Source organism: Nereida ignava (genome assembly GCF_001049735.1).
Classification (GTDB): domain Bacteria; phylum Pseudomonadota; class Alphaproteobacteria; order Rhodobacterales; family Rhodobacteraceae; genus Nereida; species Nereida ignava.
Genome location: NZ_CVPC01000003.1, coordinates 170,203 through 226,792 on the forward strand (window position 1 = coordinate 170,203; position 56,590 = coordinate 226,792).

56 protein-coding genes (1 of these 56 cut by a window edge) are annotated in these 56,590 nt (G+C 54.6%); 40 read left to right on the forward strand and 16 right to left on the reverse strand.

All coding sequences use genetic code 11. The annotated features are described in order from the left end of the window. The first annotated feature begins 11 nt into the window (after window positions 1–11). From NIG5292_RS03035 to NIG5292_RS03050, 5 genes are all read left to right on the forward strand, one after another. Complete coding sequence (locus NIG5292_RS03035) at window positions 12–1,571, forward strand: FAD-binding domain-containing protein (RefSeq protein ID WP_048597895.1); 1,560 nt, start codon at window positions 12–14, stop codon at window positions 1,569–1,571. A gap of 10 nt (window positions 1,572–1,581) precedes the next feature. Next, on the forward strand, window positions 1,582–1,737 hold the full coding sequence (locus NIG5292_RS14545; protein ID WP_370726270.1) for a DUF2256 domain-containing protein: 156 nt from the start codon (window positions 1,582–1,584) through the stop codon (window positions 1,735–1,737). A 101-nt stretch (window positions 1,738–1,838) separates the two neighbouring features. Further along, the gene (locus tag NIG5292_RS03040) at window positions 1,839–3,998 is read left to right on the forward strand and encodes a malate synthase G (RefSeq protein ID WP_048597897.1); all 2,160 of its coding nucleotides are present in this window, start codon (window positions 1,839–1,841) and stop codon (window positions 3,996–3,998) included. A gap of 18 nt (window positions 3,999–4,016) precedes the next feature. Further along, window positions 4,017–4,445 (forward strand): GlcG/HbpS family heme-binding protein, encoded by a 429-nt coding sequence (locus tag NIG5292_RS03045; RefSeq protein WP_048597899.1) that lies wholly within the window; start codon window positions 4,017–4,019, stop codon window positions 4,443–4,445. A gap of 137 nt (window positions 4,446–4,582) precedes the next feature. After that, complete coding sequence (locus NIG5292_RS03050; RefSeq protein ID WP_048597901.1) at window positions 4,583–5,332, forward strand: gamma-glutamyl-gamma-aminobutyrate hydrolase family protein; 750 nt, start codon at window positions 4,583–4,585, stop codon at window positions 5,330–5,332. Between the two features lie 3 nt (window positions 5,333–5,335). Here NIG5292_RS03050 and NIG5292_RS03055 read toward each other — a convergent pair whose 3' ends face one another. Further along, complete coding sequence (locus tag NIG5292_RS03055; RefSeq protein ID WP_048597902.1) at window positions 5,336–5,785, reverse strand: GNAT family N-acetyltransferase; 450 nt, start codon at window positions 5,783–5,785, stop codon at window positions 5,336–5,338. 208 nt (window positions 5,786–5,993) lie between these two features. Between NIG5292_RS03055 and NIG5292_RS03060 the strand changes: the two genes are divergently transcribed. The 4 genes from NIG5292_RS03060 (at window position 5,994) to NIG5292_RS03075 (ending at window position 11,750) form a co-directional block, all read left to right on the forward strand. Continuing rightward, window positions 5,994–7,568: a Re/Si-specific NAD(P)(+) transhydrogenase subunit alpha gene (locus NIG5292_RS03060; protein WP_048597904.1), complete on the forward strand. Its 1,575-nt coding sequence runs from the start codon at window positions 5,994–5,996 to the stop codon at window positions 7,566–7,568. 13 nt (window positions 7,569–7,581) lie between these two features. Next, window positions 7,582–9,015, forward strand: a complete 1,434-nt coding sequence (locus NIG5292_RS03065; protein WP_048597906.1) for an NAD(P)(+) transhydrogenase (Re/Si-specific) subunit beta — start codon at window positions 7,582–7,584, stop codon at window positions 9,013–9,015. A gap of 204 nt (window positions 9,016–9,219) precedes the next feature. Next, the gene (locus NIG5292_RS03070) at window positions 9,220–10,500 is read left to right on the forward strand and encodes a DUF3422 family protein (protein WP_048597908.1); all 1,281 of its coding nucleotides are present in this window, start codon (window positions 9,220–9,222) and stop codon (window positions 10,498–10,500) included. 86 nt (window positions 10,501–10,586) lie between these two features. Then, the gene (locus NIG5292_RS03075; RefSeq protein ID WP_048597910.1) at window positions 10,587–11,750 is read left to right on the forward strand and encodes a M20 aminoacylase family protein; all 1,164 of its coding nucleotides are present in this window, start codon (window positions 10,587–10,589) and stop codon (window positions 11,748–11,750) included. Between the two features lie 3 nt (window positions 11,751–11,753). On the opposite strand, the gene moaA is transcribed toward NIG5292_RS03075, so the two are convergent. Next, window positions 11,754–12,758 (reverse strand): GTP 3',8-cyclase MoaA, encoded by a 1,005-nt coding sequence (gene moaA / locus NIG5292_RS03080; RefSeq protein ID WP_048598178.1) that lies wholly within the window; start codon window positions 12,756–12,758, stop codon window positions 11,754–11,756. Window positions 12,759–12,863: 105 nt separating this feature from the next. On the opposite strand from moaA, the gene NIG5292_RS03085 reads away from it, so the two are divergent. After that, window positions 12,864–13,337, forward strand: coding sequence for a hypothetical protein (locus NIG5292_RS03085; RefSeq protein WP_233488152.1), 474 nt, complete (start codon window positions 12,864–12,866; stop codon window positions 13,335–13,337). A gap of 7 nt (window positions 13,338–13,344) precedes the next feature. Here the strand turns inward: NIG5292_RS03085 and NIG5292_RS03090 are convergent, their stop codons facing one another. From NIG5292_RS03090 to glmU, 3 genes are read right to left on the reverse strand one after another with little or no spacing between them, the layout of a single operon-like run. Further along, on the reverse strand, window positions 13,345–14,055 hold the full coding sequence (locus NIG5292_RS03090; protein ID WP_048597912.1) for a DNA alkylation repair protein: 711 nt from the start codon (window positions 14,053–14,055) through the stop codon (window positions 13,345–13,347). 2 nt (window positions 14,056–14,057) lie between these two features. Next, a complete protein-coding gene (glmS, locus tag NIG5292_RS03095) occupies window positions 14,058–15,872 on the reverse strand; it encodes a glutamine--fructose-6-phosphate transaminase (isomerizing) (protein WP_048597914.1) in 1,815 nt (604 codons plus the stop codon). Between the two features lie 2 nt (window positions 15,873–15,874). After that, entirely contained in the window at window positions 15,875–17,227 is a 1,353-nt protein-coding gene (gene glmU / locus NIG5292_RS03100; protein WP_048597916.1) for a bifunctional UDP-N-acetylglucosamine diphosphorylase/glucosamine-1-phosphate N-acetyltransferase GlmU, read from the reverse strand. A 132-nt stretch (window positions 17,228–17,359) separates the two neighbouring features. On the opposite strand from glmU, the gene NIG5292_RS03105 reads away from it, so the two are divergent. The 24 genes from NIG5292_RS03105 to NIG5292_RS03220 all read left to right on the forward strand — a co-directional run bounded on the left by NIG5292_RS03105 (window position 17,360) and on the right by NIG5292_RS03220 (window position 40,241). After that, window positions 17,360–18,031: an HAD-IA family hydrolase gene (locus tag NIG5292_RS03105; RefSeq protein ID WP_048597919.1), complete on the forward strand. Its 672-nt coding sequence runs from the start codon at window positions 17,360–17,362 to the stop codon at window positions 18,029–18,031. 53 nt (window positions 18,032–18,084) lie between these two features. Beyond that, window positions 18,085–19,296 carry a DegT/DnrJ/EryC1/StrS family aminotransferase gene (locus NIG5292_RS03110; RefSeq protein ID WP_048598180.1) on the forward strand — a complete coding sequence of 404 codons (1,212 nt, stop codon included), beginning with the start codon at window positions 18,085–18,087 and terminating at the stop codon, window positions 19,294–19,296. 219 nt (window positions 19,297–19,515) lie between these two features. Beyond that, on the forward strand, window positions 19,516–19,905 hold the full coding sequence (locus tag NIG5292_RS03115) for an NADH-quinone oxidoreductase subunit A (RefSeq protein WP_048597920.1): 390 nt from the start codon (window positions 19,516–19,518) through the stop codon (window positions 19,903–19,905). Then, window positions 19,896–20,429, forward strand: coding sequence for a NuoB/complex I 20 kDa subunit family protein (locus tag NIG5292_RS03120; RefSeq protein WP_177193410.1), 534 nt, complete (start codon window positions 19,896–19,898; stop codon window positions 20,427–20,429). The genes NIG5292_RS03115 and NIG5292_RS03120 overlap by 10 nt, the downstream gene beginning before the upstream one ends. Window positions 20,430–20,473: 44 nt before the next feature. Then, window positions 20,474–21,103: an NADH-quinone oxidoreductase subunit C gene (locus tag NIG5292_RS03125; protein WP_370726219.1), complete on the forward strand. Its 630-nt coding sequence runs from the start codon at window positions 20,474–20,476 to the stop codon at window positions 21,101–21,103. After that, the gene (locus NIG5292_RS03130; RefSeq protein WP_048597921.1) at window positions 21,103–22,314 is read left to right on the forward strand and encodes an NADH-quinone oxidoreductase subunit D; all 1,212 of its coding nucleotides are present in this window, start codon (window positions 21,103–21,105) and stop codon (window positions 22,312–22,314) included. The genes NIG5292_RS03125 and NIG5292_RS03130 overlap by 1 nt, the downstream gene beginning before the upstream one ends. A 75-nt stretch (window positions 22,315–22,389) precedes the next feature. Beyond that, window positions 22,390–23,469 carry an NADH-quinone oxidoreductase subunit E gene (locus tag NIG5292_RS03135; RefSeq protein WP_048597922.1) on the forward strand — a complete coding sequence of 360 codons (1,080 nt, stop codon included), beginning with the start codon at window positions 22,390–22,392 and terminating at the stop codon, window positions 23,467–23,469. 77 nt (window positions 23,470–23,546) lie between these two features. After that, on the forward strand, window positions 23,547–24,329 hold the full coding sequence (locus tag NIG5292_RS14450) for a helix-hairpin-helix domain-containing protein (RefSeq protein ID WP_053084824.1): 783 nt from the start codon (window positions 23,547–23,549) through the stop codon (window positions 24,327–24,329). Between the two features lie 71 nt (window positions 24,330–24,400). Beyond that, a complete protein-coding gene (locus tag NIG5292_RS03145; protein ID WP_048597923.1) occupies window positions 24,401–24,610 on the forward strand; it encodes a DUF5337 family protein in 210 nt (69 codons plus the stop codon). Window positions 24,611–24,654: 44 nt separating this feature from the next. After that, window positions 24,655–25,950, forward strand: a complete 1,296-nt coding sequence (nuoF, locus tag NIG5292_RS03150) for an NADH-quinone oxidoreductase subunit NuoF (protein WP_048597924.1) — start codon at window positions 24,655–24,657, stop codon at window positions 25,948–25,950. Between the two features lie 160 nt (window positions 25,951–26,110). Then, window positions 26,111–26,512, forward strand: a complete 402-nt coding sequence (locus tag NIG5292_RS03155) for a DUF5333 domain-containing protein (protein WP_048597926.1) — start codon at window positions 26,111–26,113, stop codon at window positions 26,510–26,512. 135 nt (window positions 26,513–26,647) lie between these two features. Beyond that, complete coding sequence (gene nuoG / locus NIG5292_RS03160; protein WP_048598184.1) at window positions 26,648–28,666, forward strand: NADH-quinone oxidoreductase subunit NuoG; 2,019 nt, start codon at window positions 26,648–26,650, stop codon at window positions 28,664–28,666. Between the two features lie 7 nt (window positions 28,667–28,673). Beyond that, window positions 28,674–29,057: a YNQ4 family lipoprotein gene (locus tag NIG5292_RS03165; protein ID WP_143081924.1), complete on the forward strand. Its 384-nt coding sequence runs from the start codon at window positions 28,674–28,676 to the stop codon at window positions 29,055–29,057. Window positions 29,058–29,063: 6 nt separating this feature from the next. Next, entirely contained in the window at window positions 29,064–30,101 is a 1,038-nt protein-coding gene (gene nuoH / locus NIG5292_RS03170) for an NADH-quinone oxidoreductase subunit NuoH (RefSeq protein WP_048597930.1), read from the forward strand. 10 nt (window positions 30,102–30,111) lie between these two features. After that, the gene (nuoI, locus tag NIG5292_RS03175) at window positions 30,112–30,606 is read left to right on the forward strand and encodes an NADH-quinone oxidoreductase subunit NuoI (RefSeq protein WP_048597932.1); all 495 of its coding nucleotides are present in this window, start codon (window positions 30,112–30,114) and stop codon (window positions 30,604–30,606) included. Continuing rightward, window positions 30,603–31,037, forward strand: a complete 435-nt coding sequence (locus NIG5292_RS03180) for a carboxymuconolactone decarboxylase family protein (RefSeq protein WP_053084825.1) — start codon at window positions 30,603–30,605, stop codon at window positions 31,035–31,037. The genes nuoI and NIG5292_RS03180 overlap by 4 nt, the downstream gene beginning before the upstream one ends. After that, window positions 31,034–31,639, forward strand: a complete 606-nt coding sequence (locus NIG5292_RS03185; RefSeq protein ID WP_048597934.1) for an NADH-quinone oxidoreductase subunit J — start codon at window positions 31,034–31,036, stop codon at window positions 31,637–31,639. Before NIG5292_RS03180 ends, NIG5292_RS03185 begins: the two co-directional genes overlap by 4 nt. A gap of 3 nt (window positions 31,640–31,642) precedes the next feature. Beyond that, the gene (gene nuoK / locus NIG5292_RS03190) at window positions 31,643–31,948 is read left to right on the forward strand and encodes an NADH-quinone oxidoreductase subunit NuoK (protein ID WP_048597936.1); all 306 of its coding nucleotides are present in this window, start codon (window positions 31,643–31,645) and stop codon (window positions 31,946–31,948) included. Window positions 31,949–31,952: 4 nt separating this feature from the next. Beyond that, window positions 31,953–34,049 carry an NADH-quinone oxidoreductase subunit L gene (gene nuoL, locus NIG5292_RS03195; RefSeq protein ID WP_048597939.1) on the forward strand — a complete coding sequence of 699 codons (2,097 nt, stop codon included), beginning with the start codon at window positions 31,953–31,955 and terminating at the stop codon, window positions 34,047–34,049. A 6-nt stretch (window positions 34,050–34,055) separates the two neighbouring features. Next, a complete protein-coding gene (locus tag NIG5292_RS03200) occupies window positions 34,056–35,606 on the forward strand; it encodes an NADH-quinone oxidoreductase subunit M (protein ID WP_048597940.1) in 1,551 nt (516 codons plus the stop codon). A 12-nt stretch (window positions 35,607–35,618) separates the two neighbouring features. Then, complete coding sequence (gene nuoN / locus NIG5292_RS03205; protein ID WP_048597942.1) at window positions 35,619–37,055, forward strand: NADH-quinone oxidoreductase subunit NuoN; 1,437 nt, start codon at window positions 35,619–35,621, stop codon at window positions 37,053–37,055. After that, window positions 37,045–37,791 carry a biotin--[acetyl-CoA-carboxylase] ligase gene (locus NIG5292_RS03210; RefSeq protein WP_048597944.1) on the forward strand — a complete coding sequence of 249 codons (747 nt, stop codon included), beginning with the start codon at window positions 37,045–37,047 and terminating at the stop codon, window positions 37,789–37,791. Before nuoN ends, NIG5292_RS03210 begins: the two co-directional genes overlap by 11 nt. 12 nt (window positions 37,792–37,803) lie before the next feature. Further along, a complete protein-coding gene (locus NIG5292_RS03215; protein WP_048597946.1) occupies window positions 37,804–38,583 on the forward strand; it encodes a type III pantothenate kinase in 780 nt (259 codons plus the stop codon). Beyond that, on the forward strand, window positions 38,580–40,241 hold the full coding sequence (locus tag NIG5292_RS03220; RefSeq protein ID WP_048597948.1) for a ribonuclease J: 1,662 nt from the start codon (window positions 38,580–38,582) through the stop codon (window positions 40,239–40,241). The genes NIG5292_RS03215 and NIG5292_RS03220 overlap by 4 nt, the downstream gene beginning before the upstream one ends. Window positions 40,242–40,337: 96 nt before the next feature. Here the strand turns inward: NIG5292_RS03220 and NIG5292_RS03225 are convergent, their stop codons facing one another. From NIG5292_RS03225 to NIG5292_RS03235, 3 genes are all read right to left on the reverse strand, one after another. Further along, window positions 40,338–41,945, reverse strand: coding sequence for a DEAD/DEAH box helicase (locus NIG5292_RS03225; RefSeq protein ID WP_082136605.1), 1,608 nt, complete (start codon window positions 41,943–41,945; stop codon window positions 40,338–40,340). 297 nt (window positions 41,946–42,242) lie between these two features. Continuing rightward, window positions 42,243–43,853 carry a peptide chain release factor 3 gene (locus NIG5292_RS03230; protein WP_048597950.1) on the reverse strand — a complete coding sequence of 537 codons (1,611 nt, stop codon included), beginning with the start codon at window positions 43,851–43,853 and terminating at the stop codon, window positions 42,243–42,245. Window positions 43,854–43,916: 63 nt separating this feature from the next. Continuing rightward, window positions 43,917–44,921 carry a Hint domain-containing protein gene (locus NIG5292_RS03235; RefSeq protein WP_048597952.1) on the reverse strand — a complete coding sequence of 335 codons (1,005 nt, stop codon included), beginning with the start codon at window positions 44,919–44,921 and terminating at the stop codon, window positions 43,917–43,919. 258 nt (window positions 44,922–45,179) lie between these two features. Here NIG5292_RS03235 and NIG5292_RS03240 point away from each other — a divergent pair, with 258 nt between their 5' ends. After that, complete coding sequence (locus NIG5292_RS03240) at window positions 45,180–45,959, forward strand: SDR family oxidoreductase (protein WP_048597953.1); 780 nt, start codon at window positions 45,180–45,182, stop codon at window positions 45,957–45,959. Window positions 45,960–46,156: 197 nt separating this feature from the next. Beyond that, the gene (locus NIG5292_RS03245) at window positions 46,157–47,248 is read left to right on the forward strand and encodes an ABC transporter ATP-binding protein (protein WP_048597955.1); all 1,092 of its coding nucleotides are present in this window, start codon (window positions 46,157–46,159) and stop codon (window positions 47,246–47,248) included. 15 nt (window positions 47,249–47,263) lie between these two features. On the opposite strand, the gene NIG5292_RS03250 is transcribed toward NIG5292_RS03245, so the two are convergent. Continuing rightward, on the reverse strand, window positions 47,264–47,929 hold the full coding sequence (locus tag NIG5292_RS03250; RefSeq protein WP_048597957.1) for a helix-turn-helix transcriptional regulator: 666 nt from the start codon (window positions 47,927–47,929) through the stop codon (window positions 47,264–47,266). Window positions 47,930–48,135: 206 nt separating this feature from the next. Between NIG5292_RS03250 and NIG5292_RS03255 the strand changes: the two genes are divergently transcribed. The 4 genes from NIG5292_RS03255 to NIG5292_RS03270 are packed head-to-tail and all read left to right on the forward strand — an operon-like array spanning window position 48,136 to window position 50,630. Continuing rightward, window positions 48,136–48,351 (forward strand): twin-arginine translocase TatA/TatE family subunit, encoded by a 216-nt coding sequence (locus NIG5292_RS03255; RefSeq protein WP_048597959.1) that lies wholly within the window; start codon window positions 48,136–48,138, stop codon window positions 48,349–48,351. 37 nt (window positions 48,352–48,388) lie between these two features. Continuing rightward, a complete protein-coding gene (gene tatB / locus NIG5292_RS03260; RefSeq protein ID WP_048597961.1) occupies window positions 48,389–48,877 on the forward strand; it encodes a Sec-independent protein translocase protein TatB in 489 nt (162 codons plus the stop codon). Continuing rightward, window positions 48,874–49,770 (forward strand): twin-arginine translocase subunit TatC, encoded by an 897-nt coding sequence (tatC, locus tag NIG5292_RS03265; RefSeq protein ID WP_048597962.1) that lies wholly within the window; start codon window positions 48,874–48,876, stop codon window positions 49,768–49,770. The genes tatB and tatC overlap by 4 nt, the downstream gene beginning before the upstream one ends. Beyond that, window positions 49,770–50,630 (forward strand): ATP-binding protein, encoded by an 861-nt coding sequence (locus NIG5292_RS03270; protein WP_048597964.1) that lies wholly within the window; start codon window positions 49,770–49,772, stop codon window positions 50,628–50,630. The genes tatC and NIG5292_RS03270 overlap by 1 nt, the downstream gene beginning before the upstream one ends. 32 nt (window positions 50,631–50,662) lie before the next feature. On the opposite strand, the gene NIG5292_RS03275 is transcribed toward NIG5292_RS03270, so the two are convergent. The 7 genes from NIG5292_RS03275 to NIG5292_RS03305 form a co-directional block, all read right to left on the reverse strand. Further along, on the reverse strand, window positions 50,663–51,877 hold the full coding sequence (locus NIG5292_RS03275; RefSeq protein WP_233488153.1) for a M23 family metallopeptidase: 1,215 nt from the start codon (window positions 51,875–51,877) through the stop codon (window positions 50,663–50,665). A 70-nt stretch (window positions 51,878–51,947) separates the two neighbouring features. Beyond that, window positions 51,948–52,601 carry a protein-L-isoaspartate(D-aspartate) O-methyltransferase gene (locus tag NIG5292_RS03280; protein ID WP_048597965.1) on the reverse strand — a complete coding sequence of 218 codons (654 nt, stop codon included), beginning with the start codon at window positions 52,599–52,601 and terminating at the stop codon, window positions 51,948–51,950. After that, on the reverse strand, window positions 52,598–53,395 hold the full coding sequence (gene surE / locus NIG5292_RS03285) for a 5'/3'-nucleotidase SurE (protein ID WP_048597967.1): 798 nt from the start codon (window positions 53,393–53,395) through the stop codon (window positions 52,598–52,600). The genes NIG5292_RS03280 and surE overlap by 4 nt, the downstream gene beginning before the upstream one ends. A gap of 53 nt (window positions 53,396–53,448) precedes the next feature. Then, window positions 53,449–54,096: an SDR family NAD(P)-dependent oxidoreductase gene (locus NIG5292_RS03290; protein ID WP_048598188.1), complete on the reverse strand. Its 648-nt coding sequence runs from the start codon at window positions 54,094–54,096 to the stop codon at window positions 53,449–53,451. Between the two features lie 31 nt (window positions 54,097–54,127). Then, window positions 54,128–54,844, reverse strand: coding sequence for a hypothetical protein (locus NIG5292_RS03295; protein WP_048597969.1), 717 nt, complete (start codon window positions 54,842–54,844; stop codon window positions 54,128–54,130). A 3-nt stretch (window positions 54,845–54,847) separates the two neighbouring features. Beyond that, on the reverse strand, window positions 54,848–56,317 hold the full coding sequence (gene purF, locus NIG5292_RS03300; RefSeq protein WP_048598189.1) for an amidophosphoribosyltransferase: 1,470 nt from the start codon (window positions 56,315–56,317) through the stop codon (window positions 54,848–54,850). Between the two features lie 184 nt (window positions 56,318–56,501). Beyond that, window positions 56,502–56,590, reverse strand: the 3' portion of a protein-coding gene (locus NIG5292_RS03305) for a response regulator (protein ID WP_158441643.1). It continues 286 nt past the right edge of the window; the window shows 89 of its 375 coding nt (coding positions 287–375); the start codon falls outside the window, past its right edge; it ends in the stop codon at window positions 56,502–56,504.

The following is a 56,590-nucleotide window of genomic DNA, read 5'->3' on the forward strand; positions in this document are numbered from 1 at the left end:
GATAGACATTCATGCTTGTCCATGTGTTCGCCCGCCTTACATCCCACCGCGTGGACCAGACGATAAATATTTTGTGGCTTAAGCGTGATCTGCGCGTTGCCGACAATCCCGCACTCGCCAAGGCGGTGCAGGGTGATCATTCTGTTGTGCCGCTCTACATTGTAGAGCCGGAATATTGGCAGCTGCCTGATACTTCGGCACGGCAATATGCATTTTTGCGAGAAACCCTACACGATCTTGCCAAAACACTAGCCGGGCTTGGCGCGCCTTTGGTTGTACGCGTTTCAGATGCCGTTCAGGCTCTCGATGAGTTGTCAAAGACATACCAGATCAACCAGATTTTCAGCACAGAAGAAACGGGTAACGCATGGACGTTTCGACGGGACCAGCGGGTAGCTGCGTGGGCTAAACATACAGGTATTACGTGGACGCAGGTGCCGCAATTTGGTGTAGTACGTGGCCTGCGCTCTCGGGATGGGTGGGCGGCCAGTCGAGAGAAATCTGTTCGGCTGACTCAGATTGATCCCCCCGTTGCCATGCGGCCTCATGGTGTGGAAAGCCAGCGCATGCCAAGCCTTGTGGAGCTTTCGTTGATTGACGATTGTCCGAACCGGCAGGCCGGTGGGCGCGGTTCAGCGTTGTCGCTACTCGGTGGGTTTCTGACAGAGCGCGGCCAGTCTTACCGCGCTGCAATGTCATCACCGCTTGAAGGGGAGTGGGCCTGTTCACGGATGTCGCCGCATCTTGCGCTGGGCGCGCTTTCGGTCCGTGAGGCGGCCCATGCAGTGCAGGCGCGGAGCCGTGAAGTAACAGGTACTCGGTCAGGGTGGAGTGGTTCATTGCGCAGCTTTCAAAGCCGCTTGGCATGGCGCGATCATTTTATGCAAAAGCTTGAAGATGCACCGCGGCTTGAGTATCAGGCTATGCATTCGGCCTACGAAAACCTTAGGCCAAAACATCCCAACGCTGAACGACTTCATGCGTGGAAAACCGGACAAACGGGCATTCCATTTGTAGACGCTTGCATGCGGTACTTGATCCACACCGGTTGGCTGAATTTTCGGATGCGGTCGATGTTGATGTCTGTCGCAAGTTATCACCTTTGGCTTGACTGGCGCAGCACGGGCCCGCACTTGGCGCAGGTGTTCACAGATTATGAGCCGGGCATTCATTGGAGTCAGGTCCAGATGCAATCCGGCACAACCGGTATCAATACGGTGCGGATGTATAATCCGGTAAAACAGGGGATTGATCAGGATCCGAACGGAATATTTACACGCCGCTGGTGCCCTGAATTGGCACAGGTACCTGATCGCTTTTTGCAAGAACCTTGGCGTTGGGACGGTGCGGGCACAGTTGTTGGCACTTTATACCCTGAGCCCATAGTCGATTTGCCGCAAGCGGCGCGTTTTGCACGCGATCAAGTCTGGTCAGTCCGTAAGGGCGCGGCCTTTCACAATGAGGCAAAAACGATCGTCAAAAAGCACGCCAGCCGGAAATCAGATCGGGGCTTTCAGCGCGACAAAGCCCCCAAAGACCCGGACACACGCCAAATGAGCTTTGATATTTGATATGCCAAAAATGCGAAAGAAATCTGACCTCCCCTCAAAACCATGTGCACAGTGTGGTTTGCCGTTTAACTGGCGAAAAAAGTGGGAAAAAGTGTGGGATGAGGTCCGTTTTTGCTCAGACCGTTGTCGCCGCGATGCTAAGTCAAAACCACGTTCAGTGAAGTAAAACTTAATCGACAGTCAATATTTCTCGTTTGCGAAGGGGCCATCAATCCATCAGGGTCTGGCCAACCCGAAATTCTAATGACTTGTCTGGGAGGGCACCTCATGACCGACACAAACCAAAACCGCGTGCAACGTGCAGGGCTGGATGTTGACGAAACACTGGCCACATTTCTTGAAACATCTGCTCTTCCGGGTACTGGCGTTGATTCCGATACATTCTGGGACGGTCTCGCAGGCCTGATCGCCGATATGGGCCCAAAGAACACTGCGTTTCTGGCCAAGCGCGCAGACATCCAAGCGAAGCTGGACGCCTACCATATTGAGCGCCGCGGCACCGATCATGATGCGCAAGCCTATCAGGACTTTTTGACAGAGATTGGCTATCTTGTCCCCGAGGGGGATGATTTTGCGATTGAAACTGCGAATGTGGACCCTGAAATTGCAAGCATCGCAGGGCCCCAATTAGTTGTGCCGATCAACAACGCACGCTTTGCGTTAAATGCTGCAAACGCGCGGTGGGGCAGTTTGTATGATGCGTTCTATGGCACGGATGCCTTGGGCGATCTGCCTGCAGCGGGCGGCTATGATGAGGCGCGCGGATTGCGCGTTGTGGCAAAAGCCAAGGCACATCTTGATGCTGCAGTGCCTCTTGCTACGGGCTCATGGGCCGATGTGACTGGCTTGACTGTTGAGGGTGGCGCGTTGAGCTGTGCGACCGCAGGTGGCACAGTGGCCCTTGCAGACCCCGCGCAATTTGTCGGCCATAAGGACGGCTCACGCTCTGAAATTCTGCTTGTGAAGAACGGCATGCATATTCGCATCGTGGTCGATGCGGAGCATCAGATCGGCAAGACGGATCCTGCAAACATTGCCGATGTCATTTTGGAATCTGCACTGTCGACCATCATGGATTGTGAAGATTCCGTGGCGGCCGTGGACGGTGTGGACAAGGCGCTGGTTTACAAAAACTGGCTCGGCTTGATGAAGGGCGATCTGCGCGAAACTGTTAGCAAGGGTGGTAAATCTTTCGACCGCGTATTGGCCGATGATCTGGAGTTCACAGCAAAAGACGGCACTGCGCTTACCCTGAAGGGGCGTGCATTGATGTTGGTGCGCAACGTTGGCCACTTGATGACCACGCCCGCGGTACGGGATGCGAACGGCAATGAGATTGGCGAAGGTTTGCTTGATGCGATGTGCACCACGTTGATCGCGATGCATGATCTAAAGCGTGACGGCGGTAACTCGCTGCACGGGTCGGTTTATGTTGTGAAACCCAAAATGCACGGACCAGACGAAGTTGCTTTTGCAGACGAAATTTTCACCCGGGTTGAAAGCATCTTGGGGCTGCCGCAGAATACGGTGAAGCTTGGCATCATGGATGAAGAGCGCCGCACGTCTGTGAACCTTAAAGAATGTATCCGTGCCGCAAAATCACGGGTGGCGTTTATCAACACAGGCTTCTTGGACCGTACGGGTGATGAAATTCATACCTCAATGGAAGCAGGCCCGTTCATGATGAAGGGCGATATGAAAGCTACCCCGTGGATCGCGTCTTATGAAGATCGCAACGTGGATATCGGTTTGGCCTGTGGCCTGCAGGGCAAAGCGCAGATCGGCAAAGGTATGTGGGCGATGCCCGATCGCATGGCAGACATGATGGACGCCAAGATCGGTCACCCGAAATCCGGTGCAAACTGTGCATGGGTTCCATCCCCAACGGCTGCAACGTTGCACGCGACGCACTACCACCACGTGGATGTTTTTGCGGTCCAAGATGATCTGAAAGCTGGCGGTGCACGCGGGACACTGGCTGACCTGCTGACCATTCCAGTGGCTGATAGTACCCAGTGGAGCGCAGAGCAAATCCAGCAGGAGATTGAAAACAACGCTCAAGGTATCTTGGGATATGTTGTGCGGTGGGTCGATCAAGGCGTTGGGTGTTCAAAAGTGCCAGACATCAATGATGTGGGTCTGATGGAAGACCGTGCAACATGCCGTATTTCCAGCCAAGCTCTTGCAAACTGGTTGCATCACGGTGTGGTAAGCCGTGACCGCGTCATGGATGCGCTGCGCAAAATGGCGGCTGTGGTTGACGGACAAAACGCAAACGATGCGTCCTATATCCCGATGGCTCCCGATTTTGATGGTGTTGCTTTCAACGCAGCATGCGAGCTGGTATTTGAAGGAACGAAACAGCCATCCGGCTACACAGAGCCGGTTCTTCACGCGCGCCGTCTCGACCTTAAAGCAACTCAATAAAGAATAGGAGCCTGACAAATGGCTGAGATTTCAATTCGCAAAGCACGTCAAATCATCAAAGGCACTTTTGCCAAGGGCCGCGAGATGGAGCTGAAGCCGCTTTCTGTCATCGTTCTGGATGCTGGCGGTCACGTCAAAGCATTCGAGCGTGAAGATGGTGCGGCACCAGGTCGTTTTGCCATCGCGCAGGGCAAAGCCTACGGCGCCGTCATGCTTGGCATGGCAGGCACAGCACAGATGGCGCGTGCAGAGCAGCAGGCGTATTTCATGGCTGCGGTTAACGGTGTTTATGGAGGTCAGGTTGTTCCTGTTCCCGGTGGCGTTTTGGTGCGCGACAAAAAAGGCGCAGTTATTGGTGCTGTTGGTGTCACAGGCGACACATCTGACAATGATGCAGAGGCCGCATTGGCGGGCCTCGCGCTGGCGCAGCTTGAAGGCGAAATCTAAGGCACATCTTAGGGGCCAAGCCCCCAGATGATCTAAAAATGAAATGAGCGTGCAGGCAGAGGTGCTTGTGCGCTCATTCTCTTTCGCTTTGCGGTTTTGTCTCTAAAGTAAACGCACGCATCAACGAGAGGGATTCTATGCAACGTCCAGTGATTGGGGTTATCGGTAACTCTTATCTGATCAATGATCAGTATCCTGCCCATGCGGCGGGCACGATGAATTGCGAAGCTGTTGCTCGTGTATCCGGTGGCTTGCCCTTGATTGTCCCATCTGATCCGGATCACGTCACTGTCGATGACCTGATGGCGACCTGTGACGGCTTTGTGTTCACCGGTGGGCGGCCCAATGTGCACCCCGAAGAATACGGCGAGGCGGAAACACCTGCCCATGGCACTTTTGATAGATGTCGTGACCGGATTGCCCTGCCGCTTATTCGGGCCTGTGTTGACGCGGGCCTGCCGATCTTGGGGATTTGTCGTGGGTTTCAGGAAGTAAACGTCGCTATGGGCGGCACGCTTCATCCTGAGATCCGCGATCTGGAGGGGCGCGATAACCACCGAATGCCTGACGGTTCTCTTGAAGAGAAATTTGCGATGCGCCACGAAGTGACGTTCACGGAAGGTGGTCCGTTTGCAAAGCTGATGGGTCGGGCCAAGGTTATGACTAATTCGTTGCACGGGCAGGGGATCAAAACCGCGGGTGACAGGATTGTCGTTGATGGTTGGGCGCCTGATGGAACGCCAGAGGCCACTTATATCAAAGATGCCAAGGGCTTTACGTTGTCAGTGCAGTGGCATCCGGAATATCAGGCGGACAAAGACGCAGTTTCGCGGCCTTTGTTTGCAGCGTTTGGGGATGCGGCACGCGCATACCGCGCAGAGCGTTAGGAATTAACGGCTTAACTCCATCACAAAATTGGTCATCCACACCCCACGCTTTTCGAGCCGTTGCGGGGTAATTTCGCGCCAGCCGTGGTGTAAAAAGAATGGCCGAGATAGGTGGCTGGCCTCTGTATAAAGGGGGCCTTTTGTTTGCAGTAAGGCGCTTTGGTAAAGCGCTGTGGCCACACCTTGGCGGTGATGGTCGGGCGCTACAAAGAGCAAATCCAGATAGCCGTCCTGTAATACCGTGATGAAACCAACGATCTGGTCCGTGATTGCCATTAGTGCGCACGGGGCTTGAAGGGCGTTTGCGAACCCCACAGGCATTTCTTTGAAGGGCGCCCAAGCGTGTCGTTGAGGCGCAGAATAAGCAGGCCGCGCGCCTTCGTGAATGGCGCGGTAAAACACGTCGTAACACCCTGTGGCGTCCGCATCTTCGATATTTTTGATCTTAATCACGGTGTCTTTCAGAAAGATTTTAGTAGGCTAAATCGTACGGACATGGGTTCTTAGAGGTATAACAAATAGGCGCTAGTGCACTAATTTGGCACACCGCAGCACTGTTAGCGCGCACATCTCTTGCGCAATATTATTTCAATGGGTAGTGCCAAATGGACCCAGCGTATTAGGTTAGGGTCATAAATCTTACTGAAGGGAAACGCACCAGATGATAATTGGCGCACCAAAAGAAACTTTTGAGGGCGAAGCCCGGGTCGCAATGACGCCCGATAGCGCGCTCCAGTTGCAGAAACTTGGGCATTCGTGCGTGATCGAAACGGGGGCCGGCGCAGCTGCGGGGTTCTCTGACGACGCGTATGCGACGGCAGGTGTCGAGGTGGTGAAAACCGCAGCGGCGCTGTGGAAAGCTGCCGACGTGATCGTCAAGGTACGACCGCCCTCGGATACAGAAGCCAAACGATTGAGCGCGGACAAAACGCTGATCTCGTTCTTCTATCCGGCAGCAAACGAAAAGCTGATGAAAAGCCTGGCCAAGAAAGGCTCAAGCGTCATCGCCATGGATATGGTGCCCCGCATCAGCCGTGCGCAGAAAATGGACGCGCTCAGCTCAATGGCCAACATCGCAGGCTACCGCGCGGTTATTGAAGCGGGTAATAACTTTGGCCGCTTTTTCACAGGTCAGGTCACGGCTGCCGGTAAAGTGCCGCCCGCAAAAGTCTTGGTTGTGGGCGCAGGTGTTGCAGGTTTGGCTGCAATCGGGACGTCCACATCGCTTGGCGCGATCACTTACGCGTTTGACGTACGCCCCGAAGTGGCAGAGCAGATCGAGAGCATGGGCGCCGAGTTTGTCTTCCTTGAGTTCGACGACAGCGAATTGCCCGATGGTGCAGAAACAGGTGGCTACGCGCCGCCCTCATCGCCCGAGTTCCAAGCAAAGCAGCTTGAAAAATTCCGCGAGATCGCTCCTGATATCGATATCGTTATTACGACTGCTTTGATCCCCAACCGTGCGGCGCCACTTTTGTGGACCAAAGACATGGTTGAGATGATGAAGCCCGGGTCTGTCATTATTGACTTGGCGGCAGAGAAGGGCGGCAACTGTGAGTTGACCGTCATGGACGAGAAGATCGTCTCGGATAACGGCGTAACCATCATTGGCTATACGGATTTCCCAAGTCAAATGGCTGCTCAATCTTCCACGCTTTATTCAACGAACATCCGTCACATGCTGGCTGATCTCACCCCTGAAAAAGACGGTGTGATTGTTCACGATATGGACGACGATGTGATCCGCGGCGCAACTGTTGCTCACGCAAGTGAGGTCACGTTCCCGCCGCCCCCACCAAAAGTGGCCGCGATTGCGGTTCAAAAGAAGGAGCCGATCAAAGAGCTGACTGCGGACGAAAAACGTGCGCTTGAGACCGCAGCGTTCAAAAAGCAAACCAAAACCCAAGTCGGTCTTTTGGCTGCCGGTGGTGCTTTGTTGTTGGCGATTGGTCTTGTCGCACCAGCCAGCTTTATGCAGCACTTCATTGTGTTTGTGCTTTCGGTCTTTGTTGGTTTCCAAGTGATTTGGAATGTATCGCATTCGCTTCACACGCCGCTAATGGCGGTGACCAATGCGATTTCGTCCATCATCATCTTGGGCGCTTTGACGCAAATCGGATCGACGTCTGGCATCGTTGTGGTGCTTGGTGCGCTGGCGGTCTTTATGACTGGCATTAATATCTTTGGCGGGTTCCTCGTCACACGGCGCATGCTTGCCATGTTCCAGAAATCTTAAGAGGGTTAGAGACATGGAATATGGTTTCACAACAGCGGCATACGTCGTCGCGGCCGTTTTGTTCATCCTCAGCCTTGGGGGACTATCGGGTCAAGAAAGCGCCAAGCGCGCGGTATGGTATGGCATTGTCGGGATGGCGCTTGCGGTCTTTGCAACGCTCATCGGGCCGGGTTCAGGCTACTGGGCGCTGTCGATCATTTTGATCGCAGCAGGTGGCGCGATTGGCTATCAACTCGCAACCAAAGTGCAAATGACACAGATGCCCGAATTGGTTGCTGCGATGCACAGCCTTGTCGGTCTGGCTGCGGTATTCGTGGGCTTTAACGCCGATATTGAGCTGACCCGCGTTTTGGCAATGGATGACACCGCCAAAAAAGGCCTTGAGGGTTTTGCGGCGCTTCTGGCCAAAAAATCATCTGTCGAAGTCTCAATCTTACGTGTTGAGTTGGTCTTAGGCATCTTCATTGGTGCAGTGACATTCACAGGCTCGGTCATTGCTTACGGAAAGCTTGCGGGACGGGTGGATACATCCGCGACCAAATTGCCCGGTGGTCACATGCTGAATGCGGGTGCTGCGGCGCTGTCTGTACTTTTCGCGATCATGTATTTCAACGGTGGCGGCATGTTCATGTTGGTGCTGGTGACGTTGCTGGCGCTCTTCATCGGCTATCACCTGATCATGGGCATTGGCGGCGCTGACATGCCGGTCGTTGTTTCAATGCTCAACTCCTATTCAGGTTGGGCAGCTGCGGCGATTGGTTTCTCACTTGGCAATGACCTTCTGATTGTTGTGGGTGCGCTTGTTGGCTCGTCCGGTGCGATCTTGTCCTACATCATGTGCAAAGCGATGAACCGTAGCTTTATCTCGGTCATCTTGGGCGGCTTTGGTGGCCCAGCAGGTGAGCAGATGGCAGTCGAAGGTGAGCAAATTGCCATTGAGGCCGACGGTGTAGCGGCTGCGTTGAACGACGCAGACAGCATTGTGATCATCCCTGGCTACGGTATGGCGGTTGCGCAGGCCCAACAAACGGTCAGCGAGTTGGTGCGTAAGTTGCGCGCCAAAGGCAAAAACGTTCGCTTTGCGATCCACCCTGTGGCGGGCCGTTTGCCGGGTCACATGAATGTGCTCTTGGCTGAAGCCAAAGTGCCTTACGACATCGTTTTGGAAATGGATGAAATCAATGATGATTTCCCCGAAACAGATGTTGCGATCGTGATCGGCTCAAACGATATCGTCAATCCGGCGGCGCAAGATGACCCCAACAGCCCAATCGCTGGCATGCCAGTGCTGGAATGTTGGAAAGCCAAACAAGTGTTTGTCAGCAAGCGCGGGCAGGGCACTGGTTACTCGGGTATCGAAAATCCGCTCTTCTTCAAAGAAAATACACGGATGTTCTACGGTGACGCCAAGCAATCCTTGGATAAACTGTTGCCGATGATCGACTGATCTTTGAATGATTTGAAATGACAAAAGCCGCGTTCCGCCATTCGGAGCGCGGCTTTTTCTTTGCCCACGAGAGGCCGCAAAACTTTCCGATAGGCCAAAGTGCATACATTCGTAGACTGATTTTGTTGAAAATAAAGGGGTTTTTCTGTTTGCGAACCGGCGCAACCCTCCTACGTTGAACGTCAACTAATTAGGACATACCCAATGGCCCCAATCACCGACCACCAATTGCGCTATGATTTGGCCAATGAACTTCACGCGCGCCCTTTTCCATCGCTTGATGCGCCGTGCACGGCTGTGTTTCTGGCGATCAAGCAGCCAGCCAATGCTGTTGCGCGGGACCGAAGTGCCGACAGGGCCCATCTTGTGGACTTGCTTGATCGGTTCGGTGCAGCACACCCTCCCCCCGATGCGACGCATTTTTACGGCCAGATTGGTCGCTTCACGCTAAAGTGGGAACAGCATACGGAATTTGTGACTTACACGGTTTTTGAGGAAAGTGACCGCGGCAATGCGTTCGATCCTGTTGCGTTTGATGTGTTTCCTAATGATTGGCTGGATGCCGCCCCCGGTGTGCGGCTGACTTCGGCCCTTTTTCACATAGCACCTCGTCCTGATGATGATGTTGTAGTCAAAAACCTGCAGGATTGGTTTGTTCCCGAAAGCCTTGCGGTTAGCCGCGTGCTTGATGACGCGGCAATTATTGCGGGTGATTTCCGGATCGATCCTGCGGGACACATGCGGTTCGCGATATTTGCGGATGATGACACAGGCAGCCGTAGGATTGGCCGTGTCGTGCAACGCCTGTGCGAGATTGAGATGTATAAGTCGGCTTCCATGCTGGGGTTGGCGCGGGTCAAACAGTTGGGCGCACGTATGGGCGCTTTGGAGGCGGACCTGTCTTCGATGGTGGGTGCGATGACCGATGCGAATGTGGACGCGGACACCACATTGCAGCAGCTTTTGACGATTTCAGCAGAGCTGGAAAACATGATCGCTAAGTCAACATTTCGTTTCGGTGCAACCGGCGCTTACGAGGCAATCGTAAACCAACGCATCGATGTTCTACGTGAAGAACGTTTTAGCGGCCGCCAAACATTTGCGGAGTTTATGATGCGCCGCTTTGACCCTGCGATGCGCACGGTCAAATCCACCGAGGCGCGTCTACAAGCCATGGCGGGCCGTGCGGTGCGCGCAGCTGAATTGTTGCGCACACGGGTTGACGTGGAACGCAGCGCGCAGAACCAGACGCTTTTGGCCAGCATGGACAAGCGTGCCGACTTGCAGCTGCGTCTACAAAAAACCGTTGAAGGCCTATCTGTGGTGGCCATTAGCTACTACGCGGTCAACCTTGCACTCTATGTGTTGGGACCTGCGGGAAAATCGTTGGACCTGTCAAAAGTCACACTGGCTGCGGTAACAACGCCAGTCGTTATCTTGTTGGTGTGGTGGCTTGTCCGCCGTATCCGCCAATCGATGGACTGAACTGGCAGGTGCCACCATCTGGACTATCTGACGTGCGCCTGATTATGTTTCAGTGCGCACTTTCATTATTGATCGAGATTTAGCCGATGCCCATCAAAAACCGTTTTGCCGAAATGCTGCCCGAGATCACTGAGTGGCGCCATGATTTTCATGCCCACCCCGAGTTGTTGTTCGACACCCATCGAACAAGCGGCATTGTGGCCGAGAAACTACGTGCGTTTGGCTGTGATGAAGTTGTCGAAGGTTTGGGTCGTACCGGTGTTGTTGGTGTGATCAAGGGTAAGATTGATACAGATGGTCGTGTTGTGGGCCTGCGCGCAGATATGGACGCGCTTCCGATTTTTGAGGCGACTGGCCTTGCGTATGCCAGCAAAGCCGAGGGCAAGATGCACGCTTGTGGTCACGATGGCCATACGTCGATGCTGCTTGGTGCGGCGAAATATCTGACTGAAACACGGGCCTTCAATGGCACTGTGGTTGTGATCTTTCAGCCAGCCGAAGAAGGTGGCGGTGGCGGCCGTGAAATGGTGAATGACGGCTTGATGGAACGCTTTGGCATTCAAGAGGTCTACGGAATGCACAATTGGCCCGGTGTGCCCGTTGGTACATTTGCAATCCGTTCTGGGCCGTTTTTTGCAGCTGCGGATAATTGGACGATCACCGTCAAGGGACATGGTGGGCACGCGGCCAAACCTCATGAAACGGTCGATCCCACAGTGACGGCCAGCCATATGGTGATAGCGCTTCAAAGCATAGCCAGCCGAAATGTCGATCCGACCAAACAAGTAGTGGTATCGGTGACCAGCTTTGAAACCGAAAGCAAAGCCCATAACGTCATTCCGTCAACAGTGACCTTAAAAGGGACTGTCCGTACGCTTGATGAGGACGTCCGAGATTTAGCTGAGCGCCGTTTGAGTGAGATTGCCAATGGTACCGCCGAGATGATGGGCGCCACGGCCGAGGTCGACTACCTGCGTAATTATCCAGTGATGGTAAACGCTGATGCTGAAACAGAATATGCCGCTGCTGCTGCGCGCGCCGTAAGCGGTGCGTGTGATGAAGCGCCGCTTATTATGGGGGGCGAGGATTTTGCGTTTTTGTCCAATGCCCGCCCCGGTGCGTATATTTTGGTTGGCAACGGTGACACCGCGCCTGTGCACCACCCGGAATACAACTTTACTGATGACGCTATCCCTGCGGGCTGTTCATGGTGGGTAGAAATGGCCCAAAGCCGCATGCCACTTGGCTAGACCCTAGCCACCGGTATGTGACATGTGCCGCGCCACTTGGCCTTCGACGTTCTGTCTTGAGTAATCAAAGTCGTGGCCTTTTGGCTTTAGGCCGATTGCCGCGCGAATGGCGTCATCCAACTGTTCATTGCCTTCACTAGCACGCAGCGGTGCGCGAAGATCTGATTTTCCGTCTTGGCCCAAGCATGTGTAAATCTCGCCTGTGCATGTGATCCGCACACGGTTGCAGCTTTCACAAAAGTTATGGGAAAGTGGGGTGATGAGGCCGATTTTTTGACCTGTTTCCTCAACCCGCACATAGCGCGCAGGACCACCTGTTCTGTCGCTGAGGTCCGTTAGGGTGTATTGGGTTTCAAGCGTTTTGCGCAGCTCTTTTAAGGACCAATATTGTCCGATGCGGTTCTCATTACCGATATCGCCCATTGGCATGACTTCGATCCACGTCAGGTCCATGTCGCGTTGCGCACAGAACTCAGCCAGCGTGAACAATTCATCCTCGTTGAACCCTTTCAGGGCAACGGCGTTCAGCTTGACCCGCAAGCCTGCTGCCTGTGCGGCATCCAATCCACGTAAAACTTGGGGTAGCCGGCCCCAGCGGGTTACTTCGGCAAACTTTGCTTCATCAAGCGTGTCGAGGCTTACGTTAATGCGACGCACACCTGCGGTGTAAAGCGCACCTGCATATTTCTCTAACTGGCTACCGTTGGTGGTCAGGGTCAGTTCATCCAATGTGCCGTTTTCAAGGTGTCGGCCCATGGCTTTGAAAAATGTCATGATTTCGCGGCGCACAAGGGGCTCACCACCTGTGATCCTCAGCTTACGAACGCCCATCGCGATGAAGCGGCTGCACAAACGATCAAGCTCTTCGAGGGTCAACAGATCACGTTTGGGTAAAAACGTCATGTTTTCAGACATGCAATACACACAGCGGAAATCGCAGCGGTCAGTAACAGACAGGCGCAAGTAGGTGATCGCGCGCGCAAAAGGGTCAATAAGAGGCATGTTCATGGGGCGAATGTAGGCAGCACGCTGATGCGCCACAAGTTCAAAACCGGCGTTTTCCAGTCGATAAAACCGGTTGTTCGGTCTTCTGTCACCACCTAAGCTTGGGTCATGAGATGTTTTGTTATTGGTTTGAGTTTGCTGGCCCTGCTTGGTGGGTGTGATGTGTCTAATCTGGCCTCATCCAATCCCGCCATTCAAGGAGCGGAGGCAGTGCAGGGTGACGATACTAGCGATGCTGATGCGCCGACGGTCCCCAAGACAGCACGTACCGCTGAAGCTTTTGATATCACAACGCCAGCGGAACGTGCGGCTGCGGTGCAGACAAACCCTCAGGCATCGACATTTCTAGGCGAGACCATCGCAAGTCTTGGCAATCCTGCTGATACCGGCATTTGGCTTTTAACCCCTCTGGTAGACACAGTTCAGGCGGGCAGGGTGCAATATGGAGATAGCTCGGTAGTGCTGGAACTGCGCCCGATCAGGGGAGAACCAACAGGGGCGTCGCAACTATCCCTTTCCGCGATGCGGCTGTTGCAAGCCCCGCTAACTGACCTGGTTCGTGTCAATGTTTTTGCAGGCTAGCAGCCCGTTACCCGTTGAATAGCCGTGCGTAATCTTGAGACGCAAGTTTGCGGGCGGCTTCTTTTTGCGCAAACGGTTTTAGCTTTTGACCATGTTGGCTAAGGAAATCATGCACGCGGGGGCTGTCATGCTTTGACAACTCGCGAAGCCACCATGCGATTGCTTTTTGAATAAACGGCTCGTGATCCGACGCCAATTCAGCGGCCCAGCCCAATACTTGGTCACGCACCGCCAATTCAGCCTCTTTAGGAGTGTTTTGCTTGGTCCAAGGTAGTGTCATGACTAACGCAGCACGGCGGGTCCAGATGTGCTCTGATGTGACCCATGGAACAAGGTCCTCTACGCGTTCAGGGTTCCATACCAGACGTTTTTGTCCTGCGATTGAGACGGCGTCGGTGATTGCCCAACAGTCAAATTCTGGAACCCACGACTTGATTAAAGCCCATGCTTCGGTGTCGTCCGGACGGATACGGGCTTGGGTCAAAAGTTTTGCCGCAGCGATGCGCCCTTCGAATGAGTTGCTGTCCCAAAGTGCGGCACATACTGCGAGCCGCTCGTCCAGCGAACAGGCCGCACGCCATTCCTTGCACAGCGTTTCGATAACCGGTGCGGGAACCCCCAGATAAGGACGCGCAACCTTGGGATAGCCCCGCATTTTAAGGGCTTCAGCTTCGTCACTATGAGCGTTTAAGGCCTCAATGGCGGATTGGGGTGTCATGTTTATTCCACTGTCACAGATTTAGCGAGGTTGCGGGGTTGGTCCACGTCGGTCCCCTTGGCGATGGCCGTGTGATACGCAATTTGTTGGGCTGGTATCGCATAGAGTAGCGGGGCCAGTGCGTCGTCTACTTCGGGTAGGATCAGCGTTTCCCAAACCCCTTCGCCCGCTTGCTGTGCGCCTGCGCTATCTGTGATCAACAACACTTTGCCGCCTCGGGCCATGACTTCTTGCATGTTGCTGATGGTTTTGTCGAAAAGCGCATCACTTGGGGCGAACACGATCACGGGCGTCTTTTTATCCACCAACGCGATGGGGCCATGTTTTAGTTCACCCGATGCATAACCTTCGGCGTGTATATAGCTGATTTCTTTGAGTTTTAGTGCGCCTTCAAGGGCCAATGGGAACATTGCGCCACGACCCAAAAATAGAATATCTGTGGCCGATGCCAGTTTGCGGCTGACGGCTTTTACCGCGCTACTGCCAGCCAAGGCCACATTCATCAGGCCCGGCATGGTGTGTAGCTGATCCAGCCGCTCTGCCAGCTGTTCTGCGGTCAGGTGGCCGCGTTGGTGGGCAGCATGCAGCGCCATTATCAACAAAACCGTCAGTTGACAGGTGAAGCCTTTGGTTGAGGCAACGCTGATCTCGGTGCCCGCAAGAATAGGCAGGCTGATGTCTGCTTCACGGCTGATGCTGGATTCCGCAACATTGACCACGGACACGATCTGATCGGCGTTTTCTTTGGCGTAGCGCAGCGCGGCCAATGTGTCGGCGGTCTCGCCAGACTGGCTTACAAAAAGCGCAACTGTGCCGCGTGTCATCGGGGGCTCGCGGTATCTGAACTCAGACGCGACATCCACTTCAACGGGCAGACGGGCGATCTGTTCAAACCAGTATTTCGCAGTGAGGCACGCAAGGTAAGCCGTACCACAGGCCACCATTGTAAGCCGCTCAATTTTGGTGAAATCCAGCTCTGTCGGCAGTTGTATCGCGCCGCCGCGGACGTAATGGTTCAACGCATTGCCAACCACTGATGGTTGCTCTGCGATTTCTTTGGACATGAAGTGTTTGTGCCCACCTTTTTCGACCTGTGCGGTATCGATTTGAATGGTGCGCTTTTCGCGATTGGCCAGCGCGTTGTTGACGTCGCGAATTTCAAGGCTCGTGCGGGTCAAGACGGCCCAATCACCTTCCTCAAGGTACGTGATCTGATCGGTCATGGGCGCCAGAGCAATTGCATCAGACCCAACAAACATCTCGCCGTTGCCGTGCCCAATCGCGAGGGGGGAGCCCTTGCGGGCCACAACAATTAGGTCTTCCTCACCTTCGAATAAAAAACAAAGCGCGAAAGCGCCGTGCAGTTTGTCGATCGTTGCTTTCGCGGCCTCAACGGGCGCCATTCCTTGGTCGATGTGCAGTTGCGCGAGCAGGGCGATGGTTTCTGTATCGGTGTCAGTCACAAAGCCGATGCCGTTCTGGGCCAGCTCGGCGCGTAGTTCAGCAAAATTCTCAACGATACCGTTGTGAACAACCGCAACCCGCCCGGTCATATGCGGGTGGGCGTTTTTCACTGACGGTGCGCCGTGGGTCGCCCAACGGGTGTGGCCAATGCCGGATTTGCCAGCCAGCGGTTCATGCACCAGCAAATCTGCGAGGTTAACCAGTTTGCCAACCGCGCGCCGCCGATCAAGGATGCCGCCATTTACCGTTGCAATGCCCGCGCTGTCATAGCCACGATATTCCAAGCGTCGCAGGGCATCGACGAGGATAGGTGCGGCTTCGTGATTGCCAAGGATTCCAATAATACCACACATCGTTATTTGCCCTCGCTTCGTTTGGCTTTGGCGGCGCGGAGTTTATCCATCAAACGCTTGCCTAGGCCTGTCTTGTTGTCTTGTTTGACCCGTGCAATCGCCAGATCAGCGTCTGGTACGTCTTGGGTGATGACAGAGCCACTTGCGGTCATTGCATCCGCGCCAACACGCACGGGGGCCACAAGCATCGTGTTCGATCCGATGAAAGCCCGCGCGCCAATGTCGGTGTGGTGTTTGAATACGCCGTCATAGTTACAGGTAATCGTGCCTGCGCCCAAGTTTGCTGCAGCGCCGATGGACGCATCGCCCACATATGATAAATGGTTCACCTTCGCGCCGGTCTCGAGAACTGCGTTTTTGATCTCAACGAAATTACCTACTTTGACGTCTTCGCCCAACTCTGCCCCCGGTCTTAGGCGGGCATAAGGTCCGACCACAGCGCCGGAGCTGATGTGGCAGCCCTCAAGGTGTGAAAAGGCGCGAATACGCGCACCGCTTTCTACCGACACGCCGTTGCCGAAAACGACGTTCGGCTCAATTACCGTGTCGCGCCCGATGAAGGTATCATGTGCGAAAATCACAGTATCAGGTGCTTGAAGGGTGACACCGTTGTCAAAAGCCTCAAGACGTTTGAAGTTCTGAAAGATGGCCTCTGCACGGGCCAATTCAGCGCGCGAATTGACGCCCATGGTTTCTTCTTCATCACAGATCACGATACCTGCGCTGCGCCCTGATTGGCGGGCAATGCTAACGATGTCTGTGAGGTAATACTCGCCGCTGGCATTATCATTTCCAACTGCTTCAATCAGCTCAAACAGTACTTTTGCATCAGCGCAGACCACCCCCGAATTGCATAGGCTGATCCGACGCTCTTGCGGGCTTGCGTCCTTGAACTCAACGATCCGCTCAAGGCTGTCGCCGTCCATGACAAGGCGGCCGTATGTGGCAGGGTCCTCGGCATCAAAACCCAAAACAACCACGTCCGAGGTTGCGCGTGCGTCAATCATTGCCTCAAGGGTTTGCGCTGAAATGAACGGTGTATCTCCGTACAAAACGATTGCATTGCCTTCAAACGAGCCCAGAATATCTTTGGCTTGCGCCACGGCGTGTGCGGTGCCCAGTTGCTCTTTTTGCAGCACCACTTGGGTCATCGGGTTCCAGTCCAGCGCACCTGCTTCAACCACATCTGCTCCGTGTCCCGCTACGACAACGATGCGCGATGGTTCAAGTTCTTCGCCAGCCTTTATCGCGTGTACCAACATGGGAGCACCGCCAATTTCATGCATCACTTTGGGCAAATTCGATTGCATGCGGGTGCCTTTTCCGGCGCCAAGAATTATTAGTGCTACTGCCATGTTTCTTTTCTACTCTAGCCAACGCCTTTGGCTCGTTTTATCCGTTCAAGGGTGGGGCGCAAGGGGGCGGCCCGTCACATGACGCTTCAAGACCGTAACACACCCCACGCTCAGCTTTGAAAGGCGCCCGTGATGCAAACAGTAATTTTCGATTTGGACGGAACATTAGCGGACACCAGTGGGGATCTGATCGCGGCGGCCAATGCCTGCTTTGTGGATCTGGGGTGGGGCGGTTTGTTGGATCCTGTCCGTGACGCGGGCACAGCGTTGCGGGGCGGTCGCGCGATGCTGACGTTAGGGTTTGAGCGAAAGGGCGCCGAAGGACAGGCCGCAGCTGCAGATATGGACGCGCATTACCAAAAGCTGTTGGCCCATTACGGCACAAATATTGATACCCATACCACGCTTTATCCCCATGCGATGGAGGCTATCGGAAACCTGAAGGCGGAAGGCTACCGCGTGGGTATCTGCACGAACAAACCCGAAGGCCTCGCGCGTTTGTTGTTGACGCGTCTTGGTGTGCTGAAAGAGTTTCATTCGCTGATCGGTGCAGACACGCTGCCTACGCGCAAACCTGACACCGCGCCCTATGTGGCGGCGGTTGAGCAAGCGGGCGGCTCGGTCGAAAGATCATTGCTGGTCGGTGACACTATGACTGACAGGCAGACAAGTTTGAATGCGGGCGTCCCATCTGTATTGGTCACTTTCGGACCCGGCGCCGAAGACGTTAAAGCCATGGACCCCGAAGCGCTGTTGTCAGATTACCGTCACCTGCGATCTGTGGTCAGCTCACTTATCGGCTAGAGCTGCGGCGAATGGTGCTTGACGGCGCGGCAACAGTTTGCCCATCTGTGAATATGACAAAGCACACCCCACAACCCGCCACGCCTGATGTTTTTACTGGTTCGTTTACGCAGCAAGAACCGATCCCTCAGGAAGGCATTGATGCAGCGTTGGCCGTGCTGAATGGTGGACGCCTGCACCGCTATAACACCCACGGTGACGAGATTGCGGAAACTGCGTTGCTGGAAGAAGAGTTCGCAGCACAAATGGGATCAAAATACTGTTTGTCTTGTGCCTCTGGCGGCTACGCCATGGCCACCGCGATGCGGGCCTGTGGCGTGAAGGCAGGCGACAAAGTTCTGACGAACGCGTTTACGCTGGCGCCTGTGCCCGGTGCGATTGCTAGTCTGGGTGCTACTCCAATTTTTGTGGGCGTAGGCGAGGACCTGAAGATTGATCTTGATGACCTTGCGGCCAAGACTGATGAGGCTGATGTTTTGCTGCTGTCACATATGCGCGGCCACATTTGCGATATGGACCGCCTTATGCAGATTTGTGACGCCGCTGATGTGAAGGTGATTGAAGACTGTGCGCACACTATGGGGGCCAAGTGGAAAGATACTTATTCTGGTCGCCACGGGGTGCTGGGGTGCTATTCAACGCAGACCTATAAGCACGTCAATTCGGGTGAGGGCGGGCTTTTGATCAGTGACGATCCTGATCTGATGGCTCGTGCGATTATGCTGTCGGGGTCTTACATGCTCTATACGCGCCACCGCGCAGCACCGCCCCCCGAAGCGTTCGAGCAAGTTCGTCTGCATACCCCAAACATTTCCGGCCGGATGGATAACTTGCGTGCGGCGATCCTGCGCCCACAATTGCGTGATCTTGATGCACAAGCAAAACGTTGGAACGACCGGTACAAGGTTCTGGAAAACGGGCTGTCGGGCGCAAACAGACTTACGTTGATTAATCGCCCTGCGGACGAGCACTATGTGGCGTCATCATTTCAGTTTTTGTTGTTGGATTGGGCTGATGCCGAGATCGTTGATTTTGTCGCGCGTTGTGCTGCGCGTGGGGTTGAGCTTAAGTGGTTTGGCGCAGATGATCCTGTGGCTTTCACCAGTAAATACGACAGCTGGAAATATGCCAATCCTACGCCGATGCCCGCCACGGACCGTGTGTTGAAGGGTGTGATGGATATGCGTTTGCCGCTGACGTTCTCGCTTGAGGATTGCGCGCAGATTGCACGCATCATCCGCGAAGAAGTCGCCATCAGCGCCTAAGGTTTTTATCCGTGCTGTGCGTAGTGTTTACGGCAAGAACGGGATAGATACATCAAGCCACGTGTCAGCGCGACAATTCGCCAAAACGAGTTCTAAGATAAAAGCCGCCAAATTGCGCCAAAAGCCGGTCCAAGGCGTTGACGCGTCAAGGCAGTGGGGGTAGGACGGGCGCAGCCAAAAGTCCTGTGCGTAGCACGTCTGCGCGACACATTTCAGGAGATGCAAACTGTGGAAACCCTTTCGACACAGGCCCTTGCGGGTCAGTATTTGCCCATTCTTGTGTTCCTTGCGATCGCAATCGGTTTGGGTCTTGTCTTGATCCTTGCGGCGGTTGTTGTTGCGGTGCGCAGCCCTGACCCAGAAAAAGTGTCGGCTTACGAGTGTGGATTTAACGCATTTGATGACGCGCGAATGAAGTTCGACGTGCGCTTTTACTTGGTCTCGATTTTGTTCATCATTTTCGATTTGGAGGTGGCGTTTTTGTTCCCGTGGGCCGTAGCGTTTAAAGATATTTCAATGGTCGGTTTCTGGTCCATGATGGTGTTCTTGAGTGTTCTGACTGCTGGCTTTGCATACGAATGGAAAAAGGGAGCGCTCGAATGGGAGTGATGGCCGGACCAAATACTGCAGGTTTTGACCGCGAGGTTGCGACGCAGGAATTGAACCGTGAGTTGTCCGACAAGGGCTTCCTCGTGACGTCGACCGCTGACATCCTCAACTGGGCGCGCACAGGCTCGCTGCACTGGATGACGTTTGGCCTTGCTTGCTGTGCCGTTGAAATGATGCACACCGCGATGCCGCGCTATGACATGGAACGATTTGGCACAGCGCCGCGCGCCTCCCCGCGTCAATCCGATTTGATGATTGTTGCTGGCACGCTGACCAACAAAATGGCGCCTGCGTTGCGTAAAGTATACGATCAGATGCCCGAGCCACGTTACGTGATCTCGATGGGTTCATGCGCCAATGGCGGTGGATACTATCATTACAGCTATTCGGTTGTGCGTGGCTGTGACCGTATTGTCCCTGTTGATGTGTATGTGCCGGGCTGCCCGCCAACGGCAGAAGCCTTGCTATATGGCATCATGCAGCTGCAACGCAAAATCCGCCGCACTGGCACGATTGTTCGTTAAGAAGTTCCGACCCGAAAACGCCTGAAAGGCAAAGGAGCGATCCTATGACCGCAGAAACCATGACACCCGCCGCAATGGATGAACTGGGCGCTTATATTGCTGCCAAGCGTCCTGATTGTGTGCTGTCATATTCCGTTGATTTCGGTGAGCTGAATGTGTCTGTCTCGTTGGGTAGTATCCACGGCCTGATTGATTGGCTGAAGACAGACCCTACGTGCCGCTTCAACTCATTGGTTGATATCACAGCGGTCGATAACGTTGGTCGTGCGCGCCGATTTGACGTGGTGTACCACTTCCTGTCCATGTACCAAAACCACCGCATTCGCTTGAAAGTTGAAGTGCGTGAGGACGATATGGTGCCATCCATCGTTGAAGTTCACCCATCTGCCAACTGGTTCGAGCGGGAAGTTTTTGACATGTTCGGCATCCTCTTTTCAGGTCACCCTGATCTGCGCCGCTTGCTGACGGATTATGGTTTCCGCGGCTATCCCCTGCGCAAGGATTTCCCGACAACTGGCTACACAGAAGTACGCTATGACGAGGCGCAAAAGCGCGTGGTTTACGAGCCCGTGTCGCTGGTGCAAGAATACCGACAGTTTGATTTCATGTCTCCCTGGGAAGGCGCGCAATACGTCATTCCCGGTGATGAGAAAGCGAAAGGAGAGGCGAAATAATGGACGGCTCCCAATTCAATGACGCCCTGACTGGCGAACAAAAAATCCGTAACTTCAACATCAACTTCGGTCCGCAGCACCCTGCAGCGCACGGCGTGTTGCGTCTTGTGCTCGAACTTGATGGCGAGATCGTTGAGCGTTGCGACCCGCACATCGGACTTTTGCACCGTGGCACCGAAAAGCTGATGGAAAGCCGCACGTACCTGCAAAACCTGCCTTATCTGGACCGTCTGGATTATGTGGCACCCATGAACCAAGAGCACGCTTGGTGCCTGGCGATTGAGAAGCTGACAGGCACCGAGGTGCCTCGCCGTGCGCAGTTGATCCGTGTTCTTTACTCCGAAATTGGCCGCGTACTTTCGCACATTTTGAACGTGACCACACAGGCTATGGACGTAGGCGCGCTTACGCCGCCGCTTTGGGGCTTTGAAGAACGCGAAAAACTGATGGTGTTTTACGAGCGCGCTTGCGGCGCACGTTTGCACGCTGCGTATTTCCGTCCTGGTGGCGTGCACCAAGACCTGCCCGATGATCTCATTGATGATATTGAGACGTGGGCCATCGAGTTCCCCAAAGTCCTCGAAGATATTGACGGTCTTTTGACCGAAAACCGTATTTTCAAGCAACGTAACGCGGATATCGGCGTTGTGACCGAACAAGACATCCAAGACTGGGGCTTTTCCGGTGTAATGGTTCGTGGCTCGGGGTTGGCTTGGGATTTGCGCCGCGCGCAGCCCTATGAATGCTATGATGAATTTGAATTCCAAATTCCTGTTGGCAAAAATGGCGACTGCTATGACCGCTACCTCGTTCGGATGGAAGAGATGCGCCAATCTGTGTCGATTATCCGCCAAGCGATTGCCAAACTGCGCGAAGCAACCGGTGACGTGATGGCCCGGGGCAAAATGACACCGCCCAAACGTGGTGACATGAAAACCTCGATGGAAGCGCTCATCCACCACTTCAAACTCTACACCGAAGGCTTCCACGTACCCGCCGGTGAGGTCTACACCGCCGTTGAGGCCCCGAAAGGCGAGTTTGGTGTGTATCTTGTGGCTGATGGCAGCAACAAACCGTACCGTGCCAAATTACGCGCGCCGGGCTTTTTACACCTACAAGCGATGGACTACCTCGCGTCAGGCCACCAACTTGCAGATGTCGCCGCGATCATCGGAACGATGGATATCGTTTTCGGAGAAATCGACCGCTAATTCTTTTGTTTGAAAACATCCTCGCCGAAGGCTGGCGTTGCATGGCAACGTCAATAACCCGAAAAGAGACGACCCATGCTACGCCGACTACACTCTGAGCAACCAGACAGCTTTGCCTTTACCGCCGACAACCAAGCGTGGGCTGAAGCGCAGATCAAAAAATACCCAGAGGGTCGCCAAGCATCCGCGATCATCCCACTCCTTTGGCGCGCCCAAGAGCAAGAGGGCTGGCTTAGCCGCCCGGCGATTGAGCATGTGTCTGACATGCTTGATCTTGCGTTTATTCGCGGGCTTGAGGTGGCGTCTTTCTACTTCATGTTCCAACTGCAACCTGTTGGTAAAATTGCACATATCCAGATTTGCGGCACAACGTCTTGCATGATCTGTGGCGCGGAAGACTTGGTTGCGGTTTGCCAAGAAAAGATCGCACCGAAAGCGCATCAAATTTCTGTTGATGGGAATTTCTCGTGGGAAGAAGTTGAGTGTTTGGGTGCCTGCGCAAACGCCCCGATGGCGCAAATCGGCAAAGACTACTTCGAAGACCTGACTGCAGAACGGCTTGGCACACTTTTGGATGAGCTGGCCGCCGGTAAAACCCCGCAAGTTGGCCCGCAGAATGGACGTTTCGCGGCGGAGCCAGCGGGTGGCATCACCAGCCTAACTGATTTCGTGAACGCTAAGATTAAGCTGAACGCCAGCGCACAATTGGCCCATGATATCGGTGACAGTGTTAAACGCATCGACGGAACTGAAGTGCCTCTTTTGACACCTTGGATCGACAAAGCTGCAAATTCTGGCGCGAAACCACCGAAACCTGCAGCGCGACCAAAGCCTGCAAACGCGCAGAAAGCTGCTGTGAAACCAGCGGCTACCAAAGCCAAAAGCACTGCAAAACCCAAAGCCTCAGATGACGCGGGCAAAAAGCCTCGCACCATGAAAGCCCCGCGCAAAGCCGGTGCGGATGACCTGAAACTGATCAAAGGTGTCGGTCCAAAACTGGAAAAGCTTCTCAACGAGATGGGCTTTTTTCATTACGATCAAATCGCCAAATGGGCTCCGGCCGAGCTTGCTTGGGTTGACGCGAACTTGGAAGGTTTCATCGGGCGCGCGTCGCGGGACAACTGGATTGATCAAGCCAAATCCCTTGCATCTTAAGCCAAGACCTAGTTTTCTAGCCCCACAATGAAGGGGAGCTGCTACTAATACTCCCCAAATAGGGACGGAGTATTGGAATGAGTAACTCTTCTGGAGGGATCTCCTGCGCAATCGGGTGTTGGCTGGTTGGCGCAGTGTTGGGCTTAGTTGCCTTTGTCATGTTAATGCTGTTCGGGGAATACACCTTTATTCAGGCTGTATTCATGGGCGGCATTGTTTTCTTTATTGCTGGTGCAGCACTAAGCTGGCTGATGTGTCGGCCGCTTCCTGCGTTAGGCGAAATTGATGCCAGCCGCGCGGGCCAAGCGCCCACAGCCGGCGGTATTGAAACAGCGACGCCAGCTGTTGCGGCCAAACCTACAGCCACTGCAGCGGCAGCGGCGACTGCGACCACGGTGTCTGAACCCGTTGCGGAAACGCCCGCGCCGAAACCCGCAGCAAAGCCAAAAGCGGCACCGAAGAAACCTGCCGCTAAGAAGTCAGCCCCTAAAAGGGCGGCTGCGAAAGCAGATGCGCCTACCGTTAAACCGCCTGCGGATGCAAAAAAGAAGGCTGCAAAGCCAGTTTCCGCGTCGGGCAAACCTGAATTGCTGAAAAAAGCGCGGGCAGGTGGTCCGGACGACCTCAAACAGATCAAAGGCGTTGGTCCAAAGTTGGAAGGTCTGCTGCACTCGATGGGTGTGTTCCACTTTGATCAGATTGGATCATGGCGTAAAAAAGAAGTCGAATGGGTGGATGAAAACCTTGAAGGTTTCAAAGGCCGTGTTTCCCGTGATGAGTGGGTCAAGCAAGCCAAAGTACTCGCTAAAGGTGGCCAGACTGAATTTTCCAAAAAAGTGAAAAAGGGTGGCGTTTACTAAGCCCTCAAAAATACCTAGAGATGGTCCCGTCCAAAGATATTTTTGGGCGGGATTTTTTGTGAGGCTGCCAGGTGAACCGCGACGAACGAAATGCAAAACAGGGCCGCTTGGCGGCTATGGTCATCGCGGGTTCTGGTCTGCTGGCGATCCTTGCGCCGGCGATTGCGCAAAGCCTGAACCTGACAATCCGCTTTGAGATTCTGCTTTATCTTTTCTCATTGGCGGGATTTCTCTTTGCCCTCGTTCTTGCGCTTCAGGTCTGGCAATCGGGGCGCAAATAAGTCTATAGAGAAGCCAGCCAACACTTCAGACGGGAAACGCGCACATGTTGCAGGACAAAGACCGCATTTTCACCAATATTTATGGGATGCACGACCGCACCCTCAAAGGCGCGCAGCAGCGTGGTCATTGGGATGGGACCGGCGCGCTGATCAAAAAGGGCCGTGACTGGATCATCGACGAGATGAAGTCCTCCGGACTTCGTGGGCGCGGCGGCGCGGGCTTCCCGACCGGTTTGAAGTGGTCGTTCATGCCCAAAGAAAGTGACGGGCGTCCCAGCTATTTAGTTGTGAATGCGGATGAGTCTGAGCCGGGCACATGTAAAGACCGCGAGATCATGCGTCACGACCCCCATACATTGATCGAAGGCTGCTTGATCGCGTCTTTCGCAATGAATGCCAACGCCTGCTACATTTACATTCGTGGCGAATACATCCGCGAAAAAGAAGCCCTGCAAGCAGCCATCGACGAGGCCTACGAAGCTGGTTTGGTGGGTAAGAACGCTGCAAAATCGGGTTGGGATTTTGACATCTATCTGCACCACGGTGCGGGTGCTTATATTTGCGGTGAAGAGACTGCGCTACTGGAAAGCCTTGAGGGCAAAAAAGGTATGCCGCGTATGAAACCGCCGTTCCCGGCAGGTGCTGGGCTTTATGGCTGCCCCACGACCGTGAACAACGTCGAATCAATTGCTGTGGTGCCAACTATCCTGCGCCGTGGCGCGTCTTGGTTCTCTGGCTTTGGTCGGGACAATAACAAAGGCACAAAGCTCTTTGCTATTTCCGGTCACGTCAACCAACCCTGCGTAGTTGAAGAGGCTATGTCGATCACGTTCGAAGAACTGATTGAAAAGCACTGCGGCGGTATTCGTGGCGGGTGGGACAACCTTAAGGCGGTTATCCCGGGCGGTTCATCCGTTCCCTGTGTGCGCGGTGAAAACATGCGCGATGCGATTATGGATTTTGATTACTTGCGCGGCGAGCTTGGCTCAGGCTTGGGGACCGCAGCGGTGATCGTGATGGATCAGTCTACTGACATCATCAAAGCGATCTGGCGTCTTTCCAAATTCTATAAGCATGAATCATGCGGTCAGTGTACGCCCTGCCGTGAAGGCACCGGCTGGATGATGCGCGTGATGGAACGTTTGGTGACTGGTGAAGCAACGCCAGAAGAAATCGACATGCTTTGGGATGTTACTAAGCAAGTTGAGGGTCATACAATTTGTGCGCTTGGCGATGCGGCTGCGTGGCCAATCCAAGGTTTGATCCGTAATTTCCGTGATGAAATCGAAGACCGCATCAAACACAAGCGGGTACGCCCTGCAGCTGTTGCCGCTGAGTAAGCGGAACACATCAATCAAACAAACGGCGCGCATCACATTGCGCGCCGTTTCTGTTTGGCCCGTGTGGATTTGTTTTGATGGGCTGTTATTGAATAACGCGGCGGCTAACGACATGCTCAGCAGACATAAGTGCGTTTGTTAATTTGGAGGACGTTACCTCATGAAATCTATCCTATTTGCTGTTGTTTTTGTCATTAGCAGTGCGCAAGCTTCTTTGGCGAAAGAGCCGTTGAGTAACGTTGCTTATATTAACGACCGGCTTTTTGCGGCTGCAGTTGGGGATCAGATCAGACGCAATTGTGACCGCATTTCTGCGCGGATGTTGCGGGTGCTTGCAGATGCGAACAGGCTGAAAAACCATGCAGTGGCTCTTGGCTACACCGAGGCAGAGATTAACGCCTACGTGAAAAATGACGCCGAGAAAGCGAAGATGAAGCAGCGCCGCGATGCGTATCTGGCGGACAACGGTGCCTTGGGGCAGGGGGCTGAGGCCTACTGCGCACTTGGGCGGGCAGAGATCGCGCGCGGCTCGCTAATCGGGTCGCTGCTAAAAGCGCGGTAAAATCGGTCACAAGTGGTGGACAACGCAGCGCCTAGGCGATAGTGCGTGGGCGTAACAAACAGATGGCGGCCATGCTCTTTCGCCAAGGCAATCCACGGTCGCATTTGTCGCGAAAGCAAAACGGGAACCGATGCAATGGCAGACCTGCGCAAAGTCGTAATTGATGGCACCGAGATTGAAGTAGACGGTGCCATGACCCTGATCCAAGCCTGCGAAGAAGCTGGCGTTGAGATCCCTCGCTTTTGTTACCACGAACGTCTTTCTATCGCGGGCAACTGCCGTATGTGTCTGGTTGAGGTCGTAGGCGGCCCACCCAAGCCAGCGGCGTCTTGTGCGATGCAGGTCCGCGATTTGCGTCCTGGCCCCGAAGGCCAAGCACCAGTGGTTAAGACCAACTCGCCCATGGTGAAAAAAGCCCGCGAGGGTGTTATGGAATTCCTGCTAATCAACCACCCGCTTGATTGTCCCATCTGCGATCAGGGGGGCGAGTGTGATCTTCAAGACCAAGCCATGGCTTATGGCGTAGACTTCTCGCGCTTCCGCGAAGCTAAGCGTGCGACGGATGATCTTGATCTTGGACCGCTTGTGGAAACCCACATGACCCGCTGCATTTCATGCACGCGCTGCGTTCGCTTTACGACCGAGGTCGCGGGCATTCACCAAATGGGCCAGACGGGCCGTGGTGAAGATGCTGAGATCACCTCGTATCTTGGTGAAACGCTCGATTCCAACATGCAGGGCAACATTATCGATTTGTGTCCTGTAGGTGCGCTTGTTTCAAAGCCCTACGCATTCACCGCGCGCCCTTGGGAATTGACCAAAACAGAGTCGATTGACGTGATGGACGCGCTTGGCTCCAACATTCGCGTTGATACCAAGGGCCGTGAAGTAATGCGCTTTTTGCCGCGCAACCACGACGGCGTGAACGAAGAGTGGATTTCGGACAAAACCCGTTTCGTATGGGATGGTCTGCGCCGCCAGCGTTTGGATACACCCTATTTGCGTGAGAACGGCAAGCTGCGACCAGCAACTTGGCCCGAAGCGCTTTCTGCTGCTGCAGCGGCAATGAAGGGCAAAAAGGTTGCGGGTCTCGTTGGGGATCTCGCGCCGACTGAGGCCGCATTTGCATTGAAAGCTTTGATCGAAGGACAAGGCGGCAACGTTGAATGCCGGACTGACAATGCCAAGCTTCCTGCAGGCAACCGTGGTGCATATGTTGGTACGGCGACTGTAGAAGACATCGATCATGCAGATAAGATCCTGCTTGTTGGGGTTAACCCTAAACTTGAAAGCCCCGTTCTTAATGCGCGCATTCGCAAGGCTTGGAGCCGCGGTGCGGATGTGGCTGTCGTGGGTGAAGCGGTTGATCTGACTTATGAGTATGAACACATGGGCAGTGACCGTGCGGCACTTGCTCATGTAGCGGGCCTGGATATGAGCGCGCTGCAAGATGTGAACTCTATCTGCATCGTTGGTCAGGGCGCGTTGAACGAGGCTGATGGCGAGGCTGTTTTGGCTACGGTTCAGGGCATCTGTGAGAAGTCAAACGGCAAGTTGATGGTGCTTCATACAGCTGCGTCGCGCGTTGGCGCGATGGATGTTGGTGCGGTCACTGACGGTGGTATGGCTTCTGCAATCGAAGGCGCGGAAGTGATTTATAATCTTGGTGCGGATGAGGTTGATGTGGCTGCTGGCCCGATCGTTATCTACCAAGGCAGCCATGGCGACCGCGGTGCGCACCGTGCTGACATTATCCTGCCAGCAGCGGCATACACTGAAGAAAACGGTTTGTTTGTGAACACCGAAGGTCGCCCACAGCTTGCGATGCGCGCTGGTTTTGCGCCGGGGCAGGCGAAAGAGAACTGGGCGATCTTGCGTGCGCTATCCGCTGAGTTGGGCGCGCAATTGCCTTACGACAGCCTCGCACAGCTGCGCAGCGCCATGATCGCTGCACACCCGCACCTTGGCCAAATTGATGAAGTTGCGGAAAACGCCGTTATGGCCTTGCCGAGCAAACCGCTTGGTAAGGCAAACTTCAAATACGCAGTGAGTGATTTCTATCTCACCAACCCAATCGCACGTGCGTCTGCGCTGATGGCTGAGCTGTCGGCAAATGCAAAAGCACGCGCATCAAACAAGCTAGCGGCGGAGTAAAATCCCCGTGCGGTGGAGCGTCGCGTGTCTTATCGGACTGGCCGCGTGTCAGCCTGTGCAGACATCGCAAAATGCGGCGTTTTCACCAACATACGAAGGAATACGAACCGATTTTCTCGACGGTGACTTGGTCAACTTTAACGTAACAATGCGCGGCGCGCGCACAGAGGCTGATTTGCGAGCCTACGCCGAATGCGCTGCTGCCCAGTATACGTTGATCCGGGGCTACGGTTTTGCGCGCCACGTGCGCACGACGACAAAGATGCAGGGTGGAAAGTGGCATGCAGATGCTGTTTACACCATTTCGCCAGCACTGCCGCGAGGTGTCAGCACGATTGACGCTGAAGTGGCTGTTGCGAACTGCAAGGAACTGGGAATACCGACGGTGTGAGGACCAATGGCTGATTTTCTAAATACGGGTGCCGGAATGGCGCTGATCATTGTGGCCCAAACGCTGGCGGTTGTCGCGTTTGTCATGGTTTCGCTTCTTTTCTTGGTCTATGGTGACCGTAAGATTTGGGCGGCTGTCCAGATGCGCCGTGGCCCTAACGTTGTTGGTGTGTTTGGCCTTTTGCAAACTGTGGCTGACGCGCTCAAATACGTCGTCAAAGAAGTTGTTGTTCCAGCAGGTGCCGACAAAACGGTCTTCATGCTTGCCCCGCTTACAAGCTTTGTGCTGGCATTGATCGCTTGGGCGGTTATTCCGTTCAACGATACTTGGGTTTTGGCCGACATTAACGTGGCTATCTTGTATGTTTTCGCGATCTCGTCACTTGAAGTGTACGGCGTGATTATGGGCGGTTGGGCGTCTAACTCTAAATACCCTTTCCTTGGCTCTTTGCGGTCTGCCGCGCAGATGATTTCTTATGAGGTATCCATTGGCCTCATTATCATTGGTGTCATTTTGTCTACTGGCTCACTTAACTTTGGCGACATTGTACAGGCGCAGGAAGGTAGTCTTGGGTTCTTCAACTGGTACTGGCTGCCGCACTTCCCAATGGTTTTCTTGTTCTTCATCAGCTGTTTGGCTGAAACGAACCGTCCGCCGTTTGATCTTCCCGAAGCGGAATCTGAATTGGTCGCTGGCTACCAAGTTGAATATTCATCCACACCGTTTTTGTTGTTCATGGCGGGTGAGTACATCGCGATCTTCTTGATGTGCGCATTGATCTCGCTGTTGTTCTTCGGTGGTTGGTTGTCCCCGATCCCGTTCTTGCCTGACGGTCCGCTCTGGATGGTTGGTAAGATGGCGTTCTTCTTCTTCCTCTTTGCGATGGTGAAAGCGATCGTGCCACGCTACCGCTATGACCAACTGATGCGCTTGGGATGGAAAGTATTCCTGCCGTTCTCGCTCGTGTGGGTCGTGTTTGTAGCCTTCGCAGCAAAGTTTGACTGGTTCTGGGGCATCTACGCCCGTTGGGACCTCATTGGGTAGGGATCAGAAAATGGCAAATATCGATTATACGCGCGCTGCTAAATATTTTCTGTTGGCAGACTTCTTTAAGGGCTTCAAACTGGGCCTGCGCTACTTCTTTGCGCCTAAGGCAACATTGAACTACCCGCACGAAAAAGGCCCGTTGAGCCCGCGTTTCCGCGGCGAGCATGCTTTGCGCCGGTATCCAAATGGCGAAGAGCGTTGCATTGCGTGTAAGTTGTGCGAAGCTGTTTGCCCTGCGCAAGCCATCACCATTGACGCCGAGCCCCGTGATGACGGCAGCCGCCGTACCACGCGTTATGACATCGACATGACCAAGTGCATCTACTGTGGTTTCTGCCAAGAAGCCTGTCCGGTGGACGCAATCGTTGAAGGCCCAAATTTTGAGTTTTCAACAGAGACCCGTGAAGAGCTGTATTACGATAAGACAAAGCTGCTCGAGAACGGCGACCGCTGGGAAGCTGAAATTGCGCGCAACCTCGAGATGGATGCGCCCTACAGATGACCAAGACGCCCGAAAATCCATTTCAGGCTTTCCTTGATCAGTCCGCAGATTGGACCAAGGAAATGGCACCGCACATGGAACGTTTCATGGGCGGTAACTGGTCGTCTGCGGAATGGATGCAGGGCATGGAAAAGGCCATGGGTGCGATGAGCAAAGAGATGCTTGATGCAACCATGGGCGGCACCGCCAGCGCGGGGGGCTTGGACGCCAAGACCCGTTTGTTGGTGTCACTTGCAGGATTTGTTGCACAGGGTGCGACGGCCGATGCGCAGATCAAGATCACTGTTAGCAACGCGCACACAGCCGGTGCGACAGAACAAGAAATCATGGAGACCATCGCTACGATGTCTCTGTTGGGCGGCATGCCCGCGATGACCAAAGCAATGCAACTGGCCGCAGATGCGTTGAAAGAGAAGGACGACACCGAATGAGTGTGCTGACAATTGCGTTTTACGCCTTTGCGATCTCAACGATCGCCGGGGGGCTTTTCACTGTTATTGGTCGAAACCCCGTTCATTCGGTTTTGTGGCTGATCTTGGCGTTCCTGTCATCCGCAGGTTTGTTCGTCACGTTGGGCGCTGAGTTCGTCGCGATGCTGTTGATCATCGTCTACGTTGGTGCGGTCGCGGTGTTGTTCCTGTTCGTTGTGATGATGCTGGACGTCGACTTTGCCGAGCTGAAAGCCGAAATGGCCAAATACGTGCCGATCGCGCTGTTGATCGGTACAGTGTTGTTGATGCAGTTGGCGCTGGCTTTTGGGGCGTGGGAATACGGCGACGGTGCACTTGAGCGTGTTGCGGCGCGTCAGGGTGATCAGCAAAACACGGCGGCTTTGGGCCTGCTCATCTATGATAAATACATCATGCTTTTCCAGCTTTCAGGGTTGATCCTGCTTGTGGCGATGATTGGTGCGATTGTGCTGACCCTGCGTCACCGCCAAGACATCAAGCGCCAAGACGTTGTAGCGCAGATGATGCGTGACCCAGCGAAGGCGATGGAACTCAAAGACATCAAATCAGGGCAGGGCTTGTAACTCATGATTGGCATCGAACACTATCTTACCGTTGCAGCGGCCTTGTTTGTTATCGGTATTTTTGGCCTTTTTCTTAACCGTAAGAACGTCATCATCCTGCTGATGAGCATTGAATTGATGCTCTTGGCGGTGAACATCAATTTCGTCGCTTTCAGCGCGTTTCTTGATGATCTGGTTGGACAGGTATTCACCCTCTTTGTGTTGACTGTTGCAGCGGCTGAAGCGGCGATCGGTCTTGCGATCTTGGTTTGTTTCTTCCGTAACCGTGGCACCATCGACGTTGAAAACGTCAACGTGATGAAAGGCTAATCCAATGGAAACCATCATCTTATTTGCACCCCTCATTGGGGCCTTGATCGCGGGCTTTGGCTGGAAGTTTATCGGCGAAACTGCAGCGCAATACGTGTCGACTGGTTTGTTGATGTTGGCGGCGGGACTGTCATGGGTCGTATTCTTATCGTTTGACGGAGTTACACAATCCATCCAGATCCTGCCATGGATCGAGAGCGGCACTTTTGCGACTGATTGGGCGATACGCCTTGACCGCTTGACGGCAACGATGCTGATCGTGATCAACTCGGTTTCGGCGTTGGTTCACCTCTACTCGTTCGGTTACATGGCCCATGATGAGAACTTTAAAGAGGGTGAAAACTACAAAGCGCGCTTCTTTGCGTATTTGTCGTTCTTTACTTTCGCGATGCTGATGCTGGTCACAGCCGACAACCTTGTTCAGATGTTCTTTGGCTGGGAAGGCGTGGGCGTGGCGTCGTATTTGTTGATCAACTTCTATTTCCGCAAACCGTCCGCCAATGCTGCTGCGATGAAAGCATTCATTGTCAACCGCGTTGGGGACTTTGCTTTTATCCTTGGTATCGCGGGGCTGTACTTGCTGGCAGACAGTGTGAAGTTCGAAGATATTTTCGCCTACATGCCAACACTGGCCGAGCAGACGATCCGCTTCTTGTGGACTGATTGGTCTGCACCGAACTTGCTCGCGTTCCTGCTGTTTGTGGGCGCTATGGGTAAATCTGCACAGCTGCTGTTGCACACGTGGTTGCCTGACGCGATGGAAGGCCCGACGCCTGTGTCGGCACTCATTCACGCGGCGACAATGGTTACTGCGGGGGTTTTCCTCGTATGTCGTATGTCACCGCTGATGGAGTTCGCACCGGTCGCCACAAACTTTGTGGTTATCGTAGGCGCGATCACAGCATTCTTTGCGGCAACTGTCGGCTTGGTTCAAAACGATATTAAGCGCGTGATTGCGTACTCAACTTGTTCGCAGCTTGGCTACATGTTTGTGGCAGCGGGCCTTGGCGTCTACTCTGTAGCGATGTTCCACTTGCTGACACACGCATTCTTCAAAGCGATGCTGTTCTTGGGGGCGGGCTCTGTCATCCACGGAATGCACCACGAGCAGGACATGCGTAACTACGGCGGTCTTCGCAAGAAATTACCGGTGACGTTTTGGGCGATGATGATTGGTACTTTGGCCATTACGGGTGTTGGTATTCCGTTGCTGTATGTTGGCTTCCCAGTTGGCTTTGCGGGCTTCGTTTCCAAAGACGCAATCATTGAAAGCGCGTTTGTAGGTTCAACTTTTGCGTTCTGGATGCTGGTCATTGCTGCATTTATGACAAGCTTCTACAGCTGGCGCCTGATGTTCTTGACCTTCTACGGCAAACCACGGGGTGATAAACACACCCATGAGCACGCCCACGAAAGCCCCAGCGTCATGCTGGTGCCGCTCGTTGTACTGGCTTTTGGTGCGATTTTCGCGGGCATGGCGTTCTACAAACCCTACTTTGGTAGCCAAGAAAGCGTTGATAAGTTCTTCGGCATTGGCATGAAAAAGGGCGAAGCGCATGCGTATTTCGACGCTCCCACGTTGGTAGCATCGGCATACGCAGCTGGCGCGAAGGCAGACGGGGATCATTCAGATCACGACCGCAGCCAGGTGCCCGGTGAAGGTGCCATCTTTATTGGCGCGGACAACCATATGATCCACGAGGCCCACTTGGTGCCGAAATGGGTCAAGCTTAGCCCATTTTTTGCGATGCTGTTTGGGTTCATCCTGTCATGGTACATGTACATCCGCCGTCCTGATCTGCCCACAAAATTGGCAGAAAACCAATGGCCGCTCTATAATTTCTTGCTCAACAAATGGTATTTTGACGAGCTTTACGACGCGGTCTTTGTTCGTCCTGCAAAATCACTGGGCCGCTTTTTGTGGACCCGTGGTGATGTGGGCATCATCGACGGTGGCATCAACGGTTTGGCGCTTGGTATTGTGCCGTTCTTCACCCGTTTGGCAGGGCGCTTGCAGTCCGGCTACATCTTTACTTACGCGTTCTCCATGGTGATCGGCCTCGTTGTGCTGATTACGTGGATGACCCTGACTGCTGGATAACGACCCATGGATAACCTTCTCTCCATTGTCACTTTTCTGCCGCTGCTTGGCGCGCTCATTTTGGCGCTATTTTTGCGGGGCGACGACGAAGCAGCACAGCGCAACGCAAAGTGGGTAGCCTTGTGGGCCACCGCTGCAACGTTCGTTTTTTCGATCTTCATTCTTACCGGTTTTGACGCGTCGAACACGGGCTTCCAGTTTGTCGAAGAACACACATGGTTGATGGGTCTGACATACAAAATGGGCGTTGACGGGATCAGCGTGCTGTTTGTGATGCTGACCACATTCCTCATGCCGCTTGTGATTGCGTCGTGCTGGGGTGTGACGCACCGCGTCAAAGAATATATGATCGCGTTCTTGCTGCTCGAAACACTTATGCTGGGTGTTTTCTGCGCGTTGGACATGGTGCTGTTCTATCTGTTCTTTGAGGCCGGCCTGATCCCTATGTTCCTCATCATCGGCATTTGGGGCGGGGCGAACCGTATCTACGCGTCGTTCAAGTTCTTCCTTTATACGTTCCTTGGCTCGGTTCTCATGTTGGTTGCGATGGTCACGATGTATATCGAGGCTGGCACGACCGACATCCCTACACTGCTGAGCTTTGAATTTGACAGCGCGGTTTTGGACCTGTTCGGCTTCCACATCTTGGGCGGTTTGCAGACGCTGTTGTTCTTGGCATTCTTCGCAAGCTTCGCGGTAAAGATGCCCATGTGGCCGGTGCACACATGGTTGCCTGATGCACACGTTCAGGCGCCAACAGCGGGGTCTGTCGTTCTGGCGGCGATCTTGCTCAAGATGGGCGGCTACGGTTTCTTGCGTTTCTCACTGCCTATGTTCCCCGTCGGCTCTGAGATCCTTTCACCGCTGGTGTTGTGGATGTCAGCCATTGCGATTGTCTACACATCGCTTGTCGCATTGGTCCAAGAGGACATGAAAAAGCTGATTGCCTACTCATCTGTTGCGCACATGGGCTTTGTGACGATGGGTATCTTCGCTGCGAACCAGCAAGGTGTTGATGGTGCGATTTTCCAGATGATCAGCCACGGCTTTATCTCTGGCGCACTGTTCTTATGTGTCGGTGTTATTTATGATCGGATGCACACACGCGATATCGATGCTTATGGTGGGCTTGTGAACCGGATGCCTGCATATGCGTTGGTGTTCATGTTCTTCACCATGGCAAACGTTGGCCTGCCGGGGACGTCCGGCTTCGTAGGTGAATTCCTGACCATCATTGGCGTGTTCCAGGTGAACACATGGGTGGCAATGGTCGCTGCGACGGGTGTGATCTTGTCCGCTGGTTACGCGTTGTGGCTCTACCGCCGTGTGGTGATGGGTGACCTGATCAAGGAAAGCCTGAAAACAATTACCGATATGACCCGTCTTGAGCGTGCAATCTTTGCACCACTCGTGGTGATGACGCTGTTGTTGGGGATCTATCCTAGCTTGGTGACAGACATCATCGGACCATCGGTTTCCGCCCTTGTTCAAAACTATGACGTGGCCGTCAGCGCATTTGACGCGGCAGCCCAAACCGCTGAAATCGCGGCGCACTAAAGGATCTGAGCTATGACTGCTGACATCAACACTATGCTGCCGGAAATTGTGCTGGCGCTTTATGCCATGGTTGCGCTGATTGCGATTGTCTACACAGGCAAGGATGCCATGGCGCGCTTGTCGCTTTGGATGACGTCGATCGTATTCGTCGGCATGGCCGCGTGGATTGCAACATCGGGCGAGGGCACATCTGTGGCTTTCGGTGGTATGTTTGTGGACGATGCGTTCTCGCGCTTTGCAAAAGTCACAATTCTGTTGTCGGCAGCCGCGGTTTTGTTGATGTCGGAAGAGTATATGACGCGCCGTGATCTGCTGCGTTTTGAGTACCCGCTGTTGGTTGCCCTAGCAGCCGTCGGTATGATGGTCATGGTGTCTGCTGGTGATTTGATGGCGCTGTACATGGGGCTCGAGCTGCAGTCCCTCGCGCTTTATGTGGTCGCATCGCTGCGCCGTGACAATGTCAAATCTACAGAAGCGGGCCTGAAGTATTTTGTGTTGGGTGCGCTGTCATCTGGCTTGTTGCTCTATGGCGCGTCGCTGACATACGGTTATGCGGGCGCAACCTTGTTCACTGGCATCGTCGATGCCGCAGGTGACGGGCCTATGTCGCTTGGCCTGATCTTCGGTTTGGTTTTCTTGTCTGTAGGTCTTGCGTTCAAAGTGTCTGCTGCACCGTTCCATATGTGGACACCAGACGTATACGAAGGCGCGCCAACACCGGTTACGGCTTTCTTCGCAACCGCACCCAAAGTTGCTGCCATGGGCTTATTCGCACGCGTGATGCACGATGCTTTCGGTACGTCAGTTGCTGACTGGCAGCAAATCGTGGCCTTCCTTGCGGTTCTATCTATGTTCCTTGGTGCCATCGCAGCGATTGGACAGACCGACATCAAGCGTCTGATGGCGTACTCGTCCATTGCGCACATGGGTTTTGCTCTGATGGGTCTTGCAGCGGGTACCGCCTTGGGTGTGCAGGCAATGCTGATTTACATGGCGATTTATGTAACCATGAACATTGGTACGTTTGCGTTCATCCTGTCGATGAACAAAGAAGGCCAACCCGTGACAAATATTTCGTCGTTGAACAGCTTGGCAAGCCGTGAACCGGTTCAGGCCTTGGCTATGTTGGTACTGATGTTCAGCCTTGCGGGTGTGCCGCCCATGTTGGGTTTCTTTGGCAAATACGGCGTGCTTGTTGCAGCGGTAGATGCCGGTCTGTCATGGTTGGCGATTGCAGGTGTGATTGCATCGGTGATTGGTGCTTTCTACTATCTGCGCATCGTCTACTTCATGTACTTCGGTGAAGCGCAGGACGACATTTCCGTAAAGGCAACGCCGGTGCTGAAGTTGTTCCTTGTCGGTTCTGCTGCGGCAATGCTGTTGGGTGTGATCAACTTGTTCGGCATTGAGGCACCAGCAGCGTTGGCAGCGGCATCACTTGTCAACTGATTGGCCAACAGGCGTCGATTTGATCGAGTTAGATCAAGTTGACAGCACAATGGCAGAGGCGGCGCGGCGCGCGCCGCCGCTTACATCTCCCACATGGATAAGGGCCGATGCCCAGTCCGCCGGACGCGGCAGGTCTGGTCGATCTTGGGGGCACCCCACAGGTAATCTTGCTGCCACTCTTGTGTTCAAGCCCGACTGTTCGGCCCAGCAAGGGGCGCAGCGCAGTTTTTTAGCAGCCAATGCATTGTTTGACGCCTTAAGCGCGTTTGTTCCCGTGTCCAAGCTGGCGTTGAAATGGCCTAACGATGTATTACTGTCGGGCGGTAAAGTTGCCGGAATTTTGCTTGAGGCGTCTGGCGGGGCTCAGTTGAATTGGTTGTCGATTGGCATTGGTGTGAACCTTGCCCATGCACCCGTAATTGAGGACGCCGCATTCGAGCCGACAGCGGTCGCACTGCATCTTGATACGCAGGTCGAGCCTCCGACACCGAAGACGTTCTTGAACATACTTGCGGCAAAATACGCATCGCAAGAAGCGCTTCTTGGGACCGAAGGATTTGATCACATTCGGGCACAATGGCTGTCACGCGCCGCCCGTCTGGGTGAGGTGATTACCGCCCGAACGTCCCGCGACACAATCACTGGAACCTTTCGAGATGTGGACGCGGAGGGCAATCTTGTATTAGAGACCCCCAAGGGCCGTGAAACCGTCACGGCCGCCGACGTATATTTTTAGGAGGCGTGCGGAATGTTACTGGCGATCGATTGCGGCAACACCAACACCGTCTTCTCAATTTGGGACGGCGAGCATTTCATTGCAAATTGGCGGACATCGACCGAGCACCAGCGCACGGCGGATCAATACTATGTCTGGCTGTCGACACTGATGTCTTTCCAGAAAGTTGATGTTGAGATCACGGATGTCATCATCAGCTCAACAGTTCCGCGGGTTGTGTTCAACTTACGGGTGTTTGCAGACCGCTATTTCAATTGCCGCCCGCTTGTTGTGGGTAAACCCGATTGTTTGCTGCCCGTGGATGTGCGCGTCGATGGCGGTACCCAAGTTGGACCGGACCGTTTGGTAAATACTGTTGCCGGACACAGCCTTTTTGGCGGTGATCTGATTGTCGTAGATTTCGGGACGGCGACAACTTTTGATGTTGTCGACACAGACGGGGCCTATATCGGCGGGGTCATCGCGCCGGGGGTGAATTTGTCACTAGAGGCGCTCCACCAAGCGGCGGCTGCATTGCCCCATGTGGATGTGACCAAGCCCGAGCGTGTGATTGGCACCAACACGGTTGCTTGTATGCAGTCGGGGATCTTTTGGGGTTATGTCGGCCTAATCAACGGCATTTGTGATCGTATCAAAGCGGAACAGGGACGGCAGATGCGCGTCGTCTCCACTGGCGGGCTGGCCCCGTTGTTCCAACAAGGACATGCGCTATTTGACGAATATGAAGAGTTTTTGACGATGCACGGCCTGACCGTCATCTATAAATACAACAAGGATAATAATACGTTATGAGCAGCGAACGGCTGATTTACCTACCCCTCGGCGGTGCCGGCGAAGTGGGGATGAATTGCTATGTCTACGGATATGGCCCCGAACATAAAGAGCGTCTGATTGTTGTCGATCTTGGTGTGACTTTCCCTGACATGGACAGTACCCCCGGTGTCGATTTGATTTTGCCCGATGTGTCATGGCTTGTTGAGCGGCGTGACCGTATCGACGGCGTGTTCATCACCCACGCGCACGAAGACCACGTGGGCGCAGTTGGTCACCTTTGGGAGCGCCTTAAGGCCCCAATCTATACCCGTGCGTTCACAGCGAATATTGCCCGCCGCAAGATGGAAGAGCATGGCGCGGATACTGATGCGCTGCACACGGTTAGCCCTTGGCCTGAGACAGTTGAGACGGGTCCGTTCAAAGTGGGTTTTGTGCCGATCTCGCATTCGATCCCTGAAAGCTCTGGCCTTGTCATCGATACTCCTGCAGGGCGCATCGTGCACACGGGGGATTTCAAAATTGATACGAACCCCGTTGTGGGCGAGGCGTTTGATCGCGAGTTGTGGTCCTCGTTTGGGACAGTCAAAGCGTTGGTTTGTGACAGCACAAACGTATTCTCGCGCGATGCAGGCCGCTCTGAATCGACGTTGAAACCTGCCATTACGGAACTGATCGCAGAGCAAGAGGGCATGGTGGTTGCTACCACTTTCGCCAGCAACATTGCACGTTTACAAACATTGGCGGACGCAGGCATTGCGGCAGGGCGTTCTGTTTGTTTATTGGGCCGTGCCATGGGCAAGATGGTCCAAGCGGGCACAGAAACAGGTATTCTGACGGACTTCCCCAGCACGATCTCTGCAGAAGAAGCGACACAAATTCCCCGCCAAAACGTGATGCTCTTGGTGACAGGTAGCCAAGGCGAACGCCGTGCGGCCTCTGCCCAACTTGCCAACGGTAAGTACCGCGGCATTACGATGAAGGCAGGCGACACGTTCCTGTTCTCATCAAAAACCATTCCCGGCAACGAGCGTGGTGTTATCAAAATCATGAACCAGTTCAGTGAATTGGGCGTGGATGTGATTGATGATTACTCCGGTGCCTATCACGTGTCGGGGCACGCGAACCGTCCGGATCTGGAAGAGATGCACCAGCTTGTGAAGCCACAAGTGGTGATACCAATGCACGGTGAGCACCGTCACCTTCGTGAACATACCAAGCTGTGTACTGCTAAGGGTATGAGCGCAGTTGTCGCCGTAAACGGCACGATGATCGACCTGACTGGCAATGCCCCCAAAGTAGGTGGCTACGTTGAAACGGGTCGGACATATCTGGACGGCTCAGTCAAAGTCGGCATGTTGGACGGCATTGTACGCGATCGTGTTAAGATGGCGCTGAACGGCCATGTGATTGTCACGGTAATCATCGACGAAGACGGTGAACCGCTTGGTGAGCCATGGTGTGAGGTGAAGGGCATCGCCGAAGTTGGCACATCAAACGCGCCGCTGGTTGATGTCCTTGAGCAGGATCTTGGTCAGCTGATTATGCGGGCCGATGATCGTACTGTGGCAGATGATGACAAACTTGAAGAGCAGCTAAAGCGCCAAGCGCGCCGTACCTGCCAGCAAGAGATCGGCAAAAAAGTAGAGGTCACTTGCGTGATTAGCCGCCTCAGCTAATCATTGCTCAGACCAAATAAAAAGGCTGGAGACCTCGCGGTTTCCAGCCTTTCTTGTATTTAGTTCGGCTGGCCCTAAGTGTGCCTGCCGCTTTTGCTATTCTTCTTCGTCACTGGCTGCAGCAGTCTCTTTCACAGGTGCAGACTTAAACGTTTTGGCATCATTAGCACGACGTTCCGCAAAGCTTTGCGCGATGAACGCAGGAGTGTGATCGCCAAGGCCCTCAAAACGTGGACCATTGTTGTCATTCCCACCATTTCGGCCACGACCGCGTCCGCCGCGTGAACGGCGAGGGCGCTCATTTGTGTCGGCTTGGCGTGCGTTGTCTTGAGGCGCGGTTGGCTGCTCGGCGTCTTTGTCTGCATCGCCATTAGTCGCTGCCACATCCTGAGGTGTCTCGGTCTGCGTCTCAACCACGTCTACTGCAGCTGTCTCGGGCTTTTTGCGCGACCGTGACCGGCTGCGCGACCGTGACTTTGGCTTTTCATCCGCGTCTGCAGCTGGCGTTTCTGCGGCACCGTCTTTAGGCGTGTCGGCTTGTGCTGCAGTTTTTGACCCTTCAGGCAGATCACCGCGGGGGATTTCCTGCTTCACAAGGCTTTCGATATCCGCGAGGTTTTTCTCATCCCGCGGGATGCAGATCATTATTGCCGTTCCGGTGTTACCTGCGCGGCCTGTCCGACCAATACGGTGGACGTAGTCCTCAGCATGTGAGGGAACGTCATAGTTGAACACATGGCTAACGTTCGGCACATCCAACCCGCGGGCGGCAACATCAGAAGCCACCAAGAAACGCAGGCTACCATCGCGGAACGCTGCAAGTGTTTCCATACGCTTGCTTTGCTCCAGATCACCGTGGATAGGGGCTGCATCAAGGCCGTATTTCTTCATGGACTTCGCTACGATATCTACGTCCATCTTGCGGTTGCAAAAGATGATACCGTTACGGCACTCATCTGCTTCACGTTGGATCAGCTGGCGCAAAAGTTTGCGCTTTTCACTGTCCTGACGGTCACGGCGCGAGCCTTTGAACATATAGACGGACTGGGTGATATTGTCGTTCGTGGTTGCGGCGCGGGCAACTTCAACTTTGGCGGGGTTCGACAGAAAAGTGTTTGTGATCCGCTCAATCTCGGGTGCCATTGTCGCGCTAAAAAACAATGTCTGACGGGTGAATGGCGTGAGGCCAAAGATACGCTCGATGTCGGGGATAAAGCCCATGTCGAGCATCCGGTCCGCTTCGTCGATGACCATAATTTTCACGTCTGACAAGATCAACTTGCCGCGCTCGAAGTGATCCAGCAAACGACCCGGCGTGGCGATGAGAACATCGACACCTTTGTCGATCAGGATGTCTTGTTCTTTGAATGAAACACCGCCGATAAGAAGCGCTTTGGTCAGCTTGGTGTGCTTGGCGTAGGCGTCGAAGTTTTCCGCCACTTGGGCTGCCAACTCGCGGGTCGGGGCCAAGACAAGGCTGCGGGGCATCCGTGCGCGGGCGCGGCCACGTTTGAGCATCGAAATCATCGGCAGGGTGAAACTGGCCGTTTTTCCGGTACCTGTTTGGGCGATGCCTAGAACGTCGCGGCCTTCGAGCGCAGGAGGGATCGCGCCGGCTTGAATGGGGGTGGGGGACGTATAGCCGGTCTCTTCGACGGCTTTGAGGACCTTTTTATCAAGGTTCAGATCAGCAAAAGTTGTCATGTAAATCCGCGTTTAGTGCGGACACGATCTTGGCCCGCCGATTGGTCTGCGCGTGGCCCGGTTTGGCCATGGGATCAACAGCCCCTAAGATGCGCTGGCCAAGGTCTAGGGGATAAGTCCGTGTGGGTCAAACGCCTAAGCCAAGATGACTGATGGCTGGGGTTAATCCACCATGAATGGGTGATAAATGCACCATCTGGCCGAAGAATGTGGGGTAAATTTGCTCGCAGTGCGCCACTTAGACCAACAGACGGCAGGGCAAGAATCGCGCTGCCGTCTTGAATAAAGATTGGCGCGCTAAACCATCATTTCTTTGGTGCCGGTCAGGCTGACATCTGGGTAGTCGCGGCCAACGCGGTCAATATCCCACTGAAGGCGGGTCAAAAACACGGTGTCGCCGTCATTATCCGTTGCGATATGCTGTTTGTTGGCGGCAACGAATGCATCAACTGCGGGCTTTTGGCCCTGAACCCACCGCGCTGAGGTAAATTGCGATGCCTCAAAACGTACGGGCAGGCCGTATTCCATCTCAATGCGGCTGGCCAAAACTTCAAACTGCAATGCGCCAACCACGCCGACAATAAAGCCAGAGCCGAATGTGGGTTTAAACACTTTTGCAGCACCTTCTTCGGCAAATTGCATCAACGCCTTTTCAAGGTGCTTGGCTTTCATTGGATCACCGGCGCGGCAGGTTTGCAGCAACTCCGGGGCAAACGATGGGATGCCCGCAACGCGCAATGCCTCGCCTTCGGTCAACGTATCACCAATCCGCAGCTGGCCGTGGTTTGGAATGCCGATGATGTCGCCGGCCCATGCCTCTTCCGCCAATTCACGATCGGACGCGAGGAATAGCACGGGGTTTGAAATTGCCATCGGTTTTTTGGAGCGCACATGGGTCAGTTTCATGCCCCGCTTAAAGTGCCCCGACGCCAGCCGAACGAAGGCCACGCGGTCACGGTGCTTTGGATCCATGTTGGCTTGCACTTTAAACACAAACCCTGCCACTTTCTTTTCATCTGGTGAAATGGCGCGCGGGTCGGCCCTTTGGGGCTGTGGCTCTGGGCCGTATGTGGCGATGCCGTCCATCAGTTCCTGTACGCCAAATGAGTTGATCGCAGAGCCAAACCAAATGGGTGTCATCGTCCCTTCAAGAAGTGCTTGTGCATTCAGTGGCGGCATCAATTCGCGCGCCATCTCGATTTCTTCCAAGAACGTTTCCAGCAGGTCAGCGGGGACCAGTTCTGCCAGTTTTGGATCGTCGAGGCCTTTGATCTTTACAGCTGAGGCGACTGTGTTTCGGTCTGCGCGGTCCATCAACTGCAACTCGTCGCGCAAAATGTCATAACATCCGATGAAGTCACGGCCGCGCCCAATGGGCCACGAGGCAGGGGTAACATCAATCGCTAGGTTTTCTTGAATTTCGTCAATAATCTCAAAAGTATCGCGGCTTTCTCGGTCCATCTTGTTACAGAATGTCAAAATGGGCAGATCACGAAGGCGGCATACTTCAAACAGTTTTTGGGTTTGGCTTTCAACGCCTTTTGCCCCGTCGATCACCATCACTGCCGCGTCAACAGCAGTTAGGGTGCGGTAGGTGTCCTCGGAAAAGTCCGAGTGACCGGGCGTGTCCACAAGGTTGAACCGGTAGCTGTCCTCGCCTGTGGCAAAATCGAACGACATGGCCGATGCGGAAACCGAAATGCCGCGGTCTTTTTCCATCTGCATAAAGTCTGAGCGGGTGCGGCGCGCTTCACCTTTTGCCCGTACTTGTCCCGCCATCTGGATCGCACCACCATATAGCAGAAACTTCTCGGTAAGTGTGGTCTTACCAGCATCGGGGTGGCTGATGATCGCGAAGGTGCGGCGGCGCGCAATTTCGGGCGCAAGGACAAGCGGTGTATCTAACATAAGCCCGCTATAGCGCCCCTAGGGGGCTTGGGAAAGTGGGATATTGTGGGGCGCGTTTGGCGGCTAGCCACCTGAAGCGCGGCGCAGTAACTCAACGGTATTTCCCGTGAGCATCCCTTCGGCAATTTCAAAGCTAAGGTCTGTTGCAGGCCCGTCGGTTATATGCCGGTGCATCAGTGTTTCGGCCAAAGGTTTCGGGATCATACCGCGGGCGCTGGCATCCATTTGCATGGATTCTGCCGCGATGCCTTCTGCATAGATTATGTGGTGCTGATCAAAGAGAAGTTGATAATAATCCGCAAAGCCGCCTGCCTCTTGAACAACGGATGTACCGTTGATGAGGTGGCGTGCTTGGACCATCACTTCGGCGCGCCCTGTACCAATTTCGTCATGGCGTTGATAAATGAATAGGCGGTGATGGGGGCTGATGCGCAAATCGGCTGAGTTATTCAGCACACCTTTTTTGATCAACACCGGCGCCATCGTGCTGTTGGCGCGTTCCGTTCGCTGACCGATCCAGCGGATTTCTTGCGCTCCGCCATCCCGCGTCAAAACACGGTCGCCCGCCGCCAGCTTCTCAACCGCACGCTGTTCGCCCGAGGCCATTGTGATACGTGTGCCGCTGAAAAAAGCAGCTGCCATCATTCGGTTGAGGCGTTGATATAGATCTGTGCGTGTGGTGCCTACTAAAGTGTAGGGGGTTTTTCGTTCAATTATGCCAAGTGGCAAAAGCAGGATTTGTTCAAGCCCGCCGTCGATGACTTCGACCAGAACAAGCAACTCAAGGGTGTGACCATCAGGTGCCATCAGCGTCATGGCGCTGTCGATGGCAAGTGTTGAGCCTGCACGTCCCAGTTTTGAGGTTGCATGGATGCTTGAGGTGCTTTGTCGGGCCGCGTGTGTGTTGTGCACCGTAAGTGTATGCAGTGCTGCATCGCTGACCAGTTCATAGACATCTTCCAACAGCACATCTTCGGCCAAGCCCATTGCCTCGCCGTGGTTAACGCCGGAAGTGACGCGTAACGCCGCTGCTTTCAGGACCGAAAATGATTGAACGCGGGCAGGCATTTGGGTGAGCTCTCTACTCATTAGAACGTTGGGCGCGGGCTAATTGTCCACCGACACGCCGCATCACTAGCTACAGTACCTTGCTTAAGATTTTGTCAGCTTTAGGACAATGCAAAGGCATATTTTTTGACGTGCGGTTATAAATTGAACGCGCGCGGGGAAATAATGTTCAATTCGGTGTAAAACACCACTGGTGTGCCGCGCGCTCAGATGAGAAGTTGCCAGCCATTGCAACACAAATCTAAAGGCAGAGATGACATGGATTTAGGACTACGCGGAAAGCGCGCGCTTGTATGTGCCTCCTCCAAAGGGCTGGGGCTTGGATGTGCCGAGAGTTTGGCTGAGGCTGGTGTTGATTTGGTAATGAACGCACGGGGTGAAGAGGCTTTGGAAGCTGCTGCCGCCGATATTCGTGCGCGTTTTGGTGTGAGTGTGACAACAGTCGCGGCAGATGTGACCACGCAAAACGGCCAGGCTGATGTTTTGGCCGCCTCTGAAGGTGTCGATATTTTGGTCACCAACGCCGGTGGTCCGCCTCCGGGTATGTGGACCGTTTGGGAGCGTGATGATTTCATTGCAGCACTTGATGCAAATATGCTGGCGCCGATAGCGTTGATGAAGGCACTGCTGCCCTCAATGATGGAAAAAGGCTGGGGCCGTGTGGTCAACATTACGTCCGTATCTGTCAAAGCGCCGATCGCTGTCTTGGGACTGTCGAACTCTGCACGCGCAGGTTTGACGGGGTATGTGGCCGGTACGGCACGTCAGGTAGCGGGCCACGGTGTGACCATCAACAACCTTATGCCCGGTATCCACGCTACTGATCGTGCGATCGCCCTTGATACGGGCGTGATGAACGCGCAGGGCATATCCATGGATGAGGCCAAAGCGCAACGCGCAGCGACTATTCCAGCTGGCCGCTACGGCACTCGTCAAGAGTTTGGTGCTGCCTGTGCGTTTATGTGTTCGCAGTATGCGGGCTTTATGGTGGGGCAAAACGTCTTGCTTGATGGTGGCGCGGTGAACGCGACCCTCTGATGGTCTGATCCAGTCTGAATTTTGAGAGGGGCGGGGTGTCAAGCATGGCATCCCGCCTTTTGCGTTTAATACACAGGCTTTCATTCGACTGCGTGCGACATGTTGAAAGGCCGCAATGTCTTGGCAAGGTGCGGTGCGGTTGCTATGTGCGGAACCGAGCCTGATTGTTTTGCTCGGAAATAGGATACATCGCATTCATGCCCACATCCGTAGCCACCGATGCGCCGCGTCTTGAAGTGACAAACCTGAACCGCAGCTTTGGCGGTCGCAAGGTTGTGGACGACGTATCCCTTAGCGTCGCGGCGGGGCAGGTGACGTGCCTTTTGGGGCCGTCCGGCTGTGGGAAATCTACGACCCTGCGCATGATTGCCGGCGTTGAGATGCAAGATAGCGGCAAAATCATGGTCGATGGTGAGCTGGTGTGCGACACCGTCACACGTGTTCCGGCCGAGGCCCGCTCAATCGGGCTGATGTTCCAGGACTTTGCTTTATTTCCGCACCTTACTGTTGCTGGCAATATCGCCTTTGGCCTGCGGGGATCGCGCGGGCAAAAGGCCGAGCGCGTTCATCATCTGCTAAAACGCATTGGCTTGCCCCACTACGCGGATGCTTATCCGCACCAACTGTCCGGTGGCGAGCAACAGCGCATCGCTTTGGCCCGTGCGTTGGCGCCACAGCCAAAAATCATGCTGATGGATGAGCCGTTCTCCGGCCTTGATAACCGCTTGCGTGATGACATCCGCGATGAAACCCTTGAGGTGCTTAAAGAAGAAGGCACTGCCGTTTTATTGGTCACACACGAACCTGATGAAGCGATGCGCATGGCCGATGAAATAGCCCTTATGCGCGATGGGGTGATCGTGCAGCGCGGTGCGCCTTATAACGTGCACATGCGTCCTGTAGACAAAGACGCAGCGGCTTTTTTCAGTGATCTTAACATCGTACCGGGGCGCGTGCATGGCGGATTGGTCGAGACCGCCTTTGGGCAGTTTCTTGCCCCCGCAGTGCCTGAAGGTGGTGAGGTCGAGATTGTTATTCGCCCACAGCACATCAAAATTGATTTCGACCGGCAAGGTGCTGGGCCGAACCCGACGCCCCAAACCGGCGTCCCTGCGCGCGGCGTGGTTGAGCGAGCACGGTTTATGGGCAAAGATTCACTCGTTGAATTCCGGATGGATTTTGATGGCTCAATCCTAAAGGCGTCCGTGCCTTCGGTGTTTTTGCCCAAAAAAGGTTTGCCTTTATGGCTGATGCTGCGCCGCGATCGATGCTTTGTATTTCCCAAGTAACGATGTGTCGCGCCTCTAGAGCGTAATTTTGCGTTCTGCATAATCCGCAAGGGTTTTGCCTTGTTCCTCCACGAAAAGCCCCGGAAGAATTGAACATTCTGCAATAAGATCAGCGCGCAACTCATTGAATTCATGAGAAGTTTCATTCCATACGACGCACGTCCAAACGCGCCCCCAATAATCAAGCTGTAGGGGGCGGACCACGATGTCTGTGCCGTCGTAATGTAGCTTCAGCTTTTGACGGGCACGAATGGCTTGGCGTAGTTGCGGCAAATGCTGAAACCCACGGGCGGCATCTGCGAACGGATATATGGCAAAGCCCCAAGAGGCCGGCGCGCTGGTGCGTTCTTCGGGTAACACAGCGTCGATCTTCGCGGACAACGTCCGTGCTGCTTGGGACAGATCATCGTCCGCAGCTTCGCCCACAACTTGAAGGCCCACGTGAAGCGCCTCAAGCTCGGTCAAAGACAGGTTCAGCGGGGGAAGCGTAATGGCCGCCGTTACCCAATACCCCACACCGCGCTCCCCCTGAACGGGCACGCCGCTGGCGGCAAGCGTTTCCATATCGCGGTAGATAGTGCGCTCTGAGACATCCATCGCGCGGGCCAAATCAGCGGCACGGTGTAATTTCCCATCGCGCAGATGGGTAATCAATCGATAGAGGCGGTCCTTGCGCATGATTCGTACTTTCTTCCTCAGCGGGTCGTAATTTTAGGAATGAAATCTGCATTCCTGACATTTACCTGACAGTTGACAGGTTTTTGTCATGAGAAACACCAAAAAGGTAATTTAATGGCCAGTTTATCGCTGGCGAGGGCGTGTAAATGCGCGTATTTCTTGAGGCCGAACATAGATAGATGCGCAACCAAGCGCGAAGGAGTTTAGACATGTTGAACAACATTGGCCCCATGGGTTTCTTGCTGATTGCAGTCGTCGTGTTGGTTCTGTTTGGCCGCGGCAAAGTCTCGTCATTGATGGGCGAAGTAGGCAAAGGCATCACCGCGTTCAAAAAAGGCGTCAAAGACGGCACGGAAGAGCTTGAGCAAGAGCAGGCGGACGCAGCAAAAGACGTCACACCTGAGACTGAAAAAGACAAAGCCTGATCCGCGCGTGCGGGTAATGCTTGTAAAGGAATTGTAGATGTTTGGACTTGGCTGGGGCGAAATGATCGTCGTGGGTGTGGTGGCGTTGATTGTGGTGGGCCCCAAAGACCTGCCGCAGATGTTCCGCACGTTGGGGCGCTTTTCCGGCAAGGCCAAAGGCATGGCGCGCGAGTTCACATCGGCGATGAACCAAGCGGCGAACTCAACAGGCGTTGGGGATGTGGCCCGCGACTTTCAGAACATGACAAGCAAAAAGGCGCTTGGTTTGGACAAGCTTGATCAAGCCTCTCGCGCGTTTGAAGCATGGGATCCATTGAAAGACGGAGACGAGGGTGAGCCGTCACTCTCGCCCGAACGCAGTGATGCGGCTGCTAAAATTCAAGCTGCCACCAAAATTAAAGAAGCCGAAAAACGCGCAGAGGCGGCGCGGGCTGCGCTGGCTGAGGCCGAAGCAGAAGTGGCCGCAGCAAAACCTGCGACCAGTTCGACGCCAAGCGCGCAAAGCAAAACCGAAGGTGACGCATGAGCGATACATCCCAAGCCCACGAAGCCGAGATTGATGATAGTGCCGCACCTTTGATTGAACATCTGACTGAGCTGCGTACGCGGCTCATTCGCAGTGTGGTGGCTTTTTTGGTGGCGATGGTGGCATGCTTTACGATCGCCGAACCGATCTTGGAGTTTCTCGCCGAACCGATCGCGGACATTCTGCGTTCACGCGGTGAAGACCCGCGGTTGATCTTCACGGCACCGCAGGAAAAGTTCTTTGTATTGATCCGAATTTCGGTCATCGCGGGCTTTGCGTTTAGCTTCCCCGTAATCGCGTTCCAACTTTGGCGCTTTGTTGCGCCAGGTTTGTACAAGACCGAGAAAAACGCGTTTTTGCCATTCATCATAGCAAGCCCTGCGCTTTTCATGTTGGGGGCTTCGTTTGCGCACTACGTCGTGACGCCGCTGGCGATGAATTTCTTTATCGGCTTTTCTGATGTCATCCCGTCCATCGCAGGATTGGTCACCGGTGAGGCGCCACAGGCTAACAATGAGCTAAGCACAGTCTTTCTGGGCTCTGTGCGTGAAAGCCTGGATGTATCTTTGAAATTTATCTTCGCCTTCGGCCTGTGTTTCCAGTTGCCCGTTTTGTTAACCTTAATGGGCAAGGCTGGCTTGGTCAGCGCCGCTGGTCTGCGGGCTGTGCGCAAATACGCAGTTGTGGGCATTCTGGTTTTGGCGGCTTTGGTCACGCCCCCTGATGTTGTGACACAAGTTATCTTGTTTGTGGTGGTCTATGGTCTTTACGAGATTTCTATCTGGTTGGTTCAGGGCGTAGAAAAGCGCCGTATTCAGAAGATGAAAGACGAGGGTCTCTGGGACGAAGAACTGCACGGTGACGGCGGGACGGACGAAGAAGAGAACCGGTGATGACGGCGAGTTTACCAACTGATGCGCTTGAACGGATTGCGCAGGCACTCGAGCGTATGTCGCCCCCGCCTGTTTCAAAACCTGATTTAGGTGCCGCAAGCGCGTTTGTCTGGTCGACCGAGCCTGATTGCTTGGTCCCCGTCGCAGATGTCTCGCGGGTGCCGTTAGAGCTTCTGGTTGGGGTCGATCGGGCGCGGGACACTTTGTTGGCCAATACAAAGCAGTTTGCGAACGGCATGCCAGCAAACAATGCGTTGCTATGGGGCGCGCGTGGCATGGGAAAATCCAGTCTTGTCAAAGCTGTACACGGCGCTGTTCATGCTGAAAAAACTTCGTGTAAGCTGGTCGAAATTCAACGCGAAGACTTGCCAACAATCGGACGTTTGCTTGAGCTGCTGCGCGATGCCCCTGAGTGTAGGTTTATTCTGTTTTGCGATGATCTCAGCTTTGGCCACGATGATGCGCATTACAAATCGCTCAAGGCGGTGTTGGACGGCGGGGTGCAAGGTCGGCCTGATAATGTGGTGCTGTATGCGACGTCAAACCGTCGCCATCTGATGCCGCGTGACATGATCGAGAACGAGCGTGGCGGTGCGATTAACCCAGCCGAAGCTGTAGAAGAAAAAGTCAGTCTGTCGGACCGTTTCGGACTGTGGTTGGGCTTTCATGCTTGCGACCAAGATCAGTTCCTCGCGATGATCCGCGGATATTGTGATGCTTTTGGTGTCGATATGGGTGATGCAGAGTTACGTGCCGAAGCCATTGAATGGCAAGCAACGCGCGGCAGTAGATCTGGGCGCGTTGCCTGGCAGTATTTTACCGATCTTGCGGGACGCAAAGGCGTCTCGCTTGCAGGCTAAAGCTGGTTAACTGCGCACCTGATTAAGCCGGCTTACTTCGGCAAATACGGCGCGGGATTAACGCTGTCGAAGCCTTTGCGGACTTCAAAGTGCAAAAAGCTTGGGCTTGTGGCCCGCACTTTTGCGATGGTCTCGCCGCGCTTTACTTTGTCGCCTTTTTTGACCCGCAGACCGTCCACATTTGCATAAACAGTGATTAGACCATCGCTGTGGCGCATGATGATAATTGGGATTTGGTCCGTGTCTTTGCTGATCAAGATCACCTGACCTGCGTCGGCTGCCTTAACATTCGTGCCTGCGGGCGCACCGATGTCGATGCCTTCGTTTACGTTCTTTTTGTACTCGCGAATGATTGAGCCGCGCACAGGATACAAAAAGCGCGCCGTGGCGGCAGCCGGTGTTGTGCTGGTGCCCAAATCTGGCGCTTGGGGTGTTGCGTCTTGTGCGTCGGCAGCACCGGGCACATCACTTGGCAGGGGGGTCGCTGCTGATGGTGGCGTCGGGGCGTTTGAACCCGCACCTGGTTTGGTGGCGCTTGCGGCTACTGGGGCAGGGGGTGCTACGGGGATCAACAAAAACTGGCCCTCGCGCACGGCCAAGTCCGATCCAAGGCTGTTCCAATCTGCAAGTGAGCGGACGTTGACGCCGTAAAGGCGGGCAACAGAAAATGCAGTTTCGCCACGTTCAACACGGTGGCGGATAGGTTCTACGCCCGTTTGAGGCAATGCAGATGCCGTTGGTGCAGCGCCTGCTTGGGCCTCTGCTTTATCGATCGCGCTGCCGGCAAGTGTTGTCACGTCAACCGATGATGGTGCTCGGATTGGCCCGGTGGCGGATGCACCTGTGGCGGGGGAAGGCTCTGCCACGCGATTGGACAGGGCCACAACCTCACCACTGCGCAACGGGTCGCTAGGTCGAATGCCGTTAAAGCGCGCCAGCTCATTAGCATTAACGCCAATGCGGTCAGCGACGGCCTGAAGTGTGTCGCCGTCACGTGCAACAGCAACTTGATAGTTGGGATAACTGATGATGCCACGGTTATCAGGTTCGGGGCGGGATGCCGAGGCACCACGCGTTGCGGATGATGTATCAGCGCCGTTGCCAGTAAGTCCGCGCAAATCAAAATCCCATTGTTTGACCTGCTCGCAACCTGCAACAAGGGCGAGGGTCGAACATAAGACAATTGCTTTTGCCGGCATTGAAAATTTGATGGCGTACATGGCCTGTTCCTCAATATGCTGTGCCATGGTCGTTCGCCATAGCGTAACTGCTCAATTTACGGGCCTTTTGGCCTCTGTTTTAGTGTGCCGCGCCACTTTAGTCGCGGCTGACCCCTTCAAGTAGAGGTACGAACCGCACGTCGCGCAGTTCGGTATAGTCAAATCCATCTTCGCCGCGAACAACCTTTACGAGGGTCTGAACCGTCTCCGCCTGTCCGCAGGGTACAACCATGATACCCCCGATTTTCAATTGCGCCAAGAGGGGGCCCGGGGGGTCTTCGGCGGCGGCGGTGACAATGATGCGATCAAAGGGCGCTTGGTCAGGCAAACCACGGCTGCCGTCCGCGGTGACGGCCGTAATGTTGCGCAGGTCTAACGCCTCAAAAGTCGCGCGCGCATCATCGACAAGGCGCTTGTGACGATCAACGGTGAACACCCGCCGCGCCAGATGAGATAGAATTGCGCCTTGATAGCCAGAGCCCGTACCAATTTCGAGAACGTGATGGCGCGGACCTAGGTCAAGTGCTTGGGTCATCAGACCAACAACGGAAGGCTGGCTGATGGTTTGGCCACACGCAATCGGTAGGGGCATGTCTTCGTATGCGCGGTCTTTAAAGACACCGTCTTGGACAAATTGTGCGCGGTCCACCGCCTCCATGGCATTGAGCACGCGAGCGTCCGTTAACCCGCGAGAGCGGAGCGCAAAGAGAAACTGCATCTTCTGCTCGGGGGTGTAACTTGGCGCGTTCATGGGCGGTCAAATGCCTGTGATAGGCGGTCAAGCTCATCTGTCGCTGTCAAATCTGCGCGCATCGGGGTGACGCTGATGTAGCCTGCAAGGTTTACCGCCGCGTCGGTACCTGCGGCTGACGGGGCACGCTGATCGCCACCTTTCACCCACATGAACTGTCGACCTGTGGGGGAGTTTTGGGGGGACACGCTGAAGCTTGTGCCTTGCCTGCGACCTTGGCGTACGACTTGGGTGCCTTTGACATCTGCTGCGGCAACGGGCGGGAAGTTCACATTATAAAATGTGCGGTACCCGTGTGCATCTGGTGTCTCAAATCCTGTTTTCAAAAGCTGCTTAACAACCTCCGCGCCAAACGCGGCTGCCCCTTCGAACGGATCGTCCAAGTCTTTCATGGCAGGCCCGTAGTATTGCGACAGCGCAATTGCGGGCAGCCCTTGAAGTGCTGCTTCCATCGCAGCACCAATGGTGCCTGAATAAAGCGTGTTCTCGGCTGAGTTGTTCCCACGGTTCACGCCGGATAAAACCAAATCGGGCGGGCAGTCTGTCATGACGTGGTGCAGTCCTGCTAAAACACAATCTGCGGGCGCGCCTTCGGCCGCAAAGCGCTGTGGCCCCAATTCGGAGATCATTGTGGGGTGGGTATAGTTGATGCAATGGCCCACGCCTGATTGTTCGAACGCGGGCGCTACGGTCCAGACATCACCATCAGGGCCCGCGACGTCGCGCGCAATGGCCTCCATAACCTTGAGGCCGGGGGCAGCGATGCCGTCATCATTTGTAATTAAAATACGCATACCCCGCGTTAGGCGAGCAAAGGGCGTGGGGCAAGCAGAGCGGTGCTGCGGGCCTAAAAAATATCTGCCAAGATGCGTTTTGCTTCATCTGCGGGATCTGTCAGCAGGTTCCTGTCCTCACCGGGGTGAAAACGCGCGCGTGTGCTGGTGGGCATTGGGGCAGGTGTTGTGATGTGAATGTGTGGGCCAATATTGGCACTTTCCGCCTGCCAGCTTTTGGCAAGCGCAATCTGTGCGGCTTTCGTTGCACCATAGGCGCCGTAGAATTTCTGACCGACAGCAGCATCATCGAAAAACACAGCATGCGCGGTTGGACGCAACAGGGGCGCAACCATCGGGATCAACTGTGCTGTGGCATTCACGTTGATATCAACGGATTTTGACCAGTCTTTTGGTCCCATCGCATTTGCCGGTGCCAAGGGGGCTGCGTGAATTGCTGTATGCGCCCAAAAATCAATTTGCCCCCACCGATCGTGGATAGAACGGCACAGTTGCTGCATGGCGGCTTCTGTCTGAATGCTCATCGGAGCCAAAGTTGCCTGACCACCCTGTGCTTGAATTAGATCATCAAGCTCTTCGAGGGCCCCAACGGTTTTGCCAACGGCAATGATGTGATGGGTCGGCGCAAGGGCGAGCGCAAGCGCATGGCCAAGGCCGCGGCTGGCACCGGTGATGAGGGCGATTTTTGTGTCATTCGTCATATGCGTGGTGTGCTGCGTGAGGGCTGGAACGTCAAGATGGCAAATAGGCCGCGCGCCACATGGCATCAAGACGATCAATCTCGTCTACGTCAAATTGTGCTGAGCTTTCCCAATAACGCCCCGAAGCCACAAAATAGCCAATTGATTTTTCTGCACTAAGCACATCCGCCATCGCCACATCAGAAGGTGGGGGCGGCGTGGTTTGCAGGTGTCTGATGTCTGCAAGTTTGGCCCGTGGAAAGACTTGCCGGCTTGGCGCATCTGACAAGTTTACGACGTTGCAGCCTTGGGCGTTTGCATGAAGTGCTAAGCGGGCGGATTTAGCTTCAAGCGAACGAAGGCTTATGTCCTCGCGTAGAGGGTCAGAGGTGCCCTTGCCATAAAAGTGGGTGTTGCCTTGGGCGGCGTACATCATGTCACATCCAAAGAATGCCATCACAGACGGGCGCAGCGCACCCAACGCCCAGTATCCAGCAGTGAAAGCCATTGTCCCACCGGCGTAAACAAAGCCGCCGTATGTATTTTGCACCGCGACATAGTCATCTGCAGTAATGATCTTTTGGAGTGGCGACACCGTTGCGGGACGTTTGTCCGCGGAAAAGTCTTCGGGATGAATAAGATGCGACCAATCAGGGCGGACCCGCCACGCGTTGTTTATCACCACTATGTGGTCGAAAATACCGCGGTCCCAATTGGCGGCTTGTGTCGCATCCGGACCACTTCCAAGGATCAGGATGCGCGGGCCCATGGCCTATTCAGCAGCCTTCATTTCAAAGCCTTTTTCGATCATATCAGTCGGCTTAACGGGATATTCACCGCTGAAACACGCGTCACAATACTGCGGATGCTGCGGATCGCGGCCCTCTGCCTCGCCCACGGCACGGTAAAGACCATCGAGTGAGATGAATTTCAGGCTGTCCACTTCAAGGTGCTGGCGCATCTCGTCCTCAGACATGGTTGCCGCAAGTAGCTTTTCACGCTGAGGCGTATCAACGCCGTAAAAACAAGGCCAAGCTGTGGGGGGCGACGCGATGCGGAAGTGCACTTCTTTTGCGCCAGCATCCAAAATCATCTCTTTGATTTTGCGGCTGGTGGTACCGCGCACAACGCTATCGTCGACCAAGATCACGCGCTTTCCTTTGATCAGCGCGCGGTTGACGTTGAGTTTAAGGCGGACACCCATGTTGCGGATTTGCTCCGTGGGCTCAATGAATGTGCGGCCCATGTATTGGTTGCGGATGATGCCCATTGCATAGGGAATGCCGCTTTCAAGGCTGAAACCAATCGCCGCAGGGGTGCCACTGTCAGGCACAGGGCAAACAAGATCGGCCTCAACCGGGTTCTCTTTTGCTAACTCGCGGCCAATTGCCTCGCGGGTTTCATACACGCTACGCCCGCCAAGAATACTGTCTGGGCGGCTGAAATAGACGTGCTCGAAAATACAGAAACGGGGGCGTTGTGGGCGGAAGGGGTAAGAGCTTTCAACGCCATTATCGGTAATCACGACCATCTCGCCGGGTTTGATCTCACGGACGAACTCTGCACCGATGATATCAAGGCCACAGGTCTCTGATGATAGCGCGTAGCCATCCCCAAGTTTGCCAAGTACCAGCGGGCGAACGCCAAGTGGGTCACGCACGCCGATCAGTTTTGTGCGGGTCATTGCAACAACTGAAAACGCACCTTCCACGCGGCGCAGCGCATCTTCCATCCGTTCGGGGATCGTGCGCTGAAGCGAACGCGCCATCAGGTGCAGGATACATTCACTGTCGGACGAGCTTTGGAAAATGCTGCCGCGTTCGGTCAATTCACGGCGCAGCGCATCGGCGTTGGTGATGTTGCCGTTGTGGGCAATGGCCGCACCGCCCATGGAAAACTCACCAAAGAAAGGCTGCACGTCACGGATTGACGTCTGGCCTTTGGAACCAGCGGTTGAATAACGCACATGCCCGATCGCAACAGGCCCGGGCAGGGTTTCCATCACAGAGTGAGACGTGAAGTTGTCGCGGACATAGCCAAAACGGCGCGCGTTGTTGAAACCGTGTTCGGGGTGATGCGCAACGATGCCACCTGCTTCTTGGCCGCGGTGTTGCAGGGCGTGCAGCCCGAGTGCCACAAAGTTTGCGGCATCTTGTTGGCCGTGTACACCAAAAATGCCGCATTCTTCTTTTAGCTTATCATCATCAAACGGGTCGGCCCGAAAGACTGGCTCTTGGGCCAAAGATGTTGGGGTGCTCTCAGGGCGGGAGGTGTGAGGTGTCTCAGTCACAACGGGTGCATCTCCGAATCCGCGTCAGGTGTGGCCGTTGTAGCCACTCGCTTTGTCGGTGTCACGGAAGTTTCCTAACAAGCTACGCGATTTCAGGTGTAAAATGAACGGTCGGGTAACTATGCCGCGCGCGCGATTACAAGTAGCTGCCCAAAAGGCTGTCGAGTTCCCCCATGTGCACGGGCTTGGGAAGCGCGCCGGTTAGTCCCAAGTCATGGGCGGCGC

Excerpts from the sequence above, each read along its gene's own strand:
- NIG5292_RS03110 (WP_048598180.1), top strand. The coding sequence starts at position 18,085 with ATGACAAAGCACACCCCACAACCCGCCACGCCTGATGTTTTTACTGGT.
- tatC (WP_048597962.1), top strand. The coding sequence starts at position 48,874 with ATGAGCGATACATCCCAAGCCCACGAAGCCGAGATTGATGATAGTGCC.
- nuoG (WP_048598184.1), top strand. The coding sequence starts at position 26,648 with ATGGCAGACCTGCGCAAAGTCGTAATTGATGGCACCGAGATTGAAGTA.
- NIG5292_RS03070 (WP_048597908.1), top strand. The coding sequence starts at position 9,220 with ATGGCCCCAATCACCGACCACCAATTGCGCTATGATTTGGCCAATGAA.
- NIG5292_RS03220 (WP_048597948.1), top strand. The coding sequence starts at position 38,580 with ATGAGCAGCGAACGGCTGATTTACCTACCCCTCGGCGGTGCCGGCGAA.
- NIG5292_RS03115 (WP_048597920.1), top strand. The coding sequence starts at position 19,516 with ATGCAAACTGTGGAAACCCTTTCGACACAGGCCCTTGCGGGTCAGTAT.
- NIG5292_RS03235 (WP_048597952.1), bottom strand. The coding sequence starts at position 44,921 with ATGCCTGCCCGCGTTCAATCATTTTCGGTCCTGAAAGCAGCGGCGTTA.
- nuoI (WP_048597932.1), top strand. The coding sequence starts at position 30,112 with ATGGCAAATATCGATTATACGCGCGCTGCTAAATATTTTCTGTTGGCA.
- nuoL (WP_048597939.1), top strand. The coding sequence starts at position 31,953 with ATGGAAACCATCATCTTATTTGCACCCCTCATTGGGGCCTTGATCGCG.
- tatB (WP_048597961.1), top strand. The coding sequence starts at position 48,389 with ATGTTTGGACTTGGCTGGGGCGAAATGATCGTCGTGGGTGTGGTGGCG.
- nuoK (WP_048597936.1), top strand. The coding sequence starts at position 31,643 with ATGATTGGCATCGAACACTATCTTACCGTTGCAGCGGCCTTGTTTGTT.
- moaA (WP_048598178.1), bottom strand. The coding sequence starts at position 12,758 with ATGAACATGCCTCTTATTGACCCTTTTGCGCGCGCGATCACCTACTTG.
- NIG5292_RS03270 (WP_048597964.1), top strand. The coding sequence starts at position 49,770 with ATGACGGCGAGTTTACCAACTGATGCGCTTGAACGGATTGCGCAGGCA.
- NIG5292_RS03045 (WP_048597899.1), top strand. The coding sequence starts at position 4,017 with ATGGCTGAGATTTCAATTCGCAAAGCACGTCAAATCATCAAAGGCACT.
- NIG5292_RS03295 (WP_048597969.1), bottom strand. The coding sequence starts at position 54,844 with ATGGGCCCGCGCATCCTGATCCTTGGAAGTGGTCCGGATGCGACACAA.
- NIG5292_RS03280 (WP_048597965.1), bottom strand. The coding sequence starts at position 52,601 with ATGAACGCGCCAAGTTACACCCCCGAGCAGAAGATGCAGTTTCTCTTT.
- NIG5292_RS03240 (WP_048597953.1), top strand. The coding sequence starts at position 45,180 with ATGGATTTAGGACTACGCGGAAAGCGCGCGCTTGTATGTGCCTCCTCC.
- NIG5292_RS03185 (WP_048597934.1), top strand. The coding sequence starts at position 31,034 with ATGAGTGTGCTGACAATTGCGTTTTACGCCTTTGCGATCTCAACGATC.
- NIG5292_RS03230 (WP_048597950.1), bottom strand. The coding sequence starts at position 43,853 with ATGTTAGATACACCGCTTGTCCTTGCGCCCGAAATTGCGCGCCGCCGC.
- NIG5292_RS03200 (WP_048597940.1), top strand. The coding sequence starts at position 34,056 with ATGGATAACCTTCTCTCCATTGTCACTTTTCTGCCGCTGCTTGGCGCG.
- NIG5292_RS03130 (WP_048597921.1), top strand. The coding sequence starts at position 21,103 with ATGGACGGCTCCCAATTCAATGACGCCCTGACTGGCGAACAAAAAATC.
- surE (WP_048597967.1), bottom strand. The coding sequence starts at position 53,395 with ATGCGTATTTTAATTACAAATGATGACGGCATCGCTGCCCCCGGCCTC.
- NIG5292_RS03180 (WP_053084825.1), top strand. The coding sequence starts at position 30,603 with ATGACCAAGACGCCCGAAAATCCATTTCAGGCTTTCCTTGATCAGTCC.
- glmS (WP_048597914.1), bottom strand. The coding sequence starts at position 15,872 with ATGTGTGGTATTATTGGAATCCTTGGCAATCACGAAGCCGCACCTATC.
- nuoH (WP_048597930.1), top strand. The coding sequence starts at position 29,064 with ATGGCTGATTTTCTAAATACGGGTGCCGGAATGGCGCTGATCATTGTG.
- NIG5292_RS03125 (WP_370726219.1), top strand. The coding sequence starts at position 20,474 with ATGACCGCAGAAACCATGACACCCGCCGCAATGGATGAACTGGGCGCT.
- NIG5292_RS03215 (WP_048597946.1), top strand. The coding sequence starts at position 37,804 with ATGTTACTGGCGATCGATTGCGGCAACACCAACACCGTCTTCTCAATT.
- NIG5292_RS03155 (WP_048597926.1), top strand. The coding sequence starts at position 26,111 with ATGAAATCTATCCTATTTGCTGTTGTTTTTGTCATTAGCAGTGCGCAA.
- NIG5292_RS03065 (WP_048597906.1), top strand. The coding sequence starts at position 7,582 with ATGGAATATGGTTTCACAACAGCGGCATACGTCGTCGCGGCCGTTTTG.
- NIG5292_RS03275 (WP_233488153.1), bottom strand. The coding sequence starts at position 51,877 with ATGGCACAGCATATTGAGGAACAGGCCATGTACGCCATCAAATTTTCA.
- NIG5292_RS03075 (WP_048597910.1), top strand. The coding sequence starts at position 10,587 with ATGCCCATCAAAAACCGTTTTGCCGAAATGCTGCCCGAGATCACTGAG.
- NIG5292_RS03035 (WP_048597895.1), top strand. The coding sequence starts at position 12 with ATGCTTGTCCATGTGTTCGCCCGCCTTACATCCCACCGCGTGGACCAG.
- NIG5292_RS03245 (WP_048597955.1), top strand. The coding sequence starts at position 46,157 with ATGCCCACATCCGTAGCCACCGATGCGCCGCGTCTTGAAGTGACAAAC.
- nuoF (WP_048597924.1), top strand. The coding sequence starts at position 24,655 with ATGTTGCAGGACAAAGACCGCATTTTCACCAATATTTATGGGATGCAC.
- NIG5292_RS03135 (WP_048597922.1), top strand. The coding sequence starts at position 22,390 with ATGCTACGCCGACTACACTCTGAGCAACCAGACAGCTTTGCCTTTACC.
- NIG5292_RS03290 (WP_048598188.1), bottom strand. The coding sequence starts at position 54,096 with ATGACGAATGACACAAAAATCGCCCTCATCACCGGTGCCAGCCGCGGC.
- NIG5292_RS03040 (WP_048597897.1), top strand. The coding sequence starts at position 1,839 with ATGACCGACACAAACCAAAACCGCGTGCAACGTGCAGGGCTGGATGTT.
- NIG5292_RS03085 (WP_233488152.1), top strand. The coding sequence starts at position 12,864 with ATGAGATGTTTTGTTATTGGTTTGAGTTTGCTGGCCCTGCTTGGTGGG.
- NIG5292_RS14450 (WP_053084824.1), top strand. The coding sequence starts at position 23,547 with ATGAGTAACTCTTCTGGAGGGATCTCCTGCGCAATCGGGTGTTGGCTG.
- NIG5292_RS03120 (WP_177193410.1), top strand. The coding sequence starts at position 19,896 with ATGGGAGTGATGGCCGGACCAAATACTGCAGGTTTTGACCGCGAGGTT.
- NIG5292_RS03105 (WP_048597919.1), top strand. The coding sequence starts at position 17,360 with ATGCAAACAGTAATTTTCGATTTGGACGGAACATTAGCGGACACCAGT.
- NIG5292_RS03060 (WP_048597904.1), top strand. The coding sequence starts at position 5,994 with ATGATAATTGGCGCACCAAAAGAAACTTTTGAGGGCGAAGCCCGGGTC.
- glmU (WP_048597916.1), bottom strand. The coding sequence starts at position 17,227 with ATGGCAGTAGCACTAATAATTCTTGGCGCCGGAAAAGGCACCCGCATG.
- NIG5292_RS03050 (WP_048597901.1), top strand. The coding sequence starts at position 4,583 with ATGCAACGTCCAGTGATTGGGGTTATCGGTAACTCTTATCTGATCAAT.
- NIG5292_RS14545 (WP_370726270.1), top strand. The coding sequence starts at position 1,582 with ATGCGAAAGAAATCTGACCTCCCCTCAAAACCATGTGCACAGTGTGGT.
- nuoN (WP_048597942.1), top strand. The coding sequence starts at position 35,619 with ATGACTGCTGACATCAACACTATGCTGCCGGAAATTGTGCTGGCGCTT.
- NIG5292_RS03090 (WP_048597912.1), bottom strand. The coding sequence starts at position 14,055 with ATGACACCCCAATCCGCCATTGAGGCCTTAAACGCTCATAGTGACGAA.
- NIG5292_RS03225 (WP_082136605.1), bottom strand. The coding sequence starts at position 41,945 with ATGACAACTTTTGCTGATCTGAACCTTGATAAAAAGGTCCTCAAAGCC.
- NIG5292_RS03255 (WP_048597959.1), top strand. The coding sequence starts at position 48,136 with ATGTTGAACAACATTGGCCCCATGGGTTTCTTGCTGATTGCAGTCGTC.